The following is a 57358-nucleotide window of genomic DNA, read 5'->3' as shown; positions in this document are numbered from 1 at the left end:
ATGGAGCCGATCATTGCCTCTGACAGAATTCTTCCTGAAATGGAACAAATAATCGATAAAACATCATTGAATTCATCTTTTTATCCGAACAGCCGTATTTTAGAGGATAATTACCGAAAGAACGATTATATAGCAACTGTCTCTTCCTTTCATTCAGACAGTCAGGCTGGATATATTTATATGTTTAAAAACACAGGATCTTTAAGAGCATTGATTAGTGAGTTGAACTCTCACTTTCTGATTGCGGGAGTGCTCAGTTTAATCTTAATGGTATTCATTCATTTTATTCTTTCAAAACTTTTAACCAGACCGCTCGTTAAAATGAAGACGGCCACCGAGAAAATCAGCAATGGAGTTTTTAACGTGCGGCTCCCGAGAGCTGGAAATGACGAGCTCGGACAATTATCCAGCGCAATCCAGAAGTTATCGGACGATTTAGAAACCATAAAGGCAGAGCGGGCCGAGTTCCTCGCCAACATTTCCCATGAACTGAGAACTCCTCTGACTTATGTTCAAGGATACACAACGGTTGCACGCAGGGAAGGGATTGCAGAACAAGAGAGAACAAAATACCTTCAAATCATTGAGGAAGAAACCGAAACCATTGTAAAACTGGTAGAAAATCTGTTTGAGCTTGCAAAGCTTGATGAAAATACATTTACAATTTCAAAAGAATCATTTGAACTTTGCCCTTTTCTAAACAGATTATATTCAAAAGTGAATCCCGCCTTTCTGAATAAAAAAATGAGATTACATGTTAAGTGTGATACGAATCGGATTATTCATGCGGATCCGATTCGATTGGAACAAATCCTTCTTAACCTGCTTGATAATGCTAGAAAGTATTCACTAGAGGAGACGACCGTGACTCTGACTGCAATCCCTGATTCAAAAAATGTCACATTCACCCTGGTGGACGAAGGATTCGGTATTGATCAAACCTCTCTTCCTAACATCTTTAACCGCTTGTACCGGGTAGAAAAGTCGCGAACAAGAGAGCTTGGCGGATCGGGACTTGGGTTATCAATCGTAAAAGAATTGGTCGAAGCGCACAAAGGAGAAATCACCGTAAGAAGTACATCCGGAAAAGGTACGACTGTACAAATACATATTCCGATTAAGGAGAACGCCACATGACAAACATTCTGATCGTGGATGATGAAGCAAGAATGCTGAACCTGATTGAACTTTTTCTTAAACCGAACGGCTTTTCCTGCACGAAAATCAATAATGGACATGAAGCCATTCAGCACCTGAAAAAGAAAGACGTTGATTTGTTGCTGCTCGACATCATGATGCCTGAGATGTCAGGGTGGGAAGCATGTGAAAAGATCAGGAAATTCTCGTCGATTCCAATCATCATGCTTACCGCAAGAGATACAAAAGCAGATCTCATCAATGGCCTTGAGCTGGGGGCGGATGATTATCTTACCAAACCATTTGACGAAGAAGTGCTTCTGGCAAAAATCAAAGCCGCTTTAAGAAGGCATAAAAACGAATTCCAAATTGCAGACTCACACCTCTTGATCAGAGGTGATTTCCAATTGGATTATCAGTCCTATTCCTTAAATCACAACGAAAAACAGATCAACCTTACCCTGAAAGAATTTAAATTACTTGAAGCCTTAATGAAAAAACCTGAACGGGTGTATACTCGTCAGCAGCTTCTATTGATGATATGGGATAATGCTTCGGACACTGAGATACGCACGGTTGATTCTCATATCCGTAACCTTCGGGATAAATTGAAAGCAGCTCAGTTTCCCATAGAAAATCATTTATCCACCATATGGGGCATTGGTTATCAGTGGAAAGTATAACCATAATGAAAGCAGGAGAATACATATGAAATTCAAAAAAACGATCGGTATTTTATTTGTAACAGGACTATTCATGACGGGATGTTCTTCTTCCGAAGAAGACTATAAGTTCATCGCCCCTGAATCAGAGAATGTCGAACATTTACATGGTGCAGGCTATCCTGAGCATAGCGATGCTTTTTTCATTGCCTCCCACAACGGACTTTTTAAATTCGAAGATAGCAAATGGACTGAAGCAAACAGCAATAAACATGATTACATGGGCTTCTCTTCATATAAAGATGGCTTTTATTCAAGCGGTCATCCGGAGAACGGTTCAGACTTGAAGAATCCATTGGGACTTATCAAGAGCACTGATGATGGGAAGACAATTAATAAACTCGCTTTTTATGGGAAAACTGATTTTCATTATCTTTCTGCCGGTTATCAATCCGGCCAACTACTGGTCTTCAATCAAGAGTCTAATTCACAATTGGACACTGGACTTTATTCTTCAAGTGACGAAGGTGAGAATTGGGAGAAGAAAAAGATGGAAGGAATTTATCCGGATAGGATCGGAGGATTGGCCGTCCACCCGACCAATAAAAATGTTGCTGCAATCAGCAGCCAGGATGGAGCATTCCTTTCTGAAGATGGAGGGGATACTTTCTCTCCAATAAATCAAGGCAAACCGACTACAAGTATCCTTTTGAATGACAAGACCGGAATATACTCCAGTGTAGATGGCGGGGGAATCAATCTGGTCAAGTTCAACCTCGAAACACTTGAAGAAAGAGAATATCAATTGCCTCCGATAAAAGCAGATAACCCGATCATGTTCATTGCTTATAATCCTAATGATCAGTCGGAATTGACCTTTGTGACTTATAAGAATGATATCTACCGTACAAAAGACAATGGAAACAATTGGACGGAAATTATGGATCGTGGAATACCTCAATAATACAACATTAAATGAACTGATAAAGGAAATAAAATGCATAAAACATACTGGAACAAAAAAGTTATAATCTAAAAAACCCGGACTGATTAGAATTCTAGTTAGTCCGGATTTTTTATTTAGAGCAATCGTTTCGTATGGAGCCAGTTTCAGCTGTTGATTGGAGATGCTGCACAACTAACTGCTTAATGCGAAGTTGCTGCTGACTCAGCCGAATGTGTTGAATAGTATCGATTTAAATTCACATCCTAAGATAAACTGGAGGTGTGATAAATTTGTTGGTGAACTTTTTCAGAATATTTAATGCCATTGTTTTATGGACAATTATTATCTTTTTCCTGCCTAAACAATCCTTTAAAAGATTCTTTCCAGTGACTCTATTTTGCTCATCGATCATGTTAATACAGACTCTTATAAACCCTATTTTTAAATGGTGGCAAGTAAAAGGTGGATATAAGTATATGGTCTTTGACGCATTAGCCTTTATATTTGGCCCTTTTTTCACAATAAATTTATGGGTATTCCATTTTACTTATAAAAAATTTACATTATATGCTTTTTGCAATTTAATTATTGATGGTATATTTGCGTATCTCTTAAATCCATTTTTCCAAAAAATTGGTCACTATAAGTTAAAAAGATACACACCTACAACATTATTTATCATTTGCTATTCGCTTTCCCTAATCAATTACGCTTTTCAAAACCGTTTCGAAAAGCCAGGTCCATCAGAAAACCCTGATCCATCGATTCACAAATAAATATCTATGCCGGGCACTTTCTTCTCCCGCAAACTAATGTACTCCTTGAGTGTACCAGCTTGCCCGGCAACACTCCAATACTTCATTTAGCGGCGCACCAAAGCCTTCCAATCTGCTCAGCAGTTCTCCTTAGATTTTTCAGTGTAACTTCCGGACTCATCGCTTCCTCTAAAGGAATCGGCCCACTTACAATCGTAAAATAAGCGGTAATTCCAGATTCATAAAGAGAGGGGCTGCCCTCAGAAATATCTCCAGCTATTGCAATGACGGGGATGCTGAGCTTTGATGCCGCACGAGCAATTCCAGCTGGAGCTTTTCCCATTGAAGTTTGTCCATCCAGCTTCCCTTCCCCTGTAATAACGAAATCAACTCCCTTAAGCTTCTTCTCCAACCGGGTCTGTTCAAGAACCAACTCAGCACCAGATTCCAGCTCACCATTCAAGAATCCCGCAAAAGCAGCGCCTAACCCACCCGCTGCTCCCGCTCCAGAAATCTGCTGCAAATCAATCCCGGACTGCTCCAACGTGACATCTGCAAAATGTCTCAACCCATTGTCAAGCTCTTCAACCATATCAAGTGTCGCCCCCTTTTGAGGACCATAGATAAATGCCGCACCGTCCGGTCCATAGAGGGGATTGTTTACATCACAAGCAACCTGGAAATTAGCCGCTTTTACCCTATCGGATACATTACGGGCATCCACTTTAGCGATGGATTTAAGTTCTGACCCCCCGAAGCCTATAAGCGCTCCATCATGAGTGAAAAATTGATATCCCAATGCTTGAAGCATCCCAACCCCGGCATCATTTGTAGCGCTTCCACCAAGCCCAATGATAAATTCACTACATCCTTTTTCCAGGGCGTCTATGATTAGTTCCCCCACGCCATAGGTGTTTGTGTTTAGAGGGTTGAGTTGTTCCTTTGTTAATAATGGCAAACCGCACGCTTCCGCCACTTCAATAACAGCTGTCACCTTATTTCCCAAAATCCCGTAAGTTGACTGAACAGGCTTACCCAGAGGCCCTGTCACAATTGCTTCGATAAATTCACCGTCCGTCGCATTGACGAGTGCCTCCACGGTACCTTCCCCGCCATCGGCAACCGGAACAGTCTGAATGGTCCAATTAGAATCCACCTGTACGAACCCTTCCGCCACCGCCTTATTTGCTTCTACTGATGAAAGACTCCCTTTCAGTGAATCCATTGCAATTAAAATGTTCATAATAATCCCTCCTGTGCAAACAATCCTCCGTCAGTTCCTAGTGTAATTGCTTCAATTTGCTATAATAAAAAAGAAAGGAAATGATCGGGGTGAAAAATATGCGTTTTGAAGAACGTATTCATAAATACGAATATAAATTAAATGATACAGACGACCAAGTGGTGGAATACATATTAAATAATAAACAAGACTTTGTAACGAAATCGATTCAGAGTTTAGCCGCAACCCTCTATACAGTTCCAAATACCATTACAAGACTTTCAAAAAAGCTGGGGTATGACGGGTTCTCTCATCTCAAGAACAGGATTAAAGATGAGCTTGATTCCACCGATGGAGAGAAAAAGGATAGCTCTAATTACTTTATCCAGAAAACATTCGAACTCTTGGACATGGAACAAATAGAAACCACCGCCAAAATGCTTCAGGATGCAAAGCATGTCCTCTTCTATGCTGTTGGCGATACGGCTGATTTCTGCAGAATGATGGTTCGTCATTTACGTGTAGTTGGCAAGTCCTCCGAATATTCCATTCATCGTCATGAAATGCTTCATATGATTGAAGAAATGAATAAACAGGATGTTCTTTTTTTAATCAGCTTATCAGGTGAAACACCCCAAGTCCTGGAATTGGCAGAAAAAGCAGTACAAAGAAACATACCAATTATCTCTTTAACGCACTTTAGCAGGAATTCTCTTCAAAAATTGGCGTCTATTAACCTATATTGTTATGCTCCAAAAAAAGAAAAGAATGGATACAATATTACCGACCGTACGCCGGCGATGATTGTTCTGCAGACATTATCCCAAATTTACTGGAACCACTATTAAAAATGTGTAAAAATACACGTGAAACCGGCTAATCAAATATCAATGGTGTAAAAATAAGAAGAATCTGGCTTCTTATTTTTTTTTTGTTAGGATGTATTTGTAGATGAAAGCACTTTCAACCATTAGGAGGTAACACTTCATGCAACTTCAAACCCTTACCTCACCAAGCCTAGTCAGTACTGGAAAAACGTTTCAATCAAAACAAGAAGCCATCCAGTATTTAGTCAATCAGCTTGGTGATGCAGGAAAACTAACCAATAAGGATGAATTTCATCAAGCTGTATTAGATAGAGAAAAGCTGTCTCCAACAGGATTTGAGGGTGGTCTTGCGATTCCACACGGAAAGTCAACAGCCGTCAAAGATGCAGCTTTTGCGATTGCCACGTTGGAAGATCCTTTAACCGACTGGGAAAGCATTGATCCAAATAATCAGGTTCAGCTCGTCATTTTACTTGCTATTCCAGAAACAGAAGCAGGCTCCACTCACTTGAGCTTACTTTCGGAATTTGTAACGCGGTTATCCGATGAATCGTATAAAAATGGATTATTAAACGCGAAAACCAATACAGAATTATTCGAGCGGCTCGATAATACAGAAAGAACAGAAGAAAATGTCGCGAAAAAGAGATTAAACAAAACGGTGTTAGCGGTTACTGCTTGTCCAGCTGGAATTGCTCATACTTATATGGCTGCTGAAGCATTAATCAAAGCTGGAAATGAAATGGGTGTGGATGTCTTTGTTGAAAAACAAGGAGCAAACGGAATCGAAGATCGCCATACAACCAATCTTCTCAAAAAAGCTGATGCCGTCATATATGCCAATGATGTAGCGGTTAAAGAAGAAGAACGGTTTACACACTTGCCTAAGGTGAAAACATCCGTAGCAGCTCCATTACGGAATGCACAAGACTTGCTGCAACAAGCACTCGATAAGGCGGAGAAGACTCCAAAAAAAGAGTACAACCCGGCCCAGTCAGGTGCCTCTTCTGATGAAGAGCAAGACGAAAAGTCATTTAAAACTGAAATCAAAGATTCGATCCTGACAGGTATCTCTTATATTATCCCGGTTATCGTTGCTGGCGGGATGACCTTGGCAGCAGCCGTACTAATCTCGCAAGCGTTTGGTCTTCAAGATGTTTATGCTGAAGAAGGTTCCTGGCTATGGTTACTAAGACAGCTGGGCGGCGGGCTTCTTGGACAACTGATGATCCCAATTTTAGCTGCCTATATGGCGTACTCGATTGCCGACAAACCAGCTCTGGGACCTGGTTTTGCAGCTGGGGTGGCCGCCAATCTGATTGGCAGTGGATTCCTTGGCGGGATGCTCGGTGGTTTCCTCGCCGGTTTCTTCTTAAAATATTTAAAGAGAACGATTCAGCCAAAAGGTACCTTTGCAGGGTTTATTAGTTTCTGGGTTTACCCGGTTGTCGGAACACTCGTTGTCGGTTCGATTATGCTATTTGTCGTCGGGGAACCACTTGCCTGGTTGAACGAAGGTTTAATTAGCTGGCTGGATGGTCTCTCGGGTACGAACGCCATTCTATTAGGGGCCATTATTGGTGCCATGGTTTCCTTTGACTTAGGAGGACCAGTTAACAAAGCCGCTTACACATTCTGTATCGGTGCGATGGCAAGTGGGAATATTGTCCCTTACGCAGCTTTCGCTTCCGTTAAAATGGTTTCCGCCTTCGGTGTAACGGCGGCAACCATCGCAGGTAAAAAATACTTTACTAAACAAGAGCAAGAAATCGGTAAACAAACATGGCTTCTCGGTCTTGCGGGTATCACTGAAGGTGCGATTCCATTTATGATTAATGACCCATTGCGTGTCATTCCTTCCCTCGTTGCCGGTTCTGCTGTAACAGGAGCAATCGTTGCTTACTTTAACATTGGGTTAAACGTACCGGGAGCAGGTATTTTCTCCTTAGCTTTAGTCGAGGGGCAGCCGATTGTTTTCGCAGCAAGCATTTGGTTTGGAGCTGCACTACTTGGAGCACTTATTTCGATGCTTCTATTAATTGCGACCAGAAGGAGCAAATTGAAAAAAGAAGGCAGAGTTTCACAAAACGCGGCATAACAGCTCTGCTTCAACAAAAAAATATAGTACCTGGAGCGACTCTCCAGGTACTTAATATTGGAGGAAATCATGAAAAAGGTTCATATAGTACCCCATATGCATTGGGATAGAGAATGGTATTTTTCAACAGAAGAATCAAGAATTCTACTCGTTAACAACATGGAAGAAATAATGGAGATGTTAGAAACCAATCCAGATTATCCATACTATGTATTAGATGGACAAACCTCCATCCTTGAAGATTATTTTGCGGTCAAACCTGAGAATAAAGCACGCGTGAAAAAATTGGTTCAAGAAGGGAAATTGATCATTGGTCCTTGGTACACACAAACAGATGAAATGGTCGTTGGTGCAGAATCGATTGTACGAAACCTTCTTTATGGATTAAAAGACAGCGAAGAATTCGGGTCACCCATGAAAATCGGTTACCTGCCTGATTCCTTTGGGCAGTCTTCGCAAATGCCGCAAATCTTAAATGGATTTGATATTAAATACTCCATTTTCTGGCGCGGTACCTCTGAGCGGCATGGTACGGATAAAACAGAATTTCACTGGGAAAGCGATGACGGCTCAAAGGTGCTGGTTCAACTTTTCCCTCTTGGTTATGCCATCGGTAAATACCTTCCCGAGGATGAGGAAAAATTACAAGAGCGGATCAATAAATACTTTACGGTTCTAGACCGTGGAGCGACGACGGAGAACATTGTCCTTCCGAACGGCCATGATCAAATGCCAATTCAGAAGAATATCTTCACCATTATGGAAAAGCTGAAGCGTTTATATCCAGATCGCGAGTTTTTCTTAAGTAAGTATGAAAACATATTTGACGAATTAGAAAAGAATGAAGCATTACCAACGATTCAAGGAGAATTTTTAGATGGAAAATACATGCGTGTTCACCGAAGCATCTATTCTACCCGGATGGATATCAAAGCTGCCAACACACGCATTGAAAATAAAATTACCAATATCCTTGAGCCATTAGCCTCGATTGCGTATTACTTGGGCTTCGAGTATCATCATGGATTAATTGAATTGATTTGGAAAGAAATCATGAAAAACCATGCCCATGACAGCATCGGCTGCTGCTGCTCAGATAAAGTTCATCGTGAAATCATGAACCGCTTCTTCCTTGCAGAAGAAAAAACCGATCAACTTATTGAATTTTACAAGCGAAAGATCACGGATTCGATTGCTACTGACCGCGAAGAAGATCGTTTAACAGCATTTAATCTGCTTCCTTATGAAAGGGAAGATGCGGTCACTGTAAAAGTCATCACAAAGCTTGATTCCTTTACACTTGAAGATCATGAGGGAAAAACGATTCCTTTTGAAGTATTGTCAAAGGAAATTATGGACCCAGGTTTGATTGACCGTCAAATTGTCCATTACGGAAATTATGATCCATTTTACCAATACACTATTCAACTGAAAGACTCGATTCCCGCAATGGGATATAACACTTACTTTGTGGTGAACGCAGAAAGCCCGATGAACCATACGTATGTTGATAATGAAACGGTCGAAACCGACTATTATACTGTTTCTGTAAATCCAAATGGAACATTGAAAATGTATGATAAACAGCTTGAAAAGGAATTTAACAACGTTCTCCTTCTGGAAAATGGCGGTGACGATGGTGACGAATACGACTTCTCACCACTGCCAAATGAAACGCTTATCTATAGTGACCATGCAGATACGGAATTTACTGTGCGGCAAAATGGGTACGAAGCACAAATAGACATCCAGTTAAAGCTTGATGTACCTGGGAATTTAGAAAACCGTAAAAACAATCAAATCAACCGTTTTGTCGACGTTCATTGGAAGATCAATATTCCAATGAACCAGCCAATCATTAAAGTTGAGGCAGAGATTGATAACCAAGCGAAGGATCACCGTCTGCGCACCTTGATTCCAACAGGCATTGCCTCCTCCTTCTCGGTTTCAGATAATCAATTCGGTTTCATCAAGCGCGATGTGTATGACTCTGCAATGGATTACTGGAAGGAAGAAGACTGGGATGAGCGTCCAGATTCCATTTATCCAATGCTCTCCTTTGTTGGCTTGTCAGACGATCAACATGGCGTTAGCGTACTAACCAATAGTTCAAGGGAATATGAAATCATTGGAGACAATTATGATACGATTGCGATTACCCTGTTCCGGAGCGTTGGTGTATTAGGAAAAGAAGAAATGCTGAGAAGACCAGGGCGCCCATCCGGCATTAAGCTGCCTACTCCGGACTCCCAAATGCTTGGCAAGCTAATGCTCGAGTTTGCGATTACAACGCATAAAGGCACCACCACAGCAGCAAATATCGGTAGAATAGCAAAAGAATATAACACTGCCATTCAGACGTATAATAAGATCCCTCATAATGCAATGAGGCTGAATGCAGAAGATGTGAGAACACCATTAAGCTTCAGTTTCCTTCAAGAAACAAGAAACAACACAGTTCTCAGTGTCTTGAAAAAAGCAGAAAAAGAAGATCGCTTCGTGCTGAGATTTTTTAACGCAACAGAAACAGAAAGCAATGCTTCGTACAAAATAAACCCTTCAATCGATCAAATACAAGAAGGGAACCTGAACGAAAAGACTATTGCTCCAGTACATCCAGAAAACAATCAGTTTAACGTACCAATCAAATCCAACCAAGTAAAAACGGTACTATTCTAGAAAACATATATTCCCTGCCCGAACAAGCCTATCCTCTTATGGGATAGGCTTGTTTTACATTATAACGTTATTACCCTTTTGATATTTTTAACCTGCCTATTGGCAGGAATCATGGAATTCGTAATCCACTTGATTCCATAAACCAGGACTCGATTATCCTGAGAGCTAAGATAAATTCAAATAGATTTATAGGGATTGAGTTAAGTGCTTATGAATAGTGTTGCAATAAAAAAAGCCATGTTCTTGCTAATTCAAGAGCATGGCTTTACTAATATATTTGTCGTTGGAAGCTTTCCAAAATGAGAAATTTATGGTTTAAATCAGAACAAAATAAAAACCACCAAATATGTATTTGGTGGAGACGGTGGGAATCGAACCCACGTCCAGAAACATCGCCACTTAAGCGTCTACGAGCGTAGTCGATATATTCGCAAGTTCACTGCAGCTTCTGCCTATCGACGGGCGTCCGTGCAGCTAGTCTGATTGATCTCTTCCTTTGTCCTCAGACGGTGGACTCCGGCGTAGCCTACTAAGAGTGAGTCCCTTACCCTACCACATAGGCGATGGAGGGAGGAACAGCTAAAGCGCTATTACGCAGCTAAAGCTAGGTTATTGTTAGTTTTGCCAGTTATTATTGGCTTTGACGTTTTAACGTAGACGATCCCTACGGCTCGCGACCTAAGCTCGAACTATCCCTGTCGAATCCGTAACGTCCCCATGATAGAAAGGGAAGAACGGGAAGAATAAGTCCAGTTGGTCACTTATTCAATTGTTCTTACAGCCGCTTGATTACCTCGCGACATATACAATTATAACAAATCTACAGCAAAATGCAATTGTAAGATTCCGGAAACCAGTATGCTTACATCCCTTTTTGTCTGTGGGCCAGTTCTCTCTGGATGGATCGATTTGCTTCCTTGCGCTTCAAGTCTTCACGTTTATCAAACTTCTTCTTACCTCTCGCAAGTCCGATCAGCAGCTTCGCTACACCATTTTTGATATAAAGCTTCAGCGGAACGATAGAGTAGCCTGCTTCTTTGGATTCCCCGATTAGTTTGTTGATTTGCTTGCGGTGAAGCAAAAGCTTACGTGTTCTCAGCGGCTCATGGTTGTACCGGTTTCCTTGTTCATATGGGCTGATGTGCATGTTGTGGACGAATACCTCACCGTTTCTAATGCGGGCGAAAGAATCCTTCAGGTTCACTCGTCCGGCACGGATGGCTTTGATTTCGGTTCCTTGCAGCACAAGGCCCGCTTCGTATGTTTCTTCCACTGCATAGTCATGGCGTGCTTTTTTATTTTGGGCAATGAGCTTGCCTTCTCCCTTTGGCATATGATCCCCTCTTTTCTCTTTCTGCCGAGTGTGTTTATTATTATCTCATATTTTGGTGAAGATTTGTATGAAAAGGAAAGGAGCAACGGTAAAAACCATTTGCTCCTGGCTTTATTGATATAGGCTTTGAATACCGCAGTTGATTTCCGTGCAAGACTTCGCTTTCCGCGGGTGACCTGTGAGCCTCCTCGTCGCTGCGCTCCTGCGGGGTCTCACATTGGCCACTTCTCCCGCAGGAGTCTTCGTCTTGCACTCCAATCAACTGCTGGAACGACCTGACAAACAACATAATCCTCTATCATAGTCAATATTCAATAAATCTAACACTCATCACCATTTAACAAAAAATCTTACTTCTTCTTTTTACGTTTGCTTTTTGGGGCGTTTTCGTAGTGTTTTTTGTTTTTCTTTTTCTTTTTGTTGTTTTTTGGCGGTCTTGTCGACCATTCTCCGTCCTCTTTTTTACGGGAGGAGGATTTTCCTTTTCCTCCGTCCGACCGGAATGAACGCACTTCAGTACTTCGTTCCCTGCGGTTATTTTTCATGCCGACGATTTCAAAATCGATGGCGCGTTCGTCCTTGTTGACGCTGACAACTCGAATGGTGATTTCGTCACCGATGCGGAAGACGTTTCCTGTCCGCTCACCGATCATGGCAAGATGACGCTCGTCAAAACGGTAATAATCATCAGTCATGTAGCTTACATGGACAAGCCCTTCGATGGTGTTTGGCAGTTCGACAAACATACCGAAGTTTGTGACAGAAGAGATGATGCCATCGTACTCTTCCCCGACCTTATCTTCCATGTATTCTGCTTTTTTCAGTTCGTCGGTTTCACGCTCCGCATCTACGGCCCGGCGTTCACGGCTGGATGTATGCTGAGCGATATTGCCCATTTGCGCTCCCCATTTTTCCCGTGTTGACTGATCGATCTTCCCTTCAATCAGATACGTCCTGATCAATCGGTGAACAATCAAGTCAGGATAACGGCGGATAGGTGATGTAAAGTGGGTGTAGAACTCAGTCGCAAGTCCGAAGTGACCCAGGCTTTCAGGATCGTATTTTGCCTGCTGCATCGAACGGAGCATCATGGTGGATACAACCATTTCCTCTGATTTCCCCTGAACGTCTTCAATGATCTCCTGAAGGGCGCGAGGGTGAACAGAATTGGCCGTTCCTTTCACAATCAATCCGAAGTTCGTGATGAACTCGAAGAAGCGCTGAAGCTTGTCTTCTTTCGGGTCTTCGTGAATACGGTAAATGAACGGCACTTCCATCCAGTGGAAGTGTTCTGCCACCGTTTCGTTGGCAACAAGCATGAATTCTTCGATCAGCTTTTCCGCAACGGAGCGTTCGCGAAGGACGACATCAGTCGGTTCACCTTCGTCACCAACCAGAACTTTTGCTTCTTTAAAATCAAAGTCGATGGCGCCGCGTTTCATCCTTTTTGTGCGAAGGATTTGAGCAAGGTCTTCCATTTGCTCGAACATCGGCACAAGCGGCTCATAATGTTTACGAAGCTCTTCATCTTTATCGACTAGAATTTTGTTTACATCGGAATAAGTCATTCTTTCCGTAGTCTTGATCACACTTTGGAAGATTTCGTGCTTTACGACATCCCCGTCCGGTGAGATTTCCATATCACAAGACAACGTCAGTCGGTCTACCTGAGGATTCAATGAACAGATCCCATTCGACAAACGGTGCGGGATCATCGGGATCACCCGGTCGACCAGGTATACACTCGTCCCTCTATCAAAAGCTTCTTCGTCAATCGGAGAACTTTCTTTTACATAATAAGTAACGTCGGCGATATGTACACCAAGCTTGTAGTTGCCGTTGTCGAGCTTCGTCACCGTTACCGCATCATCAAGGTCTTTAGCATCTGCTCCATCAATCGTGACAATGGTTTGACCGCGAAGATCCTTTCGGTTCGGGATTTCCGATTCGTCAATCGTATCCGGAACATTATTGGCCTGTTCCATCACTTCTTCAGGAAACTCGACCGTAATTCCATGTTTATGAATGATCGAGAGGATATCGACACCGGGATCATTTTTATGGCCGAGGATTTCAACAACTTCCCCTTCCGCACTCTTCCGTCCTTCAGGATATGCCGTCAGTTTCACTACGACCTTATGCCCTTCAATCGCTCCCTTTTGGGCAGACTTAGGGATGAAAATATCACTAGCAAACTTCTTATCATCCGGAATGACAAACCCGAAGTGCTTGCTTTGGGTAAACGTTCCGACGATCTGATCGACTCCCCGTTCCACGATGCGGACGACCGTCCCTTCTCGTCTGGAACCGGAACTGTTCGACGAAACACGGACAAGTACAATATCTCCGTGCATCGCATTATTCGTTTCATTCGGAGGGATGAAGATATCATCCATACCCGATTCTTCAGGTATGACGAAAGCAAACCCTTTCGCATGGGCGGATACCTTTCCTCTTACTAGATTCATTTTTTCCGGCAGGCCGTACCTGTTGCTGCGGGTGCGTACCACGAGACCCTTTTCCTCCATGACGACAAGCGCCTTTACGAAATCCTTGAAGTTTGTCGAGCCTTCGATTCCGAAAGCCTCTTCAAGCTCCTGTACCGTAAGCGGCTTATATGCTTCTTCTTTCATGTAGGAAAGGAGTTTATCCACATGCTCTTTAATATTTTCGTCCATGACAATCCCTCCTGATCATGCTATTCATTAAACAGTCCAATCCAATCTCTCCAAGAAAGTAAACACATCTTCATGAAGCTGTTCCTTTTCCTTATCAAGTGTAATCACATGGCCGGATTCTTCATACCATTTCAGGTCCTTCTCATCTGCTTCAATATTGTTGTAAATGATATTGGCAGAATCAGTATTGATCATATGATCATTCCTTGCCTGTACGACAAAAGTCGGCGAGTAGATCATGTCGACATTTTCGCGTACATCCGCAATCAGTTCCTGAAGAGCTTTCAATGTGTTCATTGGCGTTTTCTTGAACTCCTCTATTTCCTTTTCAATTTGATCTTCCTGTTTTCCTTCAAATTTCTTAAACTCGCGGGCGTAGTCCACGACCCCTTTATACATGACTTCTTCACTTTTTATATACATAGGCGCGCACATCGGTACAATACCCTTTACAGGTACAGTGTAACCCAATTTCAAGGAAAATACCCCACCCAAAGAAAGTCCGGCAACGGCAATTTCCTCATAGCCTTTATCCTTTAGATGCTGGTATCCATTCATGACATCCTGCCACCAATCTTCCGGGCCGGTGTGTACCAATTCTTCAGGCGGAACTCCATGACCTTTATAATGAGGGGCGTGGGAGGAATAGCCTTTCTTCTCCAAATAACGGCCGAGCATTCTGACATCTGCCGAATTCCCCGTGAACCCGTGCAGCAGCAAAACAGCTCTCGGTCCGGCTTCAAATGTAAATGGTTTTGGTAAAACGGTCTTCATTTATATGAACTCCTTTTCTCATTCATTTAAACAAACGTTTGATTAAATGTCCGCAAGCCCTGAAGCTTCTGACTTAATCGGTTTAAACAGTTGTTTAACTGGATTGTATATGTAATGCGATGTTGATTAAATTTCTTAAACAAACGTTTGATTAACACCGGTAATCCCTTGATACGTAAGGGCTCGTCATGTTAAACAATCGTTTAAATGGTTTACTCTCTATTTTTAGCAAAAATGATGATTACAATCCAATATTTCGCTTTGAAATTTGGATATGGTTTATGAATCGATTTTATAAAAATAAAAAAACCTGACCCTATAAGAGATCAGGTTTTGTATTATATCGCAACGATTGCAGTTGTTAGAACAAAGAATAATACAGCCAGCACGATTGTGATCCGGTGTAATACCAAGTCGATACCGCGTGCTTTCTGTTTACCGAATAGCTGTTCTGCACCACCAGAGATGGCCCCTGAAAGTCCAGCACTCTTACCTGATTGAAGTAAAACAATGGCGATAAGTGCGATTGAATCAATGATAAGTAAAGTGACTAATAAAGTGTGCATGAGTCCCACCTCCTGATACGAACATTACAACATTATTAGTTTACCATAGGGTGTGGGCGCGGACAAGGTAATATTCGCATAATTGTGGAAAGTATTGGTGTTTAAACGAATTGGCGGAGAATTGGGTTGGGCAGGTGTGGTTGGATTGGATAGAGATCCTGATTCCGTATGGGGTTATTTGTTAAAATCAGCATATATCGGCAAGTCAGCATATATCTTACGAACCTGAGTCATATTCTATAGAGGTTTATACATGAGTATGGTCGCGAATCGAAATGAAACCGACTTACATAAGGATTTGGACAGCTGAAACGGACAAACAATGGTTAGATTGGGAAGTGTCGACGGTGTTCTAGGATTGATGAAAGATTAGAATAATTCTAAGTGGCTTGAAAAATGAAAAAAGTGGCACGATTCCCTATCCTCAAAAGAATTTTCCATCTTCCAGACACATGCCGCGCCTCCTAACCAGGCTTTTAAAGATAAAATTGATTTTTTTCAGCTGAAATTCAGGTTTTACAATTGAAATTGATCAAAATATTAAACGTCTCTCCGTTATGTTGATCCCCCAAAACTTTGACCGAGCGCTCAGTCACGCCGAAAGCTACTCAACAAACAACCATTCAAAGATATACCTACCTGCACAAAACAAAAACAGCCCCGTTACACAACGGGGCTGTTTCTAATCACTAAGCAGTATTCATTTAGCGCTTTACGTTATAAAAAGTTTTCACACCAAGGTATTGTGCAGTGTGTGCCAATTGGTCTTCGATGCGAAGCAATTGGTTGTATTTCGCTACACGGTCTGTACGTGATGGTGCACCTGTTTTAATTTGGCCGGCATTTGTCGCTACTGCGATGTCAGCGATTGTGCTGTCTTCTGTTTCACCTGAACGGTGAGAGATGACTGCAGTGTAGCCGGCGCGCTTTGCCATTTCGATTGCGTCGAAGGTTTCTGTAAGCGTACCGATTTGGTTTACTTTAATCAGGATTGAGTTACCGATTCCCTGCTCGATTCCTTGTGCAAGTTTGCTTGTATTTGTAACGAACAGGTCGTCACCGACAAGCTGTACTTTGTTACCGATACGGTCAGTCAGAAGTTTGAAACCTTCCCAGTCGTTTTCGTCAAGTCCGTCTTCGATTGAGATGATTGGATACTTGTCACACATTTCAGCATACCAGTCAACCATTTCAGCTGATGTACGAACAACGCCTTCACCTGAAAGATGGTATTTACCGTCATCTTTGTTGTAGATTTCAGAAGCTGCTACGTCCATCGCAAGAAGGATTTCTTCTCCAGGCTTGTAACCTGCTTTTTCGATTGCTTCGATGATTGTTGAAAGGGCTTCTTCATTCGATTTAAGGTTTGGAGCGAATCCGCCTTCGTCACCTACAGCTGTGTTGTAGCCTTTAGACTTAAGAACTGATTTCAGGCTGTGGAAGATTTCAGCACCCATGCGAAGTCCTTCTTTGAAAGTAGGAGCTCCTACAGGCATGATCATGAATTCCTGGATATCCACGTTGTTGTCAGCGTGCTCTCCGCCGTTGACGATGTTCATCATTGGAACTGGCAGCTGCTTGGAGTTGAATCCGCCAAGGTATTGGTATAATTCCACTCCGAAGAAGTCAGCTGCTGCACGAGCGACAGCCATGGATACACCAAGGATTGCATTCGCACCCAGTTTACCTTTGTTTTCTGTACCGTCAAGTGCGATCATCGCCTGGTCGATTGCCACTTGCTCCGTTACGTCAAAACCGATGATTTCCTCAGCGATTTCGTTGTTCACGTTATCAACTGCTTTTTCTACCCCTTTACCAAGGTAGCGGTCTTTGTCTCCGTCACGTAGTTCAACTGCTTCGTATTCACCTGTGGATGCTCCGGATGGAACAAGTGCGCGTCCGAAAGCACCTGATTGAGTGTAAACTTCTACTTCGATTGTTGGATTTCCGCGTGAGTCCAATACTTCGCGAGCGTATACGTCTGTAATAAATGGCATAAAAATAACTCTCCTTTATAGTTAGGTTTTTATAAAAAAGTACTTTATAGTTCCGCATTTGATTTCCGTGCAAGACTTCGCTTTCCGCGGGTAGCCCGTAAGCCTCCTCGTCGCTGCGCTCCAATCAACTGCTGGAAAGTGTATAACAAACTATTTTTTAATCAGTGATTTCCCCGTCATTTCTTTCGGTTGATCCACGTTCAGAAGTTCAAGCATCGTCGGTGCCAGGTCTCCGAGGACCCCGCCGTCACGCAGTTCGATTCCTTCTTTTGTCACGATGACTGGAACCGGGTTCGTGGTGTGGGCGGTCATCGGTGTTCCTTCTTCGGTGAGCACTTCATCCGCGTTGCCGTGATCGGCTGTGATGATGGCTGTTCCGCCTTTTTTCTCAATGAGGTCGATGATTTTGCCGAGGCATTCATCGACTATTTCGACTGCTTTGATTGTTGGTTCAAGCATCCCGGAGTGGCCGACCATGTCAGGGTTGGCAAAGTTCAGGATAATGGCGTCCTGCTGATCTGCTTCAATCTCCGCAAGAAGCGCATCTGTTACTTCATACGCACTCATCTCCGGCTGAAGGTCATATGTTGCCACTTTGGGAGAATTGATCAGTATCCGTTTTTCTCCCGGGAATTCATTCTCACGGCCTCCGCTCATGAAGAACGTGACGTGAGGATATTTTTCTGTTTCGGCAATACGAAGCTGTTTCAAGCCGTTTTGAGATAATACTTCGCCAAGTGTGTTATCCAGATTCGTCGGTTTGAAGGCAACAAAGCCGTCAACCGTTTCACTGAACTTCGTCAGGCAGACGAAGTGAAGGTGTTTCGGATGTTTTTCACCGCGGACGAAATAACGGAAGTCTTCGTTTGTAAATGTATTCGAGATTTGGATGGCGCGGTCTGGACGGAAGTTGTAGAAAATAACGGCATCTTCGTCCTTGATCGTTCCAACCGGTTCTCCATTTTCTTTGGTGATGACAGAAGGAATGACAAACTCGTCGTAGATTCCTTGTGCATATGAATCTTCGATCAACTGTTTTGGATCTGTATATGTCGGTCCTTCGCCGTATACCATGGCACGGTAGGATTTCTCTACACGCTCCCAGCGCTTGTCGCGATCCATTGAATAATAGCGTCCGGAAATCGTGGCGAATTGACCTACGCCGATTTCTTTCATTTTCGCTTCAGCTTCTTCAATGAATTTTGGTGCTGTCTGCGGGCCGACGTCACGTCCATCAAGGAATGCATGAACGTATACATTTTCTACGCCTTCTTGAGCAGCCAAGCCCAGGAGTGCGTACAAGTGTTCAATATGACTGTGAACTCCGCCGTCTGACAGCAGACCGAAGATGTGAAGGTCTGTTCCTTTTTCTTTCGCGTGGTTAATGGCATCAAGAAAGGTTGCATTCGTTTCGAATTTCCCTTCGCGGATCGCCATGTTCACGCGGGTCAGACTTTGGTAGACAACGCGGCCGGCCCCGATGTTCAGATGTCCCACTTCGGAGTTACCCATTTGACCTTCCGGAAGACCCACCGCTTCGCCGCTTGCTGTTAATTGGTTATGAGGGTATTTGTTCCAAAGACGGTCAAAGTTCGGTTTATTCGCCTGTGCAACAGCGTTTCCCTCTTTTGTATTACGACATGCAAACCCATCTAAGATGATTAATGCTGTTGGTGACTTACTCATGAGAACCTGCCTCCAGTAGTTGCAGGAACGATTGAGGTTCCAGGCTTGCGCCGCCTACCAGAGCACCATCGATATCGGATTGAGCCATGTATTCTTTTATGTTGTTCGGTTTTACACTGCCGCCGTATTGTACACGTACAGAGTCAGCAGCGCTTTCTGAAAATTCACTTGCGACCACTTGACGGATGTGGGCGCACACTTCGTTCGCATCTTCTGCAGTGGAAGATTTGCCTGTTCCGATTGCCCAGATAGGTTCGTAAGCAATAACAGTCTGCTTCACCTGGTCTTCAGTCAGACCGGTAAGTGCCTGCTTCACTTGAGAACCAACCAGATCTTTCGTTTCGTTGTTTTCGCGCTGTTCCAATGTTTCACCGACACACACGATAGGAGTCAGACTGTGTTTGAAAGCAGCCAGTGTCTTTTTGTTTACAGAATCATCTGTTTCATTGAACATTTCACGGCGTTCGGAGTGACCGATGATTACATACTTCACGCCTAAGTCAGCCAGTGCAACAGGACTTACTTCACCTGTAAATGCTCCGCTCTCTTCGAAGTGCATGTTTTGGGCACCGATTTCAACTTTTGTATCTTTCGTCTGTTCTGCCAGGTTTTCAAGGAATAGGGCTGGGGCACAGATGACAGAGTCAACTTTGTCTGTGTCTGGTACTAATCCTTTTACTTCTTCTGTAAAAGTTTTCGCTTCTGTTGCCGTTTTGTGCATTTTCCAGTTACCTGCAATAATGGGCTTACGCATAACCTTCATCCTTTCTCAACTATATTGGTTTGGTGCTGAATTACTTGCCGTTAAGGGCCACAACACCAGGAAGTTCTTTCCCTTCCATGAACTCAAGTGATGCGCCTCCGCCTGTGGAGATATGACTCATCTTGTCAGCATAGCCGAACTTTTCGACTGCTGCTGCAGAGTCACCGCCGCCGATAACAGAATATGTATCTGTCGCATCGGCCAACGCCTCAGCTACGGCTTTCGTTCCGTTTGCAAATGTGTCTAATTCGAATACACCCATAGGTCCGTTCCAGATGACAAGCTTGGAATCCTTGATTGCCGCTTGGAATAATTCCCTTGTCTTAGGACCGATATCAAGTGCTTCCCAATCAGATGGAATAGAATCGATATCTACTTCTTTCGTATTTGCATCGTTTGAGAAGTCATCAGCAACGACCACATCAACAGGCATAAGGAAGTTAACGCCTTTATCTTCAGCTTTCTTCATGAATTGCTTGGCCAGGTCAATTTTATCTTCTTCTAATAGGGATTTCCCTACCTCGTGGCCCTGTGCTTTCACAAATGTGTAAGCAAGTCCGCCGCCAATGATCAGGTTGTCCACTTTATCTAATAGGTTATCGATGACACCGATTTTGTCTTTTACTTTCGCTCCGCCTATGATGGCTGTGAATGGACGCTCTGGAGTTGATAAAGCTTTGCCTAATACTTCAAGCTCTTTCTCCATTAGAAGACCTGCTACAGCCGGAATGTGTTTTGCCACTCCTTCAGTTGAAGCATGGGCACGGTGGGCTGCACCGAATGCATCGTTTACGTATAAATCTGCCAGTGCCGCGAATTCTTTCGCAAGCTCAGGGTCATTATTCGTTTCTCCTGCATAGAAACGTACATTTTCAAGAACCAATACATCCCCGTCAGTCATTTCGCTGATCTTGGATTGTACAGCTTCTCCATACGCTTCGTCTGTCTTTGCAACATCTTTTCCAAGTAACGTGGAAAGTCGTTCCGCAACAGGGGTCAAACGAAGTTCTTCTACTACTTCACCCTTAGGCCGTCCCAAGTGACTCGCCAGGATGACTTTCGCACCGCCTTCTACTAAATACTTGATTGTTGGAAGTGCAGCTTGGATACGGGTTTCATCCGTGATTTTGCCTTCGGACATCGGTACGTTGAAGTCCACTCGGCAAAATACGCGTTTCCCTTTTACATCAACATCTTTGATTGATTTCTTATTCATCGTAAAAGGCCTCCTTTAGTGTTTCTCTTCAGTTTGAAAGAAATGCAAGAATAGAATGAGAAAAGGGAGTGGGGAATCTTCCCCGCTCCCCTTCATCCCTTTTCATTATAGTTGGTGGGACAGAAATTATCCATCCTCACCATTTTTATAATGTAAATTTTACGTTAATGTCGGATTAAAGACCTTTAGAAGCAATGTAATCAACAAGGTCAACTACACGGTTTGAGTATCCGCTCTCGTTATCATACCAAGAGATGACTTTTACCATGCTGTCTTCCATTACCATTGTAGATAATGCATCGATTGTTGAAGAAGCCGGGCTTCCGTTGTAGTCAGTTGATACTAATGGCTCTTCGCTGTATGCAAGTACGCCTTTAAGATCACCTTCAGCAGCTTCTTTGAACGCAGCGTTTACTTCTTCAGCTGTTACGTTCTTGTCAAGCTCAGCTACTAAGTCCACTAGAGAAACGTTTGGAGTTGGCACACGTACCGCTCCGCCGTTTAGTTTACCTTTTAATTCAGGAAGTACTAGTGATACAGCCTTAGCAGCACCCGTAGTTGTCGGGATGATGTTTTCTGCTGCCGCACGAGCACGACGGTAGTCTTTATGCGGTAAGTCAAGAATTTGCTGATCGTTTGTGTAAGAGTGGATGGTAGTCATCATTCCACGCTTGATTCCGAACTTATCGTTAAGAACTTTAGCGAATGGCGCTAAGCAGTTTGTTGTACAAGATGCGTTAGAGATTACATTGTGGTTATCCGCATCGTACTTATCTTCGTTAACACCCATTACGATTGTGATGTCTTCATCCGATGCAGGAGCTGAGATGATTACTTTCTTAGCACCAGCTTCAAGATGTTTCGCAGCGTCAGCACGCTTCGTGAAGCGGCCTGTAGATTCTACTACTACTTCTACGCCAAGATCTCCCCAGCCAAGTTGAGCAGGGTCGCGTTCTGCAAGTACTTTCACTTTTTTATCGCCGATCACAAGAGTGTCACCGTCAACTGTTACTTTCTCTTCAAGAGTGCCGTGAACCGTGTCATATTGTAAAAGGTGAGCAAGCATGTTTGCATCAGTTAAGTCATTAACTGCCACTACCTCTACGTTGTCGTTTTTAAGTGCAGCACGGAATACGTTACGTCCGATACGTCCAAATCCGTTAATACCAATTTTCGTTGCCATAATACTATTTCCTCCTTTAGTGTGTGTAAGGATGATTTTTTATATTTCAAAAGGACTCAGCCTTTTAAAAGCTCTTTCGCAGCTCCTTCATCGGTGATCAAGATCGTTGAAGAGGGAGCCCTTTTCAGATACGCCCGTATCGCTTTCGCCTTCGAGCTGCCGCCAGCAACAGCAAATACATGTTTGATATCTCTCAGATCTTCAAGCTGGAGTCCAATGGTCGGCACTTTATGTACCACTTCCCCCGACTCATTGAAGTAATACCCGAATGCTTCACCGACAGCATTTCCTGCGGTGATTTTTTCAATATCATCCGGTGACGTCTTCCGTCTTTCTGCCATTGTAATAGCATCTCCAATACCATGAAGAACCATGTTGGCTGACTGGATTAAATTTAGAACCTCTTTAATCATCGGTTCCGTTAAAAAGGACTTGTAAACTTCTTTACTAACCTGATCGGGAACATACAACACGCGATGGCGCATGCCTGTATGCTCTGCCATCTTCGCGCAGATCGTGTTGGCCTGGTTCTTCACATCTTCCCCGATTCCGCCCCGTGCAGGAACAAACAAGGTGTCGGATCCGGAAAAGTCGGGTGTCAGCATTTCTGCGACAGCCGCCATGGTCGAACCGCCAGTCACAGCGATGATATTATTCCCCTCAAGGCGCTGTTTCATACTATAAGCTGACGCACGCCCCAATTCTTCTTTTACCCAAGGAGACTCATCACTATTCCCCGGAACGATGACAATTTCATTAAGATTGAGTAAAGACTGTAACCTCTTCTCCATTTCATTGATTCCCGTGATCTCTCTCATCATGTTTTCAATACTTTCCAGTAATTTCATGCCATCTTCTGTCATGACCATCCCGGATGTCTTGATCGAAATGAGATCCTGATTCTTCAGGAATTCAACTTCACTTCTCAGCACCCGTTCCGTCAGTCCGAGGTTCTGCGCGAGACTCCTGCGGCCAACCGGCTGTAAGAATTGAATCGAACGGAGAATTTGATGCCTCTTTTGCATAACTTCAAGCAGGTCTGGTAATAATCGCTTTTGTATATCAATAATGGATTCCATTGGTAAAAGCTCCTTACATGGAAGTGAGTGACTGCGTCTTTATTGTATTTCCACAAGCATCCAGCCTGTAAACAGGGCTTTCATCCTTTGCGGAAATACGATGGACTTTAAAAGTCCCGCATAGACATATTATGTCCCACTACCTCCAAAAAAATTCATCCCTGCTTTCATCGTTCATTCTATCAGTATGGAAATCGTAATTCAACTAGAAACTACTGAGTTTTTTCATGTAAACGCTTACTGAGTGTAAAATAGTCGATTTGCCCGTACTGGATGATTTCTCCGTCGTATTCGACCACAGGAATCATCAAACCGAAACGTTCAGTCAATTCATCGCTTTGGTCGATATCTTTTTCGAGGATGTCGAATTTCAGGTCGTCCTGAACGAGTTTGAGGTTGAGTTTGGCGTCGGTGCACAGATGACACTGGTTTCGTGTGTAGAAGATGACTGGGTTCATTGAAATGGTCCTCCGTTGGGTAATGATTTGTCGGGTTGGCTGCAGTTGATGGGTGTTACCTGGTACATTTCTGGTTTGGTGCGGTTTGGTGTACCTGGTACAAATTGCGTTTATTGTACCAGGTACAATCGGGATGGTTTGTACCTGATACAACTGATACTACTATATATGATGATCGGGTCCAAATGGTATAGGCGTGCATCCAACCGGCGAATTTTTTCCGGTCATTCATACCGTTTTCTCATTGTCGACGATGAAATCCCGAGCTGATCACGGTATTTGGCGATCGTCCGGCGTGAAACATCGTACCCCTTATCGATTAACATGTTCACGATTTTCTGATCGGAAAGGGGTTTTTTCTTATCTTCTTCCTCCACAAGACGCTGGATCTCATTTTTGATCGAGGTGGAGGAAGCTGCTCCGCTATCTTCCATATTGACAGATTTTATCGCAGCACTGAAGAAATATTTCATTTCAAAGATGCCAAAGGGCGTCTGCATATACTTCCCCTTCACGGCACGGCTGATCGTTGATTCATGTACGTCCGCTTCCTCAGCCACTTCTTTTAACGTCAGGGGCTGTACGGCAGCGGGACCAGTCAGGAAGAAAGACTTCTGCTTTTCGACGATCAACTTCCCTACTTTTAACATCGTCTGTTTGCGCTGCTGCAGGCTCTGAAGCAGCCACTGAAATTCCTGGTCCTTTTCCCGCAGGTAGCTTTTAACTTCCTTATCGGGATGATGCTCAAGGAGATCCTTGTATTCATCATTATAATTCACTTTGACAATCGTTCCGTCAAATAAGGAGACCGCTACTTCGTTGTCTCCAATTACTTTCACCATCAATTCAGGGACGATGTAACGAACGGATCCGTCGCTGTATATGGCGCCTGGACGGGGATGGCAGCGTTTAATGTGGTCTGCGGCTTTCTGGATATCCTTTAGATCAACCTTTATTTCTTTCGCGATCCGTTTCCACTTTTTCGCTGCAAAGTCTTCAAAATGCTCATTGATGATCACCAGTGCTAAATCAGAAGAAGGCTTGCGCTGTAATTGAAGGGAGATGCACTCCTGAAGAGAACGTGCTCCGATCCCTGCTGGCTCTAATTCATGCAGACTAGTAATATAGTGTTCCAGCTGAGACATATGCAGACCGTTCCGGTTAAGGAAGTCCTCCAGCTCAATACGCAAATAACCGTTCTCATCCAAGCTGTACAGCAGGTCTTTCATGACCTTCAAATCAAACGAAGAAAGCGATTTCAAATCTAATTGAACAAAAAGATGCTCCGCAAGCGTTTTTTTCGAAACTGATAGATATTCTGTGAAATCGTGCGTTTCCTTATTATTATATTGGTAAGACTCTCTTCGGTTGGGAGTGTCCTGTATTGGTTCTTCTAATTGTATGAGGGGGTTCTCCAATGCTTTCGATTCAAGGAAAGCATTCAGTTCCATCGCAGAATATTGGAGGATGGTGATGGCTTGGGAAAGCTGTTGTGTCATTTGAAGTTTCATTTGCTGCTTCTGCCATAATCCTGTGTTCAAATTCATACTTCTAACCTCCTCCCTTCATTTTACATGAAAATGGGGGTTTCGTTAATGGGAATTTACTGGGTAACGAATGGAGGAAAGGAAAAAAGAAAAAATTCCTTACACTTCATAGATTTTTAGTTGAGATCAATATGCTGACCGTGGTTACTCCATCTATATTGATTATTCCAGTACTCTAAATTTTTTAATAGTATATGGGAGAAAACTGCGGTAAGTTCTTAAGCTTTTTTGTGATTTATATTATTTTTTCTGGACTTAAGTTATGTATATTAGTCAAAATTGATTTCTTCATTTTAGTATGTTTTAGCTGATGACTTTATTAAGTTATCCGCCATAAGTGCACATCCTAATTCGTTTTAGACGTTCTCTTTTCCTATACGGACACTCCATTGAAACGCAAATTAGCTTTCAGAAATCCCAAAAGTGGTTTTATGCTGAGCGTAGCTTGTGTTTGTTTTCTACTCCGAAGGCTCTGTCTACCCATATTTTTTTGTTGTCCCCCTTATTATTATATAGAGTACACAATTGTTTCTTTCTTTTTACTTTTGTGTACTAAGAACGGAGGGGCAATCTGAACAGTCTTCACAGTCGTAAACTTTGTATTCCCACTTAAACCCGTTACGACCGTTTCGATGAGAAAAGTAACGGACCGTTATTCATTTTCACTCCCGGCATGTGAACGAATCGTCTTCTTCATTATAATACGAATTCGCTATATGAAATTATTCATTCTTCCTTAAGCTCTTCATGATCTCTTTGCGATAGGTATTATAGGCATGATGGCGTCGTTTCCAATTCTCCAAGACTTCTCCTTCTTGTAAAGTTGCCGGACCCCGATTGATGGCTACAGTTTGCAATAGAGGTCCCGATTTGTTTCATGACGTCATCAAAAAAGAAAGTTTTTGAAATAAATAAAAATGAAGCATAATTTTAATTATCCAAACAAATGGAAGTTCAGATATTACCTTACTTTGCAACTTAGAATGTCCTAAATTTTAATTCCGAGCTTTTCAATTTAAAATATAAAGTACAAAAAAAGCAGCTTGGCACCTGTTTTGAGTCAAGCTACTTCTTTAATATTTTTATTTAATTATTTATATTACTAACTTTATAGCTTGTTTCTGATAATGTTATCTCCTTTTCGATTTCAGATATATCTTTTTTATAAGTTTCTTTTGCCATTAGTGTAGCAATTGTCGATATAATAGCAATAATCATTAGATAAATTGCCACGTACCACGGTTTACCATCATTCCAAGCTAATAAAGAAGTGGCGATTAGTGGTGTGAACCCCCCCAAAGCTGCCGAGACTTGGTAAGCTATAGATAGTCCGCTGTATCTGACGTTAGTTCCAAACATCTCTGTGAAAAATACTGACTGAACGCTAAACATCATTGTCGGTCCTACCACATATCCTAATACGACAGCGAGCCAAATTATGAAAGTTACTTCTGTGTTTAGGAGCATAAAGTAAGGAACCGAGAAAATAACTAAAAATAAGGTGCTTATCAAATAAACAGGTTTTCTACCAATTCGATCTGATAAAGCTCCAAAAACTGGACAAGCAATTATCCCAACAGCAGCAGCCACAAATATTGCATTTAAAGCTACACTTTCTGGTAAGCCCAATTGAGTACTTACATAAGCGATCGCAAAGGCATTCAATAAATTGGAAGAAACAGTTTCTCCTAGACGTGCACCTAACGCAATAAAAATGGCTTTAGGATATGTTTTAATTAATTCAAGGATTGGAAGTTTTGCTTCTTTTCCTGTATCTTTCACTTCCTGAAAAGCAGGGGTTTCTTGAATATTCAAACGGATAAAAGTACCGACAAATAGCAATATTATGCTAATCAAGAATGGGATTCGCCATCCCCAAGAGAAAAACGCCTCGTCAGGAAGCATGGAAACTAAGGAAAATACGCCAGTGGCTAGAAGTAGACCAGTAGAAGTTGCGGATTGAAGTAAACCACCCCAAAACCCACGTTTATTTCGAGGAGAGTGTTCTATAACTAATAGTGCGGCCCCGCCGTATTCCCCACCAAGACCAAATCCTTGTATAATCCTTAGGAACACTAACAGAATAGGTGCCCAAATACCTATATTTTCATACGTTGGTATGACACCGATTAGGAAAGTAGCCACCCCCATTAACATCATAGTTATAACTAGAATTTTTTTTCGTCCTATTTTGTCCCCATAATGGCCAAAGATAACCCCGCCGATAGGTCTGGCTAAAAAACCAATGGCAAACGAAGCAAACGAAGCAATAGTTCCTATCAGAGGGTCTTCATTAGGAAAAAACAATTTATTAAATACTACCGCAGCAGCAATACCATATAAAAAGAAATCATACCATTCCATTAAAGCCCCGACAAAACTTGCCATCGTGACCTTTTTCATCGAAATTGCATCTTGATTACTCATACAATTCACTCTCCTTTAGACATATTAATTATGGCTTTCACACGTGCTTGAGTATTTTTAATGGTAGATTCGTATGCATCATTGACTTCGTGGTATCCGTAATCATCTTCCATAACAATAGCTTCATATAAGGATCTCTTCTTAGTGCTTAAAATGTCTATAGCTTGTTTCAAGTCTTGTTTTGTGTACATTTGACTACCTTTGACTGAGATCTCATAAGGTAGTAATGAGAATACAGGAATTTCATGTTCTTTATGAAATGTACTAACGATAATAATTTCAGCAGCAGCAGGTTTATAACTTAATAAACTTTTTAGCAATTCAATATTGCCAGTACATTCAAAAAAAATAGGTCTATGATTAGAACAAAGGATAAGATCCTCGACTTTTGTATACACCGAAAAACCTAAAGACAAGGCTAAGTCGATCCTTTTCTGATTAATTTCAATAAATGAAACGTTTACATTAAATTTATCTCGAATATAGATTCCAGTAAGTAATCCTATAGTTCCAGCACCAGTAATAATTACATCCTGGTGCGAGTTTAAGTTTGCAAGTTTAGCTGCATGAATAACAACTCCTAATGGCTCGTATAAGATGCCTGTTCTTAAAGAAAAGTCTTTACTTAGAGGCAAAATATTTTCTCTAGGGACCGCGATTACTTGTGATAGGCCCCCTTCCTTTTGAAACCCAATTACTGTTCGAGATAAACAGATATTGGTTTGGTCCATTTGACAATGCTCGCAAGTACCACAACCAATTAGAGGGTTAATAGCCACAGGTACATTGGCCGGGAAATGGTGATTCCCATTTAAAATAACCCCTGTACACTCGTGCCCTAATATGGCAGGAGGTTTTACTTTCGGATGAGACCCTAAGTAAACGTGCAAATCTGAACCACATACACCAACGAATTTCGTACTTACCAGTACCTCATTAGGCTTTGGGATTGGTATTTCTTTTTGTTTAACCGCAAATTTTTCAACATTTTCTAATTCAGCAAAAGAAATAATAATTAACACCTCCGTAAATAATGTACTTACATAATTATGATTGTGTAAAGGTAACAACCTTTGTTAATATGTTAAATTATAAACTTAACTATTGCAATTAGAATTTTCAAAAAATTCTTGCGAAGTTAAACATTACTATGTTTTAATAAATATAATGATCTTTAATTCATTTACTTAGGAGCAGATAATATGAAAAAACACATAGTTATTGGTCAAGCGGGCGGCCCTACATCTGTTATGAATGCTTCCCTCATAGGATTGATAGAAAAAGTATATAAAGATCATAAATTAACATTTTCAGTTGGAGGATATGAGGGGCTTGCATATGCAAACTTTATTGATGATTCCATCAAAAACATTGAAAAAATAAAACAATACAAACGAGTTCCAGGTTCTTGTTTAACATCGGGACGTTTCAAGATAGAAGAATCAACTATTGTAAGTGCTTGTCAAAACCTTAAGAAGATCAGTGCGGATGCTTTAGTGATGATTGGTGGCAATGGGTCAATGAAAGCTTTGCAATTGATCGGATGCTATGCTAAAACCTTCAACTTGGACTTACAAACCATCGGTATACCCAAAACAGTGGATAATGACTTAGCAGGTACCGATCATGCTCCAGGATTTGGTAGTGCTGTGAGATATGTTGCTCAATCTGTTAAAGACATTGGCTACGATTTAGCCTCTATGCAAAACTTTGAACAAGTTCGAATTATTGAAACAATGGGGAGAAATGCCGGATGGTTGACTGCAGGAGCCGGGTTATATAAACAATATGGATTCGAAGCTCCACACACGATTTTATTACCTGAAACTCAAGTGGATTCCCGTCAAGTTTTAGATGAGATAAAAAAAACGATCGAGCTTTATGGATATTCCATTGTTGTAGTCAGTGAAGGTGTTAATTGGGAGCATAATCAATATAGACAACTTGTAAATGGCAGAGAAGTTTTAGGTGGGGTAGCTCGAAATATTGTAAAAACGATACAAAACAATCTTCAAGTACATGCTCGTGCAGAAATCCTGGGTATGAATCAACGAAGCTCATCTATTTTTGTTTCAGAACAAGACTTTTATGAGGCAGAAAATGCAGGAAAATATGCAGGTATATTAATAAATGAGGGACGCACAGAAGAAATGGTGACAATTGAGCGAATCAGTACTGCCCCTTATCATGTTAAAATGGGAGGTATATCATTAACTACGGTAGCGAACGGGGGAGAAAAAGTAATGCCTAAAGAATTTATTAAGAATAGAGATAAATACTACGAGTGGTTATCACCCCTTGTAGGTCCTGAGAATTATCTATCTCCTCCTTCATTATTTAGAAAGGAAGAAAAATATGCCTCATCCTTCCATCAATCATAAAAAAAGCGAATCATTGTATCTGCAAGTTAAAAATGTATTAATGGATCGAATTGAATCAAATCAATGGAAACCAAATACTTTAATTCCTACTGAGCAAGAGCTTATCGATGAGTTTGAAGTGAGTCGAACGACTATTAGACAAGCTGTCAACTTATTAGTACAAATGGACCTCTTAGAAAAAAAACAAGGGCACGGCACAGTCGTTAAAAATCAGAAGTTAATGGGGAGCTTGGGACGATTAAAAGGATTTGCTGAAGAGGTTTTGGAAAAAGGAAAAACCCCGAGGTCTAAATTAATACGTCAAGAAATTCGTGATGACCTTTTTCATGAGAAAGCAGCGTTGGGAATTAGTGAAAATGATTCTTTGGTGTTAATCGAACGTATTCGTTTTGCAGATGACATTCCAATAGCTCTGGAAAGAAGTTGTTGGCCTTTAGCTATTGGGAAGAATTTAATAAAACATAACCTGAATCAAGCGAAATTTTATGAAATTCTAGAAGATGAGGGGGTTTACTTACATAAAGCTAAAGAAATAATCAAAGCCATAAATGCAACTATTGATGAAGCAGATCTTTTAGGTATTCGTCCAGGTGAATCGTTATTAGAAATGAATCGAATTAGTTATAGTATCAGTGATCGACCTGTAGAGTATACAAAAACAAAATATAGAAGTGACCAATATTATTATGATATTGATTTGACGAGATAAGGAGGACTTCAAATGTCATTTATTGATGGAAAAACGTTATTATATCATGCTTATGAAAATAAATATGGCGTAGGTGCTTTTAGTGCTCATAATGCGGAAACAGTTCAAGCTATCATTGAAGCAGCAGAGGAATTAAGGTCCCCTGTGATGATTCAAGTTGGCCAAAAAGTCATCCAAACTTTAGGCATGGAACCTATGAAAGCATTAATTGATTGGTATGGGAAGCAAACAGAAATCCCCGTTTGTATTCACCTTGACCATAGCCGTAAATTAAGCCAAACCTTAAAGGCAATACAATTATCCTTTCAATCTGTAATGTTTGATGGTTCCTCTTTATCGTTTGAAGAGAATGTAGAAATAACGAAATATGTCGTTAAAACAGGGAACGAACTAAACATAGGGGTAGAAGGAGAAATCGGAAAGATTGGTGGCACAGAAGACGATATTACAGTAGATGAAAATGAGGCTTTAATCACAGGTGTGGAAGAAGCCTTAGCTTTTACTGATGCTACGAATGTTGATTATTTGGCAGTTTCTATTGGTACCGCTCACGGGATTTATCAGAGAGAGCCTCACATTCGTTTTGATCGGCTTGAAGAAATTTCAAAAGAAGTGCAGCGTCCAATAGTCTTACATGGAGGCTCTGAGGTTCCTGACCATCTAGTACAAAAAGCCATATCTTTAGGAATATCCAAAATTAATGTCGATACAGAATTGCGACAATCATTTACTCAGGGTGTACAAGAGTATTGGAATGAAAACCCTAAAGGAATTGTACTGGCAGATTCCCTTGGGGCTGGAAAAGAAAAAATGAAGGATAAAGTAAAAGAAAAAATCAAAGTATTCGGAAGTGAAGGACAAGCAGACCATATTAATTACTTAAATAGATCATATCATTATAATCTATAGGGAGGTATCTTTAGGATTGAATCAATACCACAAACAAAAATTAAACTTTATTCTTGAAATTAGAATATACAGAATCCATTAATCAGCTGTAGAATCAGGTAAGGGAATTTCCCTTATCTCGAGAGCAGCAATTCAGAAGGAGATCCTTTTAAACAGCCTTGAATTAAAGATTAAATTTAACAAGATCTTTGCAGCCATTTGTATGATTAAGATCAATCCATAAATAGGTGAATTCACCGAAAATTCGTTGCCGATTACTATCAAAAGGAGAACAGTATTTCATTGGATAACGTCCGGAATAGTTTTCTGAAATTATAGTTCTTGGCTTCCTGCAGATATATTTCGTTTGATTAAAGAGGCTGGGACAAAACTAATAAACCACGATATAAAGACAAACATTTCAGCGTATGTTCTTAATACCGCTAATGATTTCCGTGCAAGACTTCGCTTTCCGCGGGTAGCCCGTGAGCCTCCTCGTCGCTTCGCTCCTGTGGGGTCTCACATAAGCTACTCTCCCCGCAGGAGTCTTCGTCTTGCACTCCAATCAACCGCTGGAAAGTGCTAAAACTTAAGTGTACATTGAACAAAATAATAGCCCGAACTAATTTGCCTGTTAGAAGGCAGTTTAGTTCGGGTTTTACTTAGACTAAAACACCTTTGTCCCAGCCTCATGATTACTGAAATTCACTCTATAAAAATTAATAAATCACAAGAAAGATTCATTAGCCTAATCTTCCTTGTGATTGAACAGTGGTAACCTTATTTAAATTTGTTTAGACGGTTAGGATTTCACGAAGTGCTTGTTTTGAAAAGTGCGGTAGATGGCTGCTGCATCATTATCCCCTAAGTTAAGCTGCTGAGCTTCTTGAAAGTGTTTTAATGCTAGTTTACTAAACTCAGCATAACTATCTAAAGATTCAGCCATACGTATCCCTAGACGTACATCTTTTTCAGCTAAATTTACTGAAAACTTTGCCGTGTATCCATCACTTAACATTAGTGGCCCTCTTAAATGTAGTTGTGCTGAATCTGCCCCCGTACCATGCATTAATTCTTTAAATTGATCTAGTTCGATACCTGATTGTTTTGCCAATTGAATACCTTCGCTAAGAATTGCTAAGTTGGTCATACCTACCATATTGCTGATCAATTTAAAAGCCGTAGACTGCTCCACATCCCCTAAATATGCTGGATCGCCTATCTTTTCTAGAATATATTTATAAGCTTCGTAGACTTCACGTTTCCCACCAACATAAATAGGTTCTGTCCCTTCTTCTGCCTGGGCTGGACCTTTACCTAAAGGACAAGCTAGAAAATCGACATTATGATTCTGGGCTTCCTCTGCAATTCTCCGTGCAGTTTCTGAATCAATTGTACTTACATCAATTAATAAAGCACCAGCTTTCATTACCTGAAGGATGTTGTCTTTATCAATTGTTAAATCGAGCAAATGATTTGGTAAGGGTAAACTTGTAAAAATGACATCGGCTTCTAAGGCAATTTCTTTAGAAGATGTAACGCTTGTGCCCCCTACTTCTAGTACTATTTTTTCAACTGCTTTGGAGTTAATGTCATAAAGTAAAGTGTTATAACCTGCTCGAATTAAGTTCTTGGCCAATCCACTTCCCATTTTACCTAAACCTATAAATCCTATTTGCATTTAGTTCTCCTCCTAAATTTGAATTGATAAAAACTTAGTCTCTAAATATTCTTCTACCCCTTGGTGCCCGCCTTCTTTGCCTAATCCACTCTGTTTTATTCCTCCAAATGGTGCTTGAACAGTCGTAGGGACAGCATCATTAATTCCAATAATGCCATAGTCCAGCTGTTCTGATACTCTTATAGTTCGTCCTAAATCTTGTGTATAAAAGTAAGCAGCTAATCCGTATTCTGTATCATTTGCAGCCTGAATTACTTCTTCTTCAGAATTAAAAGTATAAATTGGCGCCACGGGGCCAAAGGTTTCATCATAAGTAATTGTCATATCATTCGTTACATTCGAAAGTAAAGTCGGTTCATAAAACAAACCGTTTTCGTTACAGGGTTTTCCACCTGTTAAAATAGTTGCTCCTTTTTTCACCGCGTCTTCTACGTGAGAATGGGCCTTTTTAAGGCCATCCTCATCTACGAGTGGTCCTACATCTGTAGCGTCCTCCATCCCATTCCCTATAGTTAAGGCCTTTACTTTCTTAGTTAAAATGGTTTGGAAAGGTTCTTTAATAGACTCCTGAACAAATAGACGATTTAAGCAAATACACGTTTGCCCGCTATTACGATATTTGCTAATAATCGCTCCTTCTGCAGCTTCTTCAAGGTTAGCATCTTCAAAAACGATAAAAGGAGCATGACCTCCCAATTCCATTGATACTTTTTTAACGTGTTCTGCAGAACCTTCTATTAATCTTTTCCCTACAGAAGTGGAACCTGTGAAGGCGATTTTTTTAATATCCGGGCTTTTTAATAATTCTTGCCCGATTTCTCTTGAGCTTCCAATAACTAAATTTGCAACTCCTTTTGGAAAATTCACTTCTTCGATTAGTTCAAAAAAGCGAATGGCAGATCCAGGAGTTTTACTAGAAGGTTTTAATACCACAGTACATCCTGCAGCTAAAGCAGGACCAATTTTTCTTGTTAACATAGAAATCGGAAAGTTCCATGGAGTAATGGCTCCCACAGGTCCGATAGGCTGCTTAATCACTTGAAGGCGTTTATTATTGCTAGAAGCCGGTATTATTTCACCATAAATGCGCTTACCTTCTTCCGCATTCCATAGTAAGTATTCAGCTGCAAGTTCAACTTCTCCTTTTGCTTCTTTAAGAGGTTTTCCCATTTCTAACGTAATCAGCTGAGCCAGTGATTCTTTTTCCTTAAGCATGAGCTCATATAGTTTTGTCAAATAAACTGACCGCTCTTTAGCTGTTAAAGATCTCCAAACTAAGAAAGCGTCTTTTGCTGCTTTTATAGCTTCTGTAGCTTCTTTTGCAGAACCATAAGTCACCGTTGAAACTACTTCATTAGTTGCTGGATTTCTAACAGAGAACGTTTTCTTAGAAAATGATTCAGTCCATTCACCATTTATATACATCTCTTTAACTGTCATGTTTATCTCTCCCTTTGTTGGCGAAATTCTAAAAGTTTCACCCGATGATTTATTATTTTCACGCTTTTAGTTGCTTATCTTGAATAGTTTTCTTATCGTTTATACTTTTTTCAAATTCACTTTTATCAACCTTGTATGTTTCTTTTGCTAAGAGAGTACAAACAATTGAAATAGCCGAAACGATGGCAAGGAATAAAGCTACAAAATAATGATTCCCATTATTTTCCGTTAATAAATACGTAGCCACTAAAGGTGTAAACCCACCCAAGATCCCTCCAAGTTGATAGACAAAAGAAAGACCACTATATCTTACATTCGTTCCGAACATCTCAGAGAAAAAAACAGATTGAATGCCAAACATCATTGTAGTGCCAAAAACATATGCCAATACAGCAGCCAGATAAATGATAAATTCAGTTTCAGTGTTTAACATTGAAAAAAAGGGAAATGCGAATACGAGAGTAAAAATGGATCCCATCAAATAGACAGGTTTTCGTCCTATACGATCTGATAAGGCTCCAAATAATGGAGAAGCAAAAATTGCAACACCAGAAGCAAGAAAAGTGCCCGTTAAAGCTACGCTATAGGGTAGCCCTAAGTGAGTACTTACATATGAAATTACAAACACATTGAAGATATTAAAGCTCACTGTCTCTGCAAGCCTTGCTCCTAAAGCAATTGAAACGTTTCGTGGATAATTCTTTAGAACTTCAAACAGAGGTACCTTTACTTCCTCCTTACTTTCTTTCATTTCCTTAAAAGCCGGGGTTTCACTAATTTTAAGACGTATGAATGTCCCAACAACCAATAAAATAACACTTATTAAAAAGGGGACTCTCCATCCCCAAGCCATGAATTGCTCTTCCGGTAAAAGCGATATCAGTGCGAAGACTCCAGAAGCCAGTAATAAACCTAAGGGAGTAGCTGATTGCAAAAATGCTCCCCAAAAACCTCGCTTCTTTCGAGGAGAATGCTCTATCACCAACAAAGAGGCACCCCCATACTCACCACCGAGCGCAAATCCCTGAAGTAACCGCATTGTTACTAACAAAACAGGCGCCCATACCCCTATCACTGCGTATGTTGGAAGAAGTCCAATGATAAATGTAGCTCCTCCCATCATTAACATAGTAATTACAAGAATTTTCTTACGGCCAATTTTATCCCCAAAGTGCCCAAACACAATTCCGCCAATTGGTCTTGCTAAGAAACCAGCTGCATGAGAAGCGAAGGCAGCCATTACACCAATCATAGGATCTAAATCAGGAAAGAATAATTGGTTTAACACAAGGGCAGCTGCCGTTCCATAAAGAAAAAAATCATACCATTCTAATAAAGCACCTACGAAACTGGCTGAAGCCACTTTTTTCATAGGAGTTGATTGAGCACTCATTTAACATTCCTCCCTACAGTTAGAACTAATAGAAAAGCAATACAACTTATAAGGTAAGCGTTTACTTATACTTTTAAAATTTTTAAACCAGAGTCCAATGATCAAATTATAGGTGAACCCGATATGTAAAAGTACCTCCTCTACCTCCTTTTATTGTAGTTTAAAAGCGAATTGGTTTGGTCACCCAACCAATTGAGTACAATTCTACCACTTACATTTCAAAAATCAACACTAAATTTAGAAAAATCTAAAAATTTATCCTGTCCAATAACTCCGGGTACAAATATAGAATTAGGGAAAATAAAAGACTCGCCCATAATCATAGAATTAATAATCTAGATGCACTGGCAAATGAACTAGAAAGCTATGAGACGCGGAATAACAATTATTTGTGTTTCGAATTAATCTATTAATCTCCTTATTACTTGAAGGACCAAGGACCGCTGCAATGTACAAACAACCCCAAAGATAGTTGAATTAGGAAAATAGCATATCAACCAATCGGAAAAAGCACTTTTGGGGTTTGACTTAATACCATAATCAACAAATCACTTTTTTCCATTTCATTAGTCAAAATGATTTCTCCACCACCACCAAGACAATTCTTTAGAGTCCACCAAAGAACCCAAAGAATTGTCACCGAATTCCTTCTTTTTCGAACTTGAGTTGTGACGTATTAGCTTCCTCAAAAGATAAATCAAAATAATAAGGATTTGTCTTTTGGTTAAAAAACTGAATCAGGTTATTTTAAATTAGGAGAAAAGGGTGAACACATGGAATGTTATCTGAGGTAGAGCAAGTAGGAAACAGCAAAACTTTCGTATATAGAACTTAATAAGAACGGGGACCACTTGGTGTTGAAGCAAAATTGACTTTGAACCTATGAAGGAAAAGATAGATTAAAATGGTTCTAAGGCGGGGAATAATTACTATGGCTATTACTAGCATTCGAATAATGAAATATTTTGTATTAGAAAGGGTGAAGTACTATCAGTGTCAGGTGATCACCTTTTACATTTATTTTTATAACTTTACATTGTGCCTGATTGCGGAAGATTGAAACATACAAAATTGCAAAAACGACACCTTATTTATTTTACTAAAGCACCTCACTTTCTAAAAATAACCTTAAAAAAGGTTTTAAAGAGGATTATTTCTCTTAACCTTTTCACCTAATGTCCTCATTTCAATGTCCAAGCGTAACGGTGTATTGATCTTTATGGAGTTTCAATCGGGATCACCAAAATAAATTGCTGCATGGGCTTTTGGATTGTTGCGTATTACAAGAGGTTATTTTTCTCTGTGAGAGCCAAAAGATATTCCTACCAATATCCCTTTTTAACTCCAGCCATTCTTTTGCTTGTTTATTGTCTTCCAAATCAACCTTAAACGCACCCGCGGAAAACGAAATCCTGCACGAAAATCAACAGCGGTGATAAAATGAACATAAAAAAATACCGCCGCGTTATAAATAACGCAGCGGCACTTTGGTACGCCCTCGGAGGGAATCGAACCCCCATTTTAAGAACCGGAATCTTACGTGCTATCCGTTGCACCACGAGGGCATGAGACATGTTCAAACCTAGTTGTACCAAGGTTTGAAGCTTTGATAAGGTTAAATCGTTTCGTGCTATTCCACTTAATTATGATACTGGAACAAGCTTTACTAGTCAACAGTAAAAAAGAGAAGCTAGAAAATTCAACTCCTCTTTGACTTCATTTAGCCTTCTTATAACCAAACAATATGATCGATATGTATTCTTTTCTTTTATCCTTTGAAATACCTTTTTTCCAACTTCTGACTAACCGAGGATTCTCAATGTCTTCTTTCATTGCTTCAACCAAATCCAAATAATAATTCTTACCTTCTTCGGTGTTAAGGTCGATTCCATGCTTTTCACAAATTGAGAGCTTCTCAATGACATCATTTGAACCGTATAGTGTAACCAGGTTCTTCATATAGAAATAGTTCCGATTTACTTCATTGTTTGTTCCTTCTTTTATCCTCGTATAACTAGGCACACTAAACTCAAGTAAAGAACTCACATATTCAGCATAATATTGGCTTTTCTTATCGGCAATTTTCATTAGAACCTCTTTGTTTTTTGTGAGGAACGTACTTAAATATGCCCCCAATACCAAGGAGAAGATTGAAACAAACCAACCGTTGTCGTTTATCCACTCAATAACCTTCTTTAGTATTTCCACGTAAGCAGCTCCGTTCATTTGAAGTAAAAAAGCCTTTCACGGTTAATTCAACCATAAAAGACAGAGTGATCAGTAAAGGCTAGACATAAGCTCTTCATACTCCTCTTTACTTTTGTGATTTGTAACTTCATTATATTCTTCTTGAGTAATAAAATTGAACTCTTGAAGAATACTTGAGAGTTCCACATGTTCTCTCCAACTATTTTGCTCTTTTGAGACACCAATCATATAACAATTCATATTCACACCTCCTTTATACCTAACAATTCGACAAAAAACATTATTTTCCTTTTTGTTCTTCCATATATTGAAACAAAAAAAGAGAGGAGTCCGTCATTGGACTCCATGTTTTTCCTTCAAATATTCTATTGTGTCTTTATCGACTTGCATTATCTCGTCAACATTGGACGGAGAAATGATGTTCTTCGTTATTGCTTCCTTGAATAGTCTTGTTGTCAATTTTCGAGCGTCTTCTAAATCAATGAGACCCTTTTCAAATTGCTCAACTATATTTCCGTACTCAATGATAACCATTTCCACTTTTGCTATCCTCTTTTTAGGAATGAATTTTCTGATCGTCAATGCGTTCTTTGTTTCCAACTCAATATCCTCCTTTGAATTAAAAGGGAGCCACTCACAAGGACTCCCCGAATGTTTTAACCTCGACGATTGGTTCTCTTTTGCTTGTCGAGTAAAGCTCTAGCTATACGGTCAATGTCGGCTTCCTCACGAACAACGAATGAACCTTGAGCAAAGTGGAAGTGTTGGTTCACGTCTCCATTGCTTTCGTTTTGTGGAAGGTGAGCAGCAACGGCACCAGCGAATGGCTTCATATATCTCTTATGTTGGATTGGAAGTACGGCTTCGGCACCAGCTTCACCTACACCTTGACCTCCCCCTAACAAGGAAGCTCCATTGAAAATCCCACCTTTAGCGTTCCAGTTAATCTTGAACGAAGGCACGTCAAAACCAAAGAAAGCGTCCTTTTTCTTACCAATTGAGACACTAGGAATCTTCGGTTTAGGAATCTTGATTTTCAAGTTGTTGAAAGCACTTTTGATTTTATCAATAATTCCGAGTACGGTTTCCTTTGCCTTATCAATTGGCTTTGTGATAAAGTCCTTCACTTTGTTGAAGATTGAACCGACTTTGTCCTTTAAAGCGTTGAACTTGCTTGTTACATTAGTCTTCAAGCTACTTACAAGACTCAATGCCTTATCCTTCCCATACATGAATCGAAGGGCTACGTCGTCCCAGAGTCCTCGGATTAAGCTAATTCCCTTTTTCACGAGACTAGCAATCAATTTCTTGATTCCACCTACGAACGAGAGGTTCATGAGGTTCCAAACAAATTGAATTGCACCTTTGAATAGCTGCTTTACACCCTCCCACATTTTCGAGAAGTCTCCCGTGAATAAACCAGCAAAGACTTTGATCAGACCCATGATAATATTCAAAGCTCCGTCAATGACTCCTTTAATTGATTCCCACACGAACTTCACAACATAAAGGATTGCTGGTAAGAAAAAATCGAAAACGGCTTTTATTCCTTTCCACATGTTCCCTACGGCTTTAAGGATTTGTTCTCCGTTTTTGTCCCAAAACTTTTTCAATAAGTCGAGTTTTGATTTTACGAATGATACAACCGTTCCGATTGCTTCCATGACCAGGGGTTTGATTGTTTGAAATATTTGATTCCATGTGGTCAATACACCAGAACCTTCATTGAATTTGGAATACAATCCAGTGAAGCTTTCCTTGATTGCTTCAAAATCAATTGATTTGAGAGCCGAGGTCATACTCTTTAATGCAACATTCACGACTTCAAGAACGGGACTCCCCATAGTTGCCATGAGTTCACCCCAAGTATTCTTCAAGTTGGCTAGATTGTTTTGATACGAGTCGGCTTCTCGTACACCTTGACCAAAGACTCCAGCCGAAGTATGTTGACGAATTGCTTCTTGAACCTTCAATTGCTCTTGTTGGGTTACGGATAGGTCTTCAAATTTCTTACCATATACCTCTTGAGCCTTGTCGTTGAGCATTGTTGCCGAGAGATTCACCATAGCCGTGTCTAATGAGTCATACTCCCCTTTAACCATAGCCATAAAACGATCAGTCGTAGCAGCCATGTCTTCATTTGCGAAAGCATTAGCGTCAACCGTTCTATTCAACATATCTTTTGCAAGATTATGAGCGTCCTTCTCGGCTACCCCTTTACCTTTCAAAATTGCCACATATTGTGTGTAAGCCGACTTCAACTCATTGGGGTGTTTGTTCCATTCGGCTCCCATTTGGTCCAAATATTTGTCCGTGGAAGCTTTCATTCCTCCCATAACCTGAGAGTATTGAGACTCTAAAGCTTGAATGTCAGCCGTAGTCTCAACCATTGTTCGACCAAAGCTTAATACCGTTCCGACAGCAAAAGCACCAACAATAACCCCTCCAAGCCCTTTCAATGAGTTAGACATAACACCCGTAGACTTTTGGACATTGTTGGACGTTCCTTCCATTGTCCGACTAACTTTTTTACCAGCGTTGTCCATGGTTGTTTGTACCTTGGACATGCCTTTGGAGAAGTCCTTTATATCGGCTCCAACCTTGACCATTAATTCTGCTAAGCTTGCCATTGTTTTCATTCCTTTCTTCAAAATTTATATTCGTGACTTCATTTGAAGTCAACGCATAGAAAAAGGCTCCTCGTTGGAGGAACCTAGTTTGATTTATTACTTGTGTATCGAATCTATGAATCTTTCCACGGCACCAGACCTTGAGTCGTAGCTTGAGCTTTTCTCGGATTGAATTTGAGCATCAATATCGTCTTTGAATAGTTGCACAATTTCGGCTTTGTATTCCCCGATATCGTCAAGAATAACGGACTCGGCTTCTTCAATAGAATCAAACAATCCGAAAGAATAAGTTTCCCCGTCAGTTCGAGTGTATTCGTGAACGACTCCATATTGATCAGTCCTTTGAAGCTCAATATCGTGAACCGAGACAAGTAGTTGATAATTTGTCACCTTTCCATAAAGTGCATTTTCCGAAGGTGATTTGACCTCCATTGAATTGATTTCGTGAGTTAATCTCATTATTGTCATTCCCCTTTCTTAGGTTTTATATTTTTGACTTCAATGAAGCCAACGCAAAAAGAGGGAGTTACCCCTCATTATTCGACGAACTCTCCGACCAACAAGACTTTTACTTCTTCGGGAACCGTGATTGAACGTCCATTTACTCCGAAAGAAAAATCATTCCTTACGGTAATCGGATAATGTAGAAGTGTGTGTCCTCTCGAAGCGTTTATTGAGGTTTGTTTTAGACCGTCAAAACTAAATGAGAATACCTCAACGTTTTCTCTTTCCAAAATGATTGACGTTATCTTGAACGGACTCGGAACCTTACATAAAACAAACTTTCTTTCCTCGGGGTTTACCGTGAATGAATATTCCATTACCTCTTTCATATAAGCAGCTCCTTTGTCACAAACCCGTATACGGATTCGTTGTATTATTTAGAAGACCTTTGGTTGACCGTCCGAAGTATAAAGTGAACTACCTGGTTCAACTTCTGTTTTTGATATTGTGTTACCGATACGACCCAATGCTTCTAATTGAATATCATTCTCAATTGTCTTTTGCTGCTCCTTAGGTTTTGACTCAACCTTTGGAGATTTTTCTTTACCTACGAGAGAAGGAATATAATATTGGTTAGGCTCTTGTTGTTGCGAATCTTCCTTTCGTGGTCCAGATATCTTGTGAAGCTTCCCAACATTGACCAACTCGTCAATGACCTTGAAAGCCGTCTTCTCACTTGATTCAAGTAAACGTGAAGCATACTCGAACGACATTTTCGTCAATCCTTTATATTTCTGGTGTCGAAAAACCCAGACCAGCAGCATGAACTCCTCTGGACTCGATATTTCCAATACTTTCAATGGAACCATGTCAAAGTTCTCCTCAAAGTAAACAACCTCTACGTCAACCACTCCGTCTTCCTCGTTGAAAGTAATTGCACCCTTTTGTTGAAGAGAATCCAATAATTTTCTGATCACCAGACGGTTTCTCTTTGGTGTCTTCAAGAAGGTCACTCGTTTTGATAATAGGTCAACCGTTGTCTCGACCTTATAGTCAATTGACATTCGTCTTCTCAATTGAACGTATAGATAAAGTTCATTTGGATTAAGCTTTCTTTCGTGACCGATTGTGATGAATGATTGATAAACTAAAATTTCCATTTATATGTCCTCCTAAATTAAAAAGGGAACCTCTCGGCTCCCAATGATTACTTCTTATGGTGAATATTGTTCTCGTCGACCGTTACCCAACGACCAGTTTTTCGGTCAAGGACTTGTCGTTTGATATTACTTTTGATTTTGTCGTTTTCTTGGAATTGTTTCATTCTCTTTGCCATTGCTTCTGCTTGAGAATCGGCTTGTTTCTCCTCTTTCTTTCCTTGTCTCTTACGAACGTCCTCAAGCTTTAACCTCAATCGTTTCAATTCGTTCTCGTCGGTCGTGTTCTCCATTTCCTTTTTGATTTGTTCCTCATTTTGAATATCAAGCTGTTGGAATCCTTCCCGAAGTAAGTTTTGAATGTTTGACATTTGTCATTTCCCCTTTTCTTTGATTATTTTTATTAGCTCCTTGAGTTCTTCCACTTCACGTTGGAGCTTATCGTGAAGTTGTTTTAATTCCATATAAGTCATGACCTTTACATTCCCCTCGGCTTTTTAGTCCAAGAGCGTCTTCTTCCGTGTAACGAACATAAATCCAACGTCATTTGGAGTGCGTCGGGCAAATCATCATGGTCGGCAAATGGAAACATTTCTAGCTGCTCAAGTAAAAGTCGTTGAGTCCTTCTAAAACGGACGGTTCCATTCTCAAAGAGTGGTTCCATTTGCTCTATTCGGTCTTCCTTCTTTCCATGAGACCTACTTGTTGTGATTGGCTTCAATTTAGTGAAGTAAATATTCTCTTTAGTCAACCTTTGGTGAAGTTGTCGATAGAGGTCAATTTGAGCTTGAACCGTTTCCACGGCAAAGATTGACGGTCGATACTCCTTAATTACCTTCACTACCTCTTCAAGAGCTATATGAGCAGCACACTTCTTGGCCCATGCATGAACCACATAGAGTAGACCAGTGAGACGGTCACGTCCTACAATCACAATAGCGTTATAGTCTGATCGGTTAGACTTACCAAAGGCGATATCCCAAGCTCCAAAGAACTCCAACCTATGCTCAATCTCAGCGTGTTCCTTTGCGTCGAAGTATTGAAATGAATTTGGATTGAAAACTTGGCTGTCTGCGTCCATTGGATTATTCAAGAACTCACTTGCGAACGACCTTGAAGTCATGTTGGATTTCTCAATCATAAGGTCAACGTAAGACCAACGTTGTTTCCAAAGAACCTTGATTCCTCTATCCATTTCAACCTTATTGTACTCATAAAATTTATTAGCGTCGTTCATACGGTTCTCGTTAGAAGAGTCCCTTAAAAGTTCCTCGAACTTCTCCCACAAATCTTGTCTATCGGGTGGACTAATGATTGCCGAGAATAATTTTGATTGAAAGTCACTTCGTTTCATTACACCAAAAAGAAGAGCGTCCTTGTGGACTGCCGTTCCCATATAGACGAAAGCCGTTCTTTTCGGGTCTCCAATCGGAAGAACAACCGAGTTAAACCAATGAAGGTTCTTCTCTCGTAATTCTGGAGTGTTTGTATTTTTGGCACTCTCCAAATCGTCCAACACAACCAAATCTGGTCGGTAAGCTCCGTTTCGTTTCCCACGAAGTTGTTTACCAATGGAAGCCGATTCAACCAACGTCCTTGTTGTGGTGAGAAACATTTCAAGGTTATCAAGCTCATTAAGTTGCTTCTTTGGTGATAAGAGTTCACCGAAGTCTTCTCGTAGCTTCTGGTTGTGTTTGAGTTGATTTGAAATGTACTCCATGAATTTCTTTGAGATTGAATCCGTCTCCGATATGATCAGAATGTATTTCCTCTTTTGAAAGACCGTTTGATGAATCGGGAAGATATTACTTAAGTAAGCCGATTTAGCAGAACCCCGAGGACTTGCCCAAGCTATCCTCTTTGTGATTTCCTCGTTTGAGACCACGTTCAACATTCCACACAACTCAACATGGAAATCTGGAGCGTCTTCAAAGTAAACACCTTCGGGAATGAGATTATCGTCATTTTCGGGGTTCCTCTCGTGACTAAAATACTCATATGCAAAGAACAAAACGTCGTCTTCACTTCGGTCTATCCTCGTTAATTGCTCAAAATGTTCAAGAGCTTCTTTATATTGTTGAAGTTCTTTGGAAGTAAGCTCGTTCTTTAGCTGGCTCATTAGACCGATTTTCTTTTCCAAAAGCTTCAAATGTTCCTTCCTCTTGTCTGGTTCTTTGATTGGACAAAAACCATATCTATCTATGTGATTCATTTCCTTTATCTCCTTTCCTAGCCATATAAAAAGGCTGGAACCATTTTAGTTCCAACCCATTTGTTCATTCTTCAATTCCGTGTATCTTTTCAAGTCGTTTGATAGCCGATCAGTTACATGAAAAATAGCAACTTTATCACCGTTTGTTGCAAAGCCGATAAAGAAACATTCATGTCCCTTTTCCTTTAGATAGTGAAATAACTTTGCCGAGTAGCAATAATATATTGATTGTTTATTCATTTACATTACCTCCATGTTCTTTGATTGCTTTAATCATTTTTTCATAGCTTGCGATTGTACCTCGATTCTCTCCATACATTACCTCGTGAATAATGTGTGAGTATCTAAGTGCTTCAAAGACGGTATCAAGTGTCCTATTCTTTTGAGGGAATTTAGCGAACCCGACGAACCATTTACCATTAGGTAGTTCGGTTATATGTGGGAATCCGGTCTTACTTCGTGTTTGATGTCGAGCCATACCATTCTCACCACGAGTTACAATCCTCAAGTTACTTTTTTTGTTGTTCCTAGGATTTCCGTCACAATGGTCGACTACTTTACCAGCTAGTTCGTCACCAAATCTAAGTTCCATAACGAATCGGTGGAGCATGATTTTTTGACCGTCAACTTTAACCTGAGAATAACCGTGGTTATTCAAACTAATACGAGCGTCTAATGATTCCAAGAAAGGTAAGTCCTCCACGTCAAATTGGACTTGTTCTCCGTTTTGCACTTCAATAAACAGAGTGTCCCCTTCAACGTGATACTTGTTCCTTATCCCATAATATTTTAGATTTGATTTTCTCAAATCGGTATTGTCTTTGTTGATTGCGGTTACCCGATTTTCTGGAAACCCTAATATGAAGTCCTTGACTAAAAATTGCTTTTTATTGTCTGAATAATATAAATTCTTGTTACCGTTGGAAGCGAATTTCTTCCCGATTCCAGACAAAATTCCAAAATCACTAGCGTCTAGCTTGTACTCGATCAATTTTCCGTTGCGTTTCTCCACTACAATTATCAATAAGTCGTTTTCAAACCTAAATTTGTTTTTCATACTATTTCACCAGTTCCTTTCGATTTAATTTCCAAGATACTTCACCATTTCTCCAGTCATTCAACTTCACAACCAAACTCCCAACAAGTAATGCAATTTCCAACATTTTAATTTCCTCCAATTTAATTAATTTTGGTCATATAAAAAGCGAACCCTCGTTTTTGTTAAAGGTTCGCTCAATCATTCGTCAATTTCCTCAAATTCAACTTCTATTGGTTCACCTGCTCGTGCTTTTGCGATACGTTTTTCCAGTGACTCAATATCATCAATAAGGGTTGCTTTGGCTGGTTGTTCTATCACGATATTCGTTTGATTTTGATTACCTTGAAGACGACCTTGCAATTTCAAGTAGGTTTCAATAGACTTCAGAGCAACATTCTCGTTCTTACTTCGAATTAGTTCAATGAGTCGGTTAGTTATTTCCGAGGTCATTGTATCAAGCACCATTTGGGACACCTGGTTCTGGTAGGCAATGAATTGAGGGTCTTGTCTCCAATGCCATATAGTTCGACGGTTGATTTCATACTTCTCAGCGATTGCTGTTTGACTAAGATTTTCTCCAGTCAATGGACTCAAAGCAAGCTCCTCGGCAACACGTTTTTGGACTTCGGTTAGCTCTTTAGCTAATTCATTTTTCATTTTCTTCACCTTCTTTCTCACGTTCTAGCCTTGCATAGCCAATTTTCAATAATAGTGAACTAGGAAGCTTTTGTTTTTCCTCTTCGGTCATTTGTTCAAACCGTTCTAGTTCCAATTTAATCAATCCTTCCTTCCTTCGAGGATTTGTTTGAGCTGCTCAATTGATTCCATGTGTGCCTTCTCGTCAACTAACCCAGCGAATACCTTATTGAGTTTCTTTTGCATATTTGGACTGATCGGCAAAATGCCTTTTCTTAATTGAAAGATATAAGCACGAGTTACTCCGACAAGTTTTGCTAGTTGACTATCGTTAATCCCAACGTGATTCATAGCGTTTTCCAGTATTTCTTTTGTGAAGTGAAACATTTAATCCCTCCCTTTCTTATTTGTATAGTCGATATTCAAAATAAATAAGTGTTCCTCGAATTGAAGAACACTACTCTTACAATTAATAGTTGAGCTGCACGGTATATATACAACCTGTTTACTTAGTATTTATAAAAAAGCTTGAAGAACCTTGTTTTCCGCCAAGATTCTTCGTGTAATGGGATAAAAGCGAATCAACAAACATTTTGCTTGTTGAACCGATGAGCATGTTCGAGGGACTCATTGGTTGAGAGAAAGTATCTCTCAGTTAATAGCATGGCTACACGAGTATTTATACAACTTCAACAAGTTAAACAATTGATTACCTCTTGTCTAACTTGTTTCATTGAACTCATTTCATTCGTTCAAGAGCTTCGCTCTATACAACGAGAAGACTTTGGACTTGTGACATACTTTTGAGGATTACTTTGAAGGTTACTATTGATATATCTTGAAGGTTACTTTTATATATACAATTGAGTTCCGAAGGAACTACAAGTATATACTTTGATTAATTAATTTCTTATATTGAATATTAAATGTCTTATTGAAATTTAAGCGAACGAAGTGAGCTATATATTCTATGTTTGTTAATAATTAGTCTATGTTTGTTCTCTTAGTAAAAAGCGTCCCCGAAACGTGCTTCTGCTACTAACGGCTCCTATCAAGACGTTCATTTTCGGTACTCGATTTACTAACGGCTCTTATCTGATCACTTACCCGTTAGTAAGGATTTCATTTTTGGGTACTCGATTTACTAACGGGTTCATTCTCAATCTTTCTCATTCTCATTCAATTCTCAATTAGACTTGTCGTTTCTCATTGACTACAAATATTAGTAGAAGCCAGTCCGTGCGTGTCCGTCCGTAAATATCCGTGTGTGTATATATGATCAGACCAAACAAAAAGGAGCCAACCATTGAGGTCAACTCCTTTCCTTCAACTTCCTAAACAATGTAGCTTTTGAAATGCCCGTCATATCCACAATCTCACTTATGGAGTATTCCTTTGAGTCATAAAGCCTAAAAGCTTGTTGAACCTTATCCTTTGATTTCTTTGGTCTTCCTCCTACACGTCCTCTTGCACGAGCCGACTCAAGTCCTGCTCTTGTTCTTTCAACAATGATATCTCTTTCAAGTTCGGCAATGACTCCGAGCATTTTGAACATTGCCTTTCCAGTTGGACTTGTTGTGTCGATTGAATCACAAATGGAGACGAGGTGAACTCCCATTTCCTCAAGACGTTCTCCTAACTCGATTAAGTGCTTTGTCGAACGAGCTAGACGGTCTAGCTTGTATACAACAAGTGTGTCTCCCTCTCTTAACATATCCAAACAGCGTTCCAACTCTTTACGGTCATTCTTTGCTCCACTCTCTTTCTCGGTGAATATCCTTTCAACACCGTTCTTCTCGAAAGCGTCTAATTGAATCTCCAAATTTTGATTCTTTGTCGATACCCTTGCATATCCAAATTTCATTTATATCCACCCCCATTGATTATTTAATGATATTGTCTCAAAAACGATTACATGTGTCAATAATGAGATTATGATTTTGAGACGGTATTTAAGACAACGAGAATGGCTTTACTTCGTGACCGAGTGTGAGTCATGGTCTTGGTCTCAATTGCTTTCGTATTTGAGACCATTAATAGAAGAGATAAGTAGACCGTGTCGTTCGGTACGAACGCAATTGAATCCCCTCCTCTCCATTGAATTAGACCTCTCAGATTAGCTTGTGAGCAGCGTTATGACCTCACCTATACCTATAAGCTTCAATGAGATTACAATTGAATCTAAGACGTTTGAGAACGTGTTGCTATATTTATATGGTTTCGGATCAGATTAAAGGACTTGATTGAATGGTGTTGAGAGCTTCATATTTAGCGTTTAAGCGACATGAATAAACACTTAAAGGCTTTGTATTGAAACGTTGTGAGAGGACACTGGAGGACGCTAGAAGCGACTTGAGAGCGAGACGAAGTCGAAGCGGTTAAAAGGACTTGAGAAGAAGTTTTATCGACTGGTTCGTTTGACGGTGCTGCCCACCCCTTGGGGGGTCGGGTGGTCTCTGCCCCTACATCGGAGTCCTACAATATATATGAAATAAAAATTAAATCTGGGGGTTACATTGAAAAAGACACCCTTATTGAGTGCCTTTAATTCGTTATTTTACTTTTTCAAATTCCCAATCCGTAGACATGCAAGAAGCTTTGTAAGTCAATGTCTTACCACACGAAGGACAAATTCTTGTAAACTCGTCTTTCATTGGATAATCTCCTTCTGGTTTTACGTTATATGGTTGACCACAAGAACACTTGTATTGATACTCTCCCAACGTTCTCACCCTCCTTTTTTCTATATTTTAACATAACGAAGGGAAATCTCTCACTTACTCACTCGTTCCTCTCGTTCTTTCCTTTAGTTTTACAATTGATAAAAAAGCGTCCAAAACTCGTTGTCCTCCTCGTACAAATATATTTTTAAAACTAGACGAAAAATACATGATCAGATATATCCATTGATATAGTCGAACGAGTCTCTTTTGATATAGTCGTGAATATAACCACGTAGGACGACAAGGAGCAGCTCCAAGGGAATACTTGACCCAAATCCTTCAAAGAGCTTCTCGTCCAATTTGGAGCATTCTGGAGGTTTATTCATTCAACCAATCATAAAACAACGGAGACTTTGCTTCCCGTCTTTGTTGAGCTTCTAATTCGGATTCAATGTCCCCAATCATATTCCTCAACGTCGAGAAGAAATAAGCTCCAAAGTCTTTTACTCTTCTAACCTTGTAAGCATACACGGAGACTTTAAAAGCTCTTGTGACGGTCTCCTCGTCGATTATGTAAGGAAGGGAGCAATACCATTCAAAGCATTGTTGAGCCTTCTTCCATAGCTTCTTGATCAGCTTATTGTTGAAGAAGGGGGAACTCATGCGAATGAACCATGAGTCAACCGTACCTTCAATAAAGGTCGTGTCGTTTTCAAGTACGTTATCTTTTAATGAAGTTGTTGTTTTAGAAGTAATTGTTTCGCTTTGTTCAAATGGCTCCAGATTGTAAGTATCATAAGGCTCCACACTCTCCTCACGGCAGGTCAACACGCTAGGACACATAATAGTTAGCGAAGCACCTTGCCCTCCATTCTTGACTCTTATTTGAGCTACACGTCGAATAACCCCAAGGTCAACAAGACACTTCAAGCAACGTTGAGCAGTCTTGTAAGATACTCCAACACGATCAGCTAATGTATCAACCTTCAACCAACATACTCCAAGCACTTTGACGGAAAACTTGCTCAACTCAAAGAATACCTTACTAGTATTCTCATTGAGGTCAAAGCTCTTGAGGACATTATGGACATACTCGTTTAACTCTTCAAGTGAGTCAAACGCTTGATAACTCCGTAATTTCTCCATCACAAATAAGCTCCTTCAAATAAGAAGCTCCATGTGTTAGAATTATCACGAGAAAGGGTCGCAATCTTTTCTCACGAGGGAGTTCTAACCCAAGTTTGCCGACTTGGATTGGAGCTTCTTTTATTTTTATCGCATACTATCTTTCTAGGTTCTCAATAATCTCCTTAACTTCTTCAAGCGAAAGTCCTAGGTCTACAATAAAATCAATCAACTCTTCAACAACTGTTTTCATTGGAACCACTCCTTGTTAGAATCCTTGTTCTATCGCCATTTCTAAATCCTTTCCGTAAATTTGAACATATCTCTTCAACATTTCAAGATCAGAGTGTCCAGTGAGCCTTTGAAGAACAAAAAGGTTAACACCAGACTCAACCTTTAACCTACAAAACGTTCTTCTAAAGACGTGTGGAGATACTTGAACTTGTTTGCTCACACCAGTCTTATTGCCGTAGTACTTTATCCTTTCTTGTATAGTTCTAGGGTTGATTGGTTGGTTCTCTACATTTACAAAAAGAGCGTCCGTATCTAATACTCCCCTCTCACCCATATAAGCCTTGAGAATGGTTCTAAGTCTTTTCGTCATAGGGATTCTTCTTCCATAACGATTCTTAGCTTGTTGAATGACTACCTCTCCTTTACCATCAAATGAAATGTCTTTGGTTCTCAGAGAGGATAATTCCTTAAGCCTAATTCCCGTATAAGCAAAAGTGGACATAATCGCTAAGTCCCTTAATCCAACAAATTCGGTTATGTTGGGAGCCTTGAGGAGCTTCTCTAGTTGTCGTTTGTTTAGTGTTGCTCCAACTTCATGCCTTGCCTTTAGTTGTGAGACGTTATCAAAAGGATTCTTGTCTATGAAGTTCTTCTTCAAGCAAAACTCCATGAATGTTCTTCCAGCTCTCAATCTACAATTAATGGTGGAGATTGCTCTTTTGAGTCCTAATTGATTTTCAATGAAGTCTTCAATGTGATCAGTCTTAATTGACCTCACAATTAGGACATTTGCTCCAACGTCCACTAACGTTCTTCTTAATTGCTTCAATTCCTTTTGGTAAAACAACACCGTATCATGACTCAACCCCTTGATTTTACAATGCTTAAAGAATTGCCTTGCTGCTTCTTCAAACGAAACTTCTTCTTGTTTTAAATCGCTCAGAATATCGAGATTAGAGACCGTTCTACCTCGACGTTTCACATAATCACCTCATGCTATTTTAGTTTGAATAGCAACGAAAAAAAGACCTTGCCCTTGTTGATTTAACTCAACAAAGACAAGGTCTCATATAGTCGAACCTCATGTAATAACGGACGAATCTACTTTTAGCTATCCGTTGCACCACGAGGGCATGTATAGGTTTCTGAAAAACTATCGTACGAAAGTATATTATAAGATACTTTTTCCATGAATGCAATACGTTTTCTCTGTTTAAAAAAGGAATGGATGGGTATGATGTAGAAAGGATTATCATAGTGTAAGAATCACTGATGCGTTAGGTTTGACCTTTATTGACCAACAGTGTATGATTACAGTACAAAGTGAATATGTATTTATTAAAAAGAAAAATGCGTATCTAAGGAGGAACGAAGGATGAACTTAATTCCTACAGTTATTGAACAAACAAACCGCGGTGAACGTGCCTACGACATTTATTCACGTCTGTTGAAAGACCGTGTCATCATGCTCGGAAGCGGCATCGACGATAATGTGGCGAACTCTATTGTAGCACAACTTCTGTTCTTGGAGTCCGAAAACCCTGAGAAAGATATCTCAATCTATATCAACTCCCCTGGCGGAAGCATTACCGCCGGAATGGCGATCTACGATACAATCCAGTACATAAAGCCTGATGTACAAACGATTTGTATCGGTATGGCTGCTTCCATGGGTGCATTCCTTCTTGCAGCGGGTGCAAAAGGCAAACGTCTTGCGCTTCCAAATGCAGAAGTGATGATTCACCAGCCTCTTGGCGGAGCACAAGGTCAGGCGACAGAAATCGAAATCGCTGCGAAGCGCATTCTATTCCTTCGCGAGAAACTGAACCAAATCCTATCAGACCGCACAGGCCAGCCGCTTGAAGTGATCTCAAAAGATACAGACCGCGACAACTTCATGACAGCTGAACGCGCTCTTGAATACGGATTGATTGACCGCATCATCACTCGCAATGAAATGGACAACAAATAATCTCTTTTGGAGAGTCTGCCCCGTCGGCTTTGGCCGGCGGGGTTTTTCTTTTAGTGCGACTATTAGCCAGTCCGAGACTGCGTCAGCGCAATCTCGGACTGGCTTTAAAAATGCAGCAATCCCATAATAAAAAAGCCAACAACCTTAAGGCTGTTGACTTTGTGATGTTGAGCTTATCCTTCTTTTCCTACAAACTTCTCAAGTGCAGCGATTGCTTCATCTTCGTCGCTGCCGTCCGCAGCCAGTGTGATTTCAGAACCTGTACTGATAGCAAGGCTCATGAGTCCCATGATGCTTTTTGCATTCACTTTCTTGCCGTCTTTCTCCAAAAAGATTTCGGATGAGAAGCGGTTCGCTTCCTGGACGAAAAGGGCTGCCGGACGTGCCTGAAGACCCGTTTTCAATTTTACCTCTACTTGTTTTTCTACCATTTTCATTTCTCCCCTTTGTCGTTCTGATTATTTGATCAGTCTCTCTCCCGCTCTGATTTTCTCAGCTATCTGATCGATTTTCCGCAAGCGGTGGTTTATTCCGGATTTACTTATGGTACCACCCGAGACCATTTCACCCAGTTCTTTGAGTGTGACGTCCTGATAGGTCACTCTCAGCTCTGCGATTTCACGCAATTTATCTGGAAGTACTTGCAGACCGACGTGCTTTTCGATAAATTTAATGTTTTCTACCTGCCTTAAGGCAGCACCTATTGTTTTATTCAAGTTGGCCGTTTCACAATTGACTAGACGGTTCACCGAGTTGCGCATATCCCTGACAATCCGCACATCCTCGAATCGAAGGAGTGAATTATGGGCTCCGACGATATTGAGGAATTCGGTTATTTTCTCAGCCTCTTTCAAATACGTTATGAATCCCTTCTTACGCTCGAGCGTCTTGCTGTTCAAGCCGAAAGTGTTCATCAGCTCCGACAACGCTTCGTTGTGTTCGGCATACAGGGAGAAAATCTCCAGATGATAGGAAGAGGTTTCCGGATTGTTCACAGATCCCCCTGCCAGAAAAGCTCCTCTTAAATAGGATCGTCTGCAGCATTTCTTTTTAGTGAGATCCTCAGAAATATTATGGATGAAGGTAAATCCTTCACCAAGAATTTTCAGGTCTTCGAGAATTTTTTTCGTATCTTCTTTTATCCGCACGATGTAGACGTTGTTCTTCTTCAGCCGCATTTTCTTACGCACTAAAAGCTCTACTGGGGTGTCGTATCCCTTTTTGATCAATGTATAGATCCTTCTAGCAATCGCGGCGTTTTCCGTTTGGATATTCACGACGAGCATCTGATTTGAAAAGGAGAGTGAGCCATTCATCCTGATGAGGGCTGATAACTCAGCATTGGCACAGCAATCCTTGATTTCAATATTTGTTAGTTCTTTTTTTGTTTCTGACGCAAACGACATCCCCATCACCTCCTAGCAAACGCTTGCACAATCTATTACAAATGAAATTTCTTCTGTCATTTCTTGAATGAATCCATATATGAATGGATGATGGCGGCTACTTTTTCTGTATTATGACGTACCAGTCCATTATTATATGAAAGTATATCATGAGCGAGAACCTCTAGTCCCATGGAATTCAAACGATCGATATCAAAATGTACGGGACTTGCCTGTTCCTTATCATACCTGGCCTGCACTTCATAAGGCACCTGCTTGTTATTGACAAGGATTGCATCGATGCAGGAGCAGTCCATATGGTTGCACAAAGCACCTATATGGTCACTTGCTGTATATTCAAGCGTCTCACCCGCCTGGGTCATGATGTTGCAGATATAAAGCTTCTTTGCCTTCGAACGGCAGACTGCTTCTCCGATACCGGGTACAAGGAGATTCGGTATGATGCTTGTGTACAGACTTCCCGGCCCCATCACAATCAAGTCTGCCTCTTTGATGACACGAAGCGTTTCTGCGAGCGGCTTGATATTATCAGGTTTTAAAAAGACACGCTTAATCTTTTTACCAGCTTTCGGAATGGCCGATTCTCCGGTCACGATCATGCCGTCTTCCATCTCTGCATTTAAAATAACGCTTTGATTCGCAGAAGGCAGCACTTGTCCCTTCACATTCAGCACACGGCTCATTTCCTGGATGGCATGGGCAAAATCTCCCGTAATCGAAGCGAGCGCGGCCAGGATCAGATTCCCCAAAGCATGACCTGAAAGTTCGTTCTCGGTTTCGAACCGATGTTGAAACATCTGCTCCACAAGCGGCTCCACCTCTGAAAGGGCGGCCAGTACATTCCGGATGTCCCCCGGTGGAGGAATGTCCAGAGAATCACGAAGCCGTCCTGAACTTCCGCCATCATCCGCAACCGTCACAATTGCCGAAATATCGACGGGATGACGCTTCAGTCCACGCAGGAGGACAGGCAGTCCTGTGCCCCCTCCGATAACGACAACCTTTGGCAGTGTGGTCATGGTGTCTGTACAGCCTTTCTCTTTTCGATATCACGATGAGAAATCTTTGTATGATAATCATCTTCGAAATGGTGGCCGATATGTTCCGCAAGCGCAACAGAGCGGTGCTGTCCGCCTGTACAGCCGATTGCCACCACGAGCTGGCTCTTCCCTTCACGTTTATAGTGAGGGAGCATGAATGCAAGCAGATCGGTGACTTTTTCAAGGAACTTATTGGTCTCATTCCATTTCAGCACATAGGTCGAGACCTCTTCATCAAGACCGGTCTTCGGACGCATATGATCGATATAATGAGGATTCGGCAGGAACCTCACATCGAATACGAGATCTGCATCGATCGGGATTCCATGCTTGAATCCGAATGAAATGACATTCACCGTAAAAATCGATTTCTTGTTCACCGAGAACTCTGTGAGGATCTTTTCGCGGAGCTCCCTCGGTTTCATCGTCGATGTCGTATAAATCAACTGTGCGCGCCCTTTCAATTCTTCCAGAAGTTCCCGCTCCTGTTTAATTCCTTCAAGCGGAAGGCCAGATGGAGCGAGAGGATGAGAACGGCGCGTTTCCTTGTAGCGTCTGACAAGCGAAGAATCATCCGCATCAAGGTAGAGAATCTGCGGTGTCACCCAAGAGGTTTCCCCCAGTTCATCAAGCGCCTTGAAGAGGTGATCGAAGAATTCCCTTCCACGCAGGTCCATCACAAGCGCGACTTTATCCATTTTATTACCGGACTCTTTCATCAGTTCAAGAAATTTAGGCAGAAGAGTCGGCGGCAAATTATCTACGCAGAAAAAACCTAAATCCTCAAAGCTTTGAATGGCGACTGTCTTACCGGCCCCGCTCATTCCTGTTATGATCACTAATTGTACGTCGTTCGTAGAACCTGTACTCATACTCTTCCCCCGCTTTTAACTTAAAATGGTGTTCATCTATTTTTTTCAACTCGGATCTAAGCGGTATGATAACAGCTTAAAATCAGGCGTATACGTAAATGTTCCGTAGATGGTTTTCTTTCCGTGCAGGAGATAATCGAGAATATGATAATCTCCTTCAGCCATCGGCAGATTCTTAATGTCTTCAAACTTGTGCCATTTGATCTTTCCTTCTTCCGACTCCTGAAGGTTGACCCCGTCTGCTTCTGTTGCAAAAAAGGAAAACATCATCCACTCTGAAACCACTTTTTCCCCGTCTTTGATGATGAATGTAAAGACACCTTTCAGGTCAGGATTCTTCAAATAAATCCCTGTCTCTTCGCGATACTCACGGATAACCGCATCGCGAATCGATTCACCCTGCTCCATCTTGCCGCCCGGTGCCACCCACCAATTCCGGCGTGGCTTTTGGAGAAGGAGTACTTTGTCTCCGTCCAGATATAAGCAATTTGTGACACGCTGCACGTCCTTCACCTCGAGTCTTGTTCTAAAGGACCACTACAAGTCCTTTCTGATTCCTTATATTATACTATGATTGCAGACAAGCCACAATGTCTCAGCCTGCAAGTAAAAAAAAGTCGATTCATCTTTATTTAATCATGGACAGGCTTCTCCATTTTTCGAGTAATACAGCCCCCTCTATGTCACTATAACAGAAAAAAAAGCAAAAAAAATAGACACAGGCGAGTCCTGTGTCGTCTACGGGATTTATTACTTAAAAAGGGGGTCAATTTCTTACTTTCTATATTACCCGATAATTGTTTCACTAGTGTTACAACAGATTTAAAACGGTATTACGGAATTGTTAATTTTGACGAATTTTTATTAATCACGGTCGAATTTTAGGGTTATTTTTATATAATGGTAGTGAATGAACATTCATTTTATCGTATGGTTATTCTTTTGAAGTGTTTCTGAACGCTTGCTTTCGGATAGAATACTTTGGCCGATCCCTCCCGCTTAATTCAGTCAGGTATTTCGTCAGGAACTTAAATAGCATTGACTAGAAATTGTATTCTTTCATGATTTGTTCTGCCATGAGTTCATAGCCTTTTCCATTCGGATGAAGGGAATCGTGAAAATACTGTTGTTTGTCCTTTCCTTTGAATAAAGGATTAGAGGAAACGTATTTAACTTTTCCGTGTTTGGTCACTTC

At 40.8% G+C, this 57358-nt stretch carries 53 protein-coding genes, 1 tRNA gene, 1 other RNA gene and 1 pseudogene; 12 read left to right on the top strand and 44 right to left on the bottom strand.

The window, feature by feature from the left end; all coding sequences use genetic code 11:
• The 4 genes from HP456_RS00275 to HP456_RS24910 form a co-directional block, all read left to right on the top strand.
• Positions 1 to 1137: sensor histidine kinase (locus tag HP456_RS00275; protein WP_172248006.1), on the top strand; the 1137-nt coding region annotated here is incomplete at its 5' end.
• Positions 1134 to 1820 (top strand): response regulator transcription factor, encoded by a 687-nt coding sequence (locus HP456_RS00270; protein ID WP_172248005.1) that lies wholly within the window; start codon positions 1134 to 1136, stop codon positions 1818 to 1820. The genes HP456_RS00275 and HP456_RS00270, both read left to right, overlap by 4 nt.
• A gap of 25 nt (positions 1821 to 1845) precedes the next feature.
• A complete protein-coding gene (locus HP456_RS00265) occupies positions 1846 to 2763 on the top strand; it encodes a F510_1955 family glycosylhydrolase (RefSeq protein WP_172248004.1) in 918 nt (305 codons plus the stop codon).
• Positions 2764 to 3221: 458 nt separating this feature from the next.
• Entirely contained in the window at positions 3222 to 3521 is a 300-nt protein-coding gene (locus tag HP456_RS24910) for a hypothetical protein (protein WP_246288604.1), read from the top strand.
• 82 nt (positions 3522 to 3603) lie between these two features.
• On the opposite strand, the gene HP456_RS00255 is transcribed toward HP456_RS24910, so the two are convergent.
• Positions 3604 to 4743: a glycerate kinase family protein gene (locus HP456_RS00255; protein WP_172248002.1), complete on the bottom strand. Its 1140-nt coding sequence runs from the start codon at positions 4741 to 4743 to the stop codon at positions 3604 to 3606.
• Between the two features lie 98 nt (positions 4744 to 4841).
• On the opposite strand from HP456_RS00255, the gene HP456_RS00250 reads away from it, so the two are divergent.
• From HP456_RS00250 to mngB, 3 genes are all read left to right on the top strand, one after another.
• The gene (locus HP456_RS00250) at positions 4842 to 5570 is read left to right on the top strand and encodes a MurR/RpiR family transcriptional regulator (protein ID WP_246288609.1); all 729 of its coding nucleotides are present in this window, start codon (positions 4842 to 4844) and stop codon (positions 5568 to 5570) included.
• 139 nt (positions 5571 to 5709) lie between these two features.
• Positions 5710 to 7647: a PTS 2-O-a-mannosyl-D-glycerate transporter subunit IIABC gene (gene mngA / locus HP456_RS00245; protein ID WP_172248000.1), complete on the top strand. Its 1938-nt coding sequence runs from the start codon at positions 5710 to 5712 to the stop codon at positions 7645 to 7647.
• Between the two features lie 69 nt (positions 7648 to 7716).
• The gene (gene mngB, locus HP456_RS00240) at positions 7717 to 10326 is read left to right on the top strand and encodes a mannosylglycerate hydrolase (protein ID WP_216663121.1); all 2610 of its coding nucleotides are present in this window, start codon (positions 7717 to 7719) and stop codon (positions 10324 to 10326) included.
• Between the two features lie 353 nt (positions 10327 to 10679).
• Here the strand turns inward: mngB and ssrA are convergent.
• The 5 genes from ssrA to secG all read right to left on the bottom strand — a co-directional run bounded on the left by ssrA (position 10680) and on the right by secG (position 15677).
• Positions 10680 to 11043, bottom strand: a transfer-messenger RNA (tmRNA) gene (gene ssrA, locus HP456_RS00235).
• Between the two features lie 145 nt (positions 11044 to 11188).
• Entirely contained in the window at positions 11189 to 11659 is a 471-nt protein-coding gene (gene smpB, locus HP456_RS00230) for an SsrA-binding protein SmpB (protein WP_172247999.1), read from the bottom strand.
• Positions 11660 to 12009: 350 nt separating this feature from the next.
• Complete coding sequence (gene rnr, locus HP456_RS00225; protein ID WP_172247998.1) at positions 12010 to 14337, bottom strand: ribonuclease R; 2328 nt, start codon at positions 14335 to 14337, stop codon at positions 12010 to 12012.
• Positions 14338 to 14364: 27 nt separating this feature from the next.
• A complete protein-coding gene (locus HP456_RS00220; protein WP_172247997.1) occupies positions 14365 to 15111 on the bottom strand; it encodes an alpha/beta hydrolase in 747 nt (248 codons plus the stop codon).
• A gap of 338 nt (positions 15112 to 15449) precedes the next feature.
• Positions 15450 to 15677, bottom strand: a complete 228-nt coding sequence (gene secG / locus HP456_RS00215) for a preprotein translocase subunit SecG (RefSeq protein ID WP_172247996.1) — start codon at positions 15675 to 15677, stop codon at positions 15450 to 15452.
• 97 nt (positions 15678 to 15774) lie between these two features.
• Here secG and HP456_RS25270 point away from each other — a divergent pair, with 97 nt between their 5' ends.
• Complete coding sequence (locus HP456_RS25270) at positions 15775 to 15906, top strand: hypothetical protein (protein WP_281357922.1); 132 nt, start codon at positions 15775 to 15777, stop codon at positions 15904 to 15906.
• Between the two features lie 475 nt (positions 15907 to 16381).
• Here the strand turns inward: HP456_RS25270 and eno are convergent, their stop codons facing one another.
• The 10 genes from eno to HP456_RS00165 all read right to left on the bottom strand — a co-directional run bounded on the left by eno (position 16382) and on the right by HP456_RS00165 (position 29055).
• Positions 16382 to 17674, bottom strand: coding sequence for a phosphopyruvate hydratase (gene eno / locus HP456_RS00210; RefSeq protein WP_172247995.1), 1293 nt, complete (start codon positions 17672 to 17674; stop codon positions 16382 to 16384).
• Between the two features lie 150 nt (positions 17675 to 17824).
• Complete coding sequence (gene gpmI / locus HP456_RS00205; RefSeq protein WP_172247994.1) at positions 17825 to 19360, bottom strand: 2,3-bisphosphoglycerate-independent phosphoglycerate mutase; 1536 nt, start codon at positions 19358 to 19360, stop codon at positions 17825 to 17827.
• Positions 19353 to 20114, bottom strand: a complete 762-nt coding sequence (tpiA, locus tag HP456_RS00200; RefSeq protein ID WP_172247993.1) for a triose-phosphate isomerase — start codon at positions 20112 to 20114, stop codon at positions 19353 to 19355. Before tpiA ends, gpmI begins: the two co-directional genes overlap by 8 nt.
• Positions 20115 to 20154: 40 nt before the next feature.
• Positions 20155 to 21339 carry a phosphoglycerate kinase gene (locus HP456_RS00195; RefSeq protein ID WP_172247992.1) on the bottom strand — a complete coding sequence of 395 codons (1185 nt, stop codon included), beginning with the start codon at positions 21337 to 21339 and terminating at the stop codon, positions 20155 to 20157.
• A 175-nt stretch (positions 21340 to 21514) separates the two neighbouring features.
• Positions 21515 to 22522: a type I glyceraldehyde-3-phosphate dehydrogenase gene (gene gap, locus HP456_RS00190; RefSeq protein ID WP_172247991.1), complete on the bottom strand. Its 1008-nt coding sequence runs from the start codon at positions 22520 to 22522 to the stop codon at positions 21515 to 21517.
• Positions 22523 to 22578: 56 nt separating this feature from the next.
• Positions 22579 to 23601, bottom strand: coding sequence for a sugar-binding transcriptional regulator (locus tag HP456_RS00185; protein WP_172247990.1), 1023 nt, complete (start codon positions 23599 to 23601; stop codon positions 22579 to 22581).
• Between the two features lie 212 nt (positions 23602 to 23813).
• The gene (locus tag HP456_RS00180; RefSeq protein WP_172247989.1) at positions 23814 to 24059 is read right to left on the bottom strand and encodes a glutaredoxin family protein; all 246 of its coding nucleotides are present in this window, start codon (positions 24057 to 24059) and stop codon (positions 23814 to 23816) included.
• A gap of 224 nt (positions 24060 to 24283) precedes the next feature.
• Positions 24284 to 25606, bottom strand: a complete 1323-nt coding sequence (gene rpoN, locus HP456_RS00175; RefSeq protein WP_172247988.1) for an RNA polymerase factor sigma-54 — start codon at positions 25604 to 25606, stop codon at positions 24284 to 24286.
• 1086 nt (positions 25607 to 26692) lie between these two features.
• Positions 26693 to 28033: an MFS transporter gene (locus tag HP456_RS00170; RefSeq protein ID WP_172247987.1), complete on the bottom strand. Its 1341-nt coding sequence runs from the start codon at positions 28031 to 28033 to the stop codon at positions 26693 to 26695.
• 5 nt (positions 28034 to 28038) lie between these two features.
• Positions 28039 to 29055, bottom strand: coding sequence for a zinc-dependent alcohol dehydrogenase (locus HP456_RS00165; protein ID WP_172247986.1), 1017 nt, complete (start codon positions 29053 to 29055; stop codon positions 28039 to 28041).
• 180 nt (positions 29056 to 29235) lie between these two features.
• Here HP456_RS00165 and HP456_RS00160 point away from each other — a divergent pair, with 180 nt between their 5' ends.
• The 3 genes from HP456_RS00160 to HP456_RS00150 are packed head-to-tail and all read left to right on the top strand — an operon-like array spanning position 29236 to position 32032.
• Positions 29236 to 30414 (top strand): diphosphate--fructose-6-phosphate 1-phosphotransferase, encoded by a 1179-nt coding sequence (locus tag HP456_RS00160; RefSeq protein WP_172247985.1) that lies wholly within the window; start codon positions 29236 to 29238, stop codon positions 30412 to 30414.
• Positions 30389 to 31123, top strand: coding sequence for a GntR family transcriptional regulator (locus tag HP456_RS00155; RefSeq protein ID WP_172247984.1), 735 nt, complete (start codon positions 30389 to 30391; stop codon positions 31121 to 31123). The genes HP456_RS00160 and HP456_RS00155 overlap by 26 nt, the downstream gene beginning before the upstream one ends.
• 12 nt (positions 31124 to 31135) lie before the next feature.
• Positions 31136 to 32032 carry a class II fructose-bisphosphate aldolase gene (locus HP456_RS00150; protein WP_172247983.1) on the top strand — a complete coding sequence of 299 codons (897 nt, stop codon included), beginning with the start codon at positions 31136 to 31138 and terminating at the stop codon, positions 32030 to 32032.
• A 781-nt stretch (positions 32033 to 32813) separates the two neighbouring features.
• On the opposite strand, the gene HP456_RS00145 is transcribed toward HP456_RS00150, so the two are convergent.
• The 23 genes from HP456_RS00145 to HP456_RS00040 form a co-directional block, all read right to left on the bottom strand.
• Complete coding sequence (locus HP456_RS00145) at positions 32814 to 33692, bottom strand: NAD(P)-dependent oxidoreductase (protein ID WP_172247982.1); 879 nt, start codon at positions 33690 to 33692, stop codon at positions 32814 to 32816.
• A gap of 12 nt (positions 33693 to 33704) precedes the next feature.
• Positions 33705 to 35132 carry an NAD-dependent succinate-semialdehyde dehydrogenase gene (locus HP456_RS00140; protein WP_172247981.1) on the bottom strand — a complete coding sequence of 476 codons (1428 nt, stop codon included), beginning with the start codon at positions 35130 to 35132 and terminating at the stop codon, positions 33705 to 33707.
• 58 nt (positions 35133 to 35190) lie between these two features.
• Positions 35191 to 36525, bottom strand: a complete 1335-nt coding sequence (locus HP456_RS00135) for an MFS transporter (protein ID WP_172247980.1) — start codon at positions 36523 to 36525, stop codon at positions 35191 to 35193.
• 493 nt (positions 36526 to 37018) lie between these two features.
• A complete protein-coding gene (locus tag HP456_RS00130) occupies positions 37019 to 37165 on the bottom strand; it encodes a hypothetical protein (RefSeq protein WP_172247979.1) in 147 nt (48 codons plus the stop codon).
• Between the two features lie 853 nt (positions 37166 to 38018).
• Positions 38019 to 38090, bottom strand: a tRNA-Arg gene (locus HP456_RS00125).
• Between the two features lie 151 nt (positions 38091 to 38241).
• A complete protein-coding gene (locus HP456_RS00120; protein WP_172247978.1) occupies positions 38242 to 38733 on the bottom strand; it encodes a hypothetical protein in 492 nt (163 codons plus the stop codon).
• 69 nt (positions 38734 to 38802) lie between these two features.
• Positions 38803 to 38973, bottom strand: coding sequence for a hypothetical protein (locus tag HP456_RS00115; RefSeq protein WP_172247977.1), 171 nt, complete (start codon positions 38971 to 38973; stop codon positions 38803 to 38805).
• A gap of 93 nt (positions 38974 to 39066) precedes the next feature.
• On the bottom strand, positions 39067 to 39333 hold the full coding sequence (locus HP456_RS00110) for a hypothetical protein (protein ID WP_172247976.1): 267 nt from the start codon (positions 39331 to 39333) through the stop codon (positions 39067 to 39069).
• A 56-nt stretch (positions 39334 to 39389) separates the two neighbouring features.
• Positions 39390 to 41363 carry a phage tail protein gene (locus tag HP456_RS00105; RefSeq protein ID WP_172247975.1) on the bottom strand — a complete coding sequence of 658 codons (1974 nt, stop codon included), beginning with the start codon at positions 41361 to 41363 and terminating at the stop codon, positions 39390 to 39392.
• Positions 41364 to 41459: 96 nt separating this feature from the next.
• The gene (locus HP456_RS00100) at positions 41460 to 41822 is read right to left on the bottom strand and encodes a hypothetical protein (protein ID WP_172247974.1); all 363 of its coding nucleotides are present in this window, start codon (positions 41820 to 41822) and stop codon (positions 41460 to 41462) included.
• A 77-nt stretch (positions 41823 to 41899) separates the two neighbouring features.
• Positions 41900 to 42196 (bottom strand): hypothetical protein, encoded by a 297-nt coding sequence (locus HP456_RS00095; RefSeq protein WP_172247973.1) that lies wholly within the window; start codon positions 42194 to 42196, stop codon positions 41900 to 41902.
• Between the two features lie 48 nt (positions 42197 to 42244).
• Positions 42245 to 42967: a hypothetical protein gene (locus HP456_RS00090; protein ID WP_172247972.1), complete on the bottom strand. Its 723-nt coding sequence runs from the start codon at positions 42965 to 42967 to the stop codon at positions 42245 to 42247.
• Between the two features lie 47 nt (positions 42968 to 43014).
• Positions 43015 to 43335, bottom strand: coding sequence for a hypothetical protein (locus tag HP456_RS00085; RefSeq protein ID WP_172247971.1), 321 nt, complete (start codon positions 43333 to 43335; stop codon positions 43015 to 43017).
• Positions 43336 to 43442: 107 nt separating this feature from the next.
• On the bottom strand, positions 43443 to 45176 hold the full coding sequence (gene terL, locus HP456_RS00080) for a phage terminase large subunit (protein WP_172247970.1): 1734 nt from the start codon (positions 45174 to 45176) through the stop codon (positions 43443 to 43445).
• A gap of 45 nt (positions 45177 to 45221) precedes the next feature.
• The gene (locus HP456_RS00075) at positions 45222 to 45416 is read right to left on the bottom strand and encodes a hypothetical protein (protein WP_172247969.1); all 195 of its coding nucleotides are present in this window, start codon (positions 45414 to 45416) and stop codon (positions 45222 to 45224) included.
• Positions 45409 to 46233: an HNH endonuclease signature motif containing protein gene (locus HP456_RS00070; protein WP_172247968.1), complete on the bottom strand. Its 825-nt coding sequence runs from the start codon at positions 46231 to 46233 to the stop codon at positions 45409 to 45411. Before HP456_RS00070 ends, HP456_RS00075 begins: the two co-directional genes overlap by 8 nt.
• Positions 46234 to 46413: 180 nt before the next feature.
• Entirely contained in the window at positions 46414 to 46872 is a 459-nt protein-coding gene (locus HP456_RS00065) for a phBC6A51 family helix-turn-helix protein (RefSeq protein WP_172247967.1), read from the bottom strand.
• Positions 46862 to 46996 carry a hypothetical protein gene (locus HP456_RS25265; protein ID WP_281357919.1) on the bottom strand — a complete coding sequence of 45 codons (135 nt, stop codon included), beginning with the start codon at positions 46994 to 46996 and terminating at the stop codon, positions 46862 to 46864. The genes HP456_RS00065 and HP456_RS25265 overlap by 11 nt, the downstream gene beginning before the upstream one ends.
• Positions 46993 to 47238, bottom strand: coding sequence for a helix-turn-helix domain-containing protein (locus HP456_RS00060; RefSeq protein WP_172247966.1), 246 nt, complete (start codon positions 47236 to 47238; stop codon positions 46993 to 46995). Before HP456_RS00060 ends, HP456_RS25265 begins: the two co-directional genes overlap by 4 nt.
• A gap of 925 nt (positions 47239 to 48163) precedes the next feature.
• Positions 48164 to 48715 (bottom strand): recombinase family protein, encoded by a 552-nt coding sequence (locus HP456_RS00055; protein ID WP_172247965.1) that lies wholly within the window; start codon positions 48713 to 48715, stop codon positions 48164 to 48166.
• Between the two features lie 688 nt (positions 48716 to 49403).
• Positions 49404 to 49574, bottom strand: coding sequence for a hypothetical protein (locus tag HP456_RS00050; protein ID WP_172247964.1), 171 nt, complete (start codon positions 49572 to 49574; stop codon positions 49404 to 49406).
• Positions 49575 to 49892: 318 nt separating this feature from the next.
• Positions 49893 to 50663, bottom strand: coding sequence for a helix-turn-helix domain-containing protein (locus tag HP456_RS00045; RefSeq protein ID WP_172247963.1), 771 nt, complete (start codon positions 50661 to 50663; stop codon positions 49893 to 49895).
• Between the two features lie 244 nt (positions 50664 to 50907).
• Positions 50908 to 51855: a tyrosine-type recombinase/integrase gene (locus HP456_RS00040; RefSeq protein WP_172247962.1), complete on the bottom strand. Its 948-nt coding sequence runs from the start codon at positions 51853 to 51855 to the stop codon at positions 50908 to 50910.
• 390 nt (positions 51856 to 52245) lie between these two features.
• Here HP456_RS00040 and clpP point away from each other — a divergent pair.
• Positions 52246 to 52845 (top strand): annotated as a pseudogene (gene clpP / locus HP456_RS00035) (ATP-dependent Clp endopeptidase proteolytic subunit ClpP); the annotation flags it as partial.
• A gap of 173 nt (positions 52846 to 53018) precedes the next feature.
• Here the strand turns inward: clpP and HP456_RS00030 are convergent.
• The 5 genes from HP456_RS00030 to HP456_RS00010 are packed head-to-tail and all read right to left on the bottom strand — an operon-like array spanning position 53019 to position 56667.
• Positions 53019 to 53276: an HPr family phosphocarrier protein gene (locus HP456_RS00030; RefSeq protein ID WP_172247960.1), complete on the bottom strand. Its 258-nt coding sequence runs from the start codon at positions 53274 to 53276 to the stop codon at positions 53019 to 53021.
• 27 nt (positions 53277 to 53303) lie between these two features.
• On the bottom strand, positions 53304 to 54251 hold the full coding sequence (gene whiA, locus HP456_RS00025) for a DNA-binding protein WhiA (RefSeq protein WP_172247959.1): 948 nt from the start codon (positions 54249 to 54251) through the stop codon (positions 53304 to 53306).
• A gap of 56 nt (positions 54252 to 54307) precedes the next feature.
• Positions 54308 to 55270 carry a gluconeogenesis morphogenetic factor MgfK gene (gene mgfK / locus HP456_RS00020; RefSeq protein WP_172247958.1) on the bottom strand — a complete coding sequence of 321 codons (963 nt, stop codon included), beginning with the start codon at positions 55268 to 55270 and terminating at the stop codon, positions 54308 to 54310.
• On the bottom strand, positions 55267 to 56163 hold the full coding sequence (gene rapZ, locus HP456_RS00015) for an RNase adapter RapZ (RefSeq protein WP_172247957.1): 897 nt from the start codon (positions 56161 to 56163) through the stop codon (positions 55267 to 55269). Before rapZ ends, mgfK begins: the two co-directional genes overlap by 4 nt.
• A gap of 45 nt (positions 56164 to 56208) precedes the next feature.
• Positions 56209 to 56667 (bottom strand): 8-oxo-dGTP diphosphatase, encoded by a 459-nt coding sequence (locus HP456_RS00010; RefSeq protein ID WP_172247956.1) that lies wholly within the window; start codon positions 56665 to 56667, stop codon positions 56209 to 56211.
• Positions 56668 to 57358: the final 691 nt, after the last annotated feature.

Origin of the sequence: Bacillus haikouensis (genome assembly GCF_013179555.1) — a bacterium.
Taxonomy (GTDB): Bacteria; Bacillota; Bacilli; order Bacillales; family Bacillaceae_B; genus Rossellomorea; species Rossellomorea haikouensis_A.
The sequence above is the reverse complement of the archived record's forward strand: the minus strand, read 5'-3'. Positions and strand labels throughout refer to the sequence as shown.

Excerpts from the sequence above, each read along its gene's own strand:
- HP456_RS00270 (WP_172248005.1), top strand. The coding sequence starts at position 1,134 with ATGACAAACATTCTGATCGTGGATGATGAAGCAAGAATGCTGAACCTG.
- HP456_RS00265 (WP_172248004.1), top strand. The coding sequence starts at position 1,846 with ATGAAATTCAAAAAAACGATCGGTATTTTATTTGTAACAGGACTATTC.
- HP456_RS24910 (WP_246288604.1), top strand. The coding sequence starts at position 3,222 with ATGGTCTTTGACGCATTAGCCTTTATATTTGGCCCTTTTTTCACAATA.
- HP456_RS00255 (WP_172248002.1), bottom strand. The coding sequence starts at position 4,743 with ATGAACATTTTAATTGCAATGGATTCACTGAAAGGGAGTCTTTCATCA.
- HP456_RS00250 (WP_246288609.1), top strand. The coding sequence starts at position 4,842 with ATGCGTTTTGAAGAACGTATTCATAAATACGAATATAAATTAAATGAT.
- mngA (WP_172248000.1), top strand. The coding sequence starts at position 5,710 with ATGCAACTTCAAACCCTTACCTCACCAAGCCTAGTCAGTACTGGAAAA.
- mngB (WP_216663121.1), top strand. The coding sequence starts at position 7,717 with ATGAAAAAGGTTCATATAGTACCCCATATGCATTGGGATAGAGAATGG.
- smpB (WP_172247999.1), bottom strand. The coding sequence starts at position 11,659 with ATGCCAAAGGGAGAAGGCAAGCTCATTGCCCAAAATAAAAAAGCACGC.
- rnr (WP_172247998.1), bottom strand. The coding sequence starts at position 14,337 with ATGGACGAAAATATTAAAGAGCATGTGGATAAACTCCTTTCCTACATG.
- HP456_RS00220 (WP_172247997.1), bottom strand. The coding sequence starts at position 15,111 with ATGAAGACCGTTTTACCAAAACCATTTACATTTGAAGCCGGACCGAGA.
- secG (WP_172247996.1), bottom strand. The coding sequence starts at position 15,677 with ATGCACACTTTATTAGTCACTTTACTTATCATTGATTCAATCGCACTT.
- eno (WP_172247995.1), bottom strand. The coding sequence starts at position 17,674 with ATGCCATTTATTACAGACGTATACGCTCGCGAAGTATTGGACTCACGC.
- gpmI (WP_172247994.1), bottom strand. The coding sequence starts at position 19,360 with ATGAGTAAGTCACCAACAGCATTAATCATCTTAGATGGGTTTGCATGT.
- tpiA (WP_172247993.1), bottom strand. The coding sequence starts at position 20,114 with ATGCGTAAGCCCATTATTGCAGGTAACTGGAAAATGCACAAAACGGCA.
- HP456_RS00195 (WP_172247992.1), bottom strand. The coding sequence starts at position 21,339 with ATGAATAAGAAATCAATCAAAGATGTTGATGTAAAAGGGAAACGCGTA.
- gap (WP_172247991.1), bottom strand. The coding sequence starts at position 22,522 with ATGGCAACGAAAATTGGTATTAACGGATTTGGACGTATCGGACGTAAC.
- HP456_RS00185 (WP_172247990.1), bottom strand. The coding sequence starts at position 23,601 with ATGGAATCCATTATTGATATACAAAAGCGATTATTACCAGACCTGCTT.
- HP456_RS00180 (WP_172247989.1), bottom strand. The coding sequence starts at position 24,059 with ATGAACCCAGTCATCTTCTACACACGAAACCAGTGTCATCTGTGCACC.
- rpoN (WP_172247988.1), bottom strand. The coding sequence starts at position 25,606 with ATGAATTTGAACACAGGATTATGGCAGAAGCAGCAAATGAAACTTCAA.
- HP456_RS00170 (WP_172247987.1), bottom strand. The coding sequence starts at position 28,033 with ATGAGTAATCAAGATGCAATTTCGATGAAAAAGGTCACGATGGCAAGT.
- HP456_RS00160 (WP_172247985.1), top strand. The coding sequence starts at position 29,236 with ATGAAAAAACACATAGTTATTGGTCAAGCGGGCGGCCCTACATCTGTT.
- HP456_RS00155 (WP_172247984.1), top strand. The coding sequence starts at position 30,389 with ATGCCTCATCCTTCCATCAATCATAAAAAAAGCGAATCATTGTATCTG.
- HP456_RS00150 (WP_172247983.1), top strand. The coding sequence starts at position 31,136 with ATGTCATTTATTGATGGAAAAACGTTATTATATCATGCTTATGAAAAT.
- HP456_RS00145 (WP_172247982.1), bottom strand. The coding sequence starts at position 33,692 with ATGCAAATAGGATTTATAGGTTTAGGTAAAATGGGAAGTGGATTGGCC.
- HP456_RS00140 (WP_172247981.1), bottom strand. The coding sequence starts at position 35,132 with ATGACAGTTAAAGAGATGTATATAAATGGTGAATGGACTGAATCATTT.
- HP456_RS00135 (WP_172247980.1), bottom strand. The coding sequence starts at position 36,525 with ATGAGTGCTCAATCAACTCCTATGAAAAAAGTGGCTTCAGCCAGTTTC.
- HP456_RS00115 (WP_172247977.1), bottom strand. The coding sequence starts at position 38,973 with ATGAATTGTTATATGATTGGTGTCTCAAAAGAGCAAAATAGTTGGAGA.
- HP456_RS00105 (WP_172247975.1), bottom strand. The coding sequence starts at position 41,363 with ATGGCAAGCTTAGCAGAATTAATGGTCAAGGTTGGAGCCGATATAAAG.
- HP456_RS00100 (WP_172247974.1), bottom strand. The coding sequence starts at position 41,822 with ATGAGATTAACTCACGAAATCAATTCAATGGAGGTCAAATCACCTTCG.
- HP456_RS00095 (WP_172247973.1), bottom strand. The coding sequence starts at position 42,196 with ATGAAAGAGGTAATGGAATATTCATTCACGGTAAACCCCGAGGAAAGA.
- HP456_RS00090 (WP_172247972.1), bottom strand. The coding sequence starts at position 42,967 with ATGGAAATTTTAGTTTATCAATCATTCATCACAATCGGTCACGAAAGA.
- HP456_RS00085 (WP_172247971.1), bottom strand. The coding sequence starts at position 43,335 with ATGTCAAACATTCAAAACTTACTTCGGGAAGGATTCCAACAGCTTGAT.
- terL (WP_172247970.1), bottom strand. The coding sequence starts at position 45,176 with ATGAATCACATAGATAGATATGGTTTTTGTCCAATCAAAGAACCAGAC.
- HP456_RS00075 (WP_172247969.1), bottom strand. The coding sequence starts at position 45,416 with ATGAATAAACAATCAATATATTATTGCTACTCGGCAAAGTTATTTCAC.
- HP456_RS00070 (WP_172247968.1), bottom strand. The coding sequence starts at position 46,233 with ATGAAAAACAAATTTAGGTTTGAAAACGACTTATTGATAATTGTAGTG.
- HP456_RS00065 (WP_172247967.1), bottom strand. The coding sequence starts at position 46,872 with ATGAAAAATGAATTAGCTAAAGAGCTAACCGAAGTCCAAAAACGTGTT.
- HP456_RS00060 (WP_172247966.1), bottom strand. The coding sequence starts at position 47,238 with ATGTTTCACTTCACAAAAGAAATACTGGAAAACGCTATGAATCACGTT.
- HP456_RS00055 (WP_172247965.1), bottom strand. The coding sequence starts at position 48,715 with ATGAAATTTGGATATGCAAGGGTATCGACAAAGAATCAAAATTTGGAG.
- HP456_RS00030 (WP_172247960.1), bottom strand. The coding sequence starts at position 53,276 with ATGGTAGAAAAACAAGTAGAGGTAAAATTGAAAACGGGTCTTCAGGCA.
- whiA (WP_172247959.1), bottom strand. The coding sequence starts at position 54,251 with ATGTCGTTTGCGTCAGAAACAAAAAAAGAACTAACAAATATTGAAATC.
- mgfK (WP_172247958.1), bottom strand. The coding sequence starts at position 55,270 with ATGACCACACTGCCAAAGGTTGTCGTTATCGGAGGGGGCACAGGACTG.
- rapZ (WP_172247957.1), bottom strand. The coding sequence starts at position 56,163 with ATGAGTACAGGTTCTACGAACGACGTACAATTAGTGATCATAACAGGA.